General features: G+C 62.2%; 42 protein-coding genes and 2 pseudogenes (2 of these 44 cut by a window edge). 17 read left to right on the top strand and 27 right to left on the bottom strand.

Features of this window, described 5'->3' with window-relative positions:
• The 3 genes from P3T16_RS17175 to P3T16_RS17165 form a co-directional block, all read right to left on the bottom strand.
• Nucleotides 1-2,161, bottom strand: the 5' portion of a protein-coding gene (locus tag P3T16_RS17175) for an efflux RND transporter permease subunit (RefSeq protein ID WP_429343170.1). It extends 1,031 nt beyond the left edge of the window; only the first 2,161 of its 3,192 coding nucleotides appear in the window; its start codon is at nt 2,159-2,161; its stop codon lies off the left edge, out of view.
• Between the two features lie 70 nt (nt 2,162-2,231).
• A complete protein-coding gene (locus tag P3T16_RS17170; protein ID WP_429255922.1) occupies nt 2,232-3,464 on the bottom strand; it encodes an efflux RND transporter periplasmic adaptor subunit in 1,233 nt (410 codons plus the stop codon).
• Nucleotides 3,465-3,498: 34 nt separating this feature from the next.
• Nucleotides 3,499-4,350: an alpha/beta hydrolase gene (locus P3T16_RS17165; protein WP_429343169.1), complete on the bottom strand. Its 852-nt coding sequence runs from the start codon at nt 4,348-4,350 to the stop codon at nt 3,499-3,501.
• A gap of 174 nt (nt 4,351-4,524) precedes the next feature.
• Here P3T16_RS17165 and P3T16_RS17160 point away from each other — a divergent pair, with 174 nt between their 5' ends.
• Together P3T16_RS17160 and P3T16_RS17155 are read left to right on the top strand one after the other, a co-directional pair.
• Entirely contained in the window at nt 4,525-5,529 is a 1,005-nt protein-coding gene (locus P3T16_RS17160) for a LysR family transcriptional regulator (protein ID WP_429343168.1), read from the top strand.
• A 164-nt stretch (nt 5,530-5,693) separates the two neighbouring features.
• The gene (locus tag P3T16_RS17155) at nt 5,694-5,999 is read left to right on the top strand and encodes a DUF4148 domain-containing protein (RefSeq protein ID WP_429255925.1); all 306 of its coding nucleotides are present in this window, start codon (nt 5,694-5,696) and stop codon (nt 5,997-5,999) included.
• A gap of 1,162 nt (nt 6,000-7,161) precedes the next feature.
• Here P3T16_RS17155 and P3T16_RS17150 read toward each other — a convergent pair.
• The 3 genes from P3T16_RS17150 to P3T16_RS17140 all read right to left on the bottom strand — a co-directional run bounded on the left by P3T16_RS17150 (nt 7,162) and on the right by P3T16_RS17140 (nt 14,172).
• Entirely contained in the window at nt 7,162-8,067 is a 906-nt protein-coding gene (locus tag P3T16_RS17150; RefSeq protein WP_429343167.1) for a cation diffusion facilitator family transporter, read from the bottom strand.
• Between the two features lie 50 nt (nt 8,068-8,117).
• Nucleotides 8,118-9,182, bottom strand: coding sequence for a selenide, water dikinase SelD (gene selD, locus P3T16_RS17145; protein WP_429343166.1), 1,065 nt, complete (start codon nt 9,180-9,182; stop codon nt 8,118-8,120).
• 151 nt (nt 9,183-9,333) lie between these two features.
• Entirely contained in the window at nt 9,334-14,172 is a 4,839-nt protein-coding gene (locus P3T16_RS17140; RefSeq protein WP_429343165.1) for an NAD-glutamate dehydrogenase, read from the bottom strand.
• A 413-nt stretch (nt 14,173-14,585) separates the two neighbouring features.
• Between P3T16_RS17140 and P3T16_RS17135 the strand changes: the two genes are divergently transcribed.
• Nucleotides 14,586-16,142 carry an acetate kinase gene (locus tag P3T16_RS17135; RefSeq protein ID WP_429343164.1) on the top strand — a complete coding sequence of 519 codons (1,557 nt, stop codon included), beginning with the start codon at nt 14,586-14,588 and terminating at the stop codon, nt 16,140-16,142.
• Between the two features lie 41 nt (nt 16,143-16,183).
• Here the strand turns inward: P3T16_RS17135 and P3T16_RS17130 are convergent, their stop codons facing one another.
• From P3T16_RS17130 to P3T16_RS17105, 6 genes are all read right to left on the bottom strand, one after another.
• Nucleotides 16,184-17,872 carry a hypothetical protein gene (locus P3T16_RS17130; protein ID WP_429343163.1) on the bottom strand — a complete coding sequence of 563 codons (1,689 nt, stop codon included), beginning with the start codon at nt 17,870-17,872 and terminating at the stop codon, nt 16,184-16,186.
• Between the two features lie 62 nt (nt 17,873-17,934).
• Nucleotides 17,935-18,621, bottom strand: a complete 687-nt coding sequence (locus P3T16_RS17125) for a C39 family peptidase (protein ID WP_429258364.1) — start codon at nt 18,619-18,621, stop codon at nt 17,935-17,937.
• A gap of 3 nt (nt 18,622-18,624) precedes the next feature.
• Complete coding sequence (locus P3T16_RS17120; protein ID WP_429343162.1) at nt 18,625-19,104, bottom strand: hypothetical protein; 480 nt, start codon at nt 19,102-19,104, stop codon at nt 18,625-18,627.
• Nucleotides 19,105-19,295: 191 nt separating this feature from the next.
• A complete protein-coding gene (locus tag P3T16_RS17115) occupies nt 19,296-20,579 on the bottom strand; it encodes a hypothetical protein (RefSeq protein WP_429343161.1) in 1,284 nt (427 codons plus the stop codon).
• A 672-nt stretch (nt 20,580-21,251) separates the two neighbouring features.
• A complete protein-coding gene (locus tag P3T16_RS17110) occupies nt 21,252-22,034 on the bottom strand; it encodes an alpha/beta fold hydrolase (RefSeq protein ID WP_429343160.1) in 783 nt (260 codons plus the stop codon).
• Entirely contained in the window at nt 22,031-23,065 is a 1,035-nt protein-coding gene (locus tag P3T16_RS17105; protein ID WP_429343159.1) for a M14 family zinc carboxypeptidase, read from the bottom strand. The genes P3T16_RS17110 and P3T16_RS17105 overlap by 4 nt, the downstream gene beginning before the upstream one ends.
• Before the next feature lie 279 nt (nt 23,066-23,344).
• Here P3T16_RS17105 and P3T16_RS17100 point away from each other — a divergent pair, with 279 nt between their 5' ends.
• Nucleotides 23,345-24,181, top strand: a complete 837-nt coding sequence (locus tag P3T16_RS17100) for an EamA family transporter (RefSeq protein WP_429343158.1) — start codon at nt 23,345-23,347, stop codon at nt 24,179-24,181.
• 68 nt (nt 24,182-24,249) lie between these two features.
• Here P3T16_RS17100 and P3T16_RS17095 read toward each other — a convergent pair whose 3' ends face one another.
• A complete protein-coding gene (locus P3T16_RS17095) occupies nt 24,250-25,770 on the bottom strand; it encodes a PLP-dependent aminotransferase family protein (protein ID WP_429343157.1) in 1,521 nt (506 codons plus the stop codon).
• Nucleotides 25,771-25,901: 131 nt separating this feature from the next.
• Between P3T16_RS17095 and P3T16_RS17090 the strand changes: the two genes are divergently transcribed.
• Complete coding sequence (locus P3T16_RS17090; protein WP_429258371.1) at nt 25,902-27,200, top strand: 4-aminobutyrate--2-oxoglutarate transaminase; 1,299 nt, start codon at nt 25,902-25,904, stop codon at nt 27,198-27,200.
• A 36-nt stretch (nt 27,201-27,236) separates the two neighbouring features.
• Nucleotides 27,237-28,706 carry an NAD-dependent succinate-semialdehyde dehydrogenase gene (locus tag P3T16_RS17085; protein ID WP_429343156.1) on the top strand — a complete coding sequence of 490 codons (1,470 nt, stop codon included), beginning with the start codon at nt 27,237-27,239 and terminating at the stop codon, nt 28,704-28,706.
• A gap of 59 nt (nt 28,707-28,765) precedes the next feature.
• Here P3T16_RS17085 and lipA read toward each other — a convergent pair whose 3' ends face one another.
• From lipA to P3T16_RS17060, 5 genes are all read right to left on the bottom strand, one after another.
• On the bottom strand, nt 28,766-29,743 hold the full coding sequence (gene lipA / locus P3T16_RS17080) for a lipoyl synthase (RefSeq protein WP_429343155.1): 978 nt from the start codon (nt 29,741-29,743) through the stop codon (nt 28,766-28,768).
• 2 nt (nt 29,744-29,745) lie between these two features.
• Nucleotides 29,746-30,858, bottom strand: a complete 1,113-nt coding sequence (locus P3T16_RS17075) for an acetoin dehydrogenase dihydrolipoyllysine-residue acetyltransferase subunit (RefSeq protein WP_429343154.1) — start codon at nt 30,856-30,858, stop codon at nt 29,746-29,748.
• Between the two features lie 3 nt (nt 30,859-30,861).
• A complete protein-coding gene (locus tag P3T16_RS17070) occupies nt 30,862-31,866 on the bottom strand; it encodes an alpha-ketoacid dehydrogenase subunit beta (protein WP_429258375.1) in 1,005 nt (334 codons plus the stop codon).
• A gap of 106 nt (nt 31,867-31,972) precedes the next feature.
• The gene (locus tag P3T16_RS17065) at nt 31,973-32,956 is read right to left on the bottom strand and encodes a thiamine pyrophosphate-dependent dehydrogenase E1 component subunit alpha (RefSeq protein ID WP_429343153.1); all 984 of its coding nucleotides are present in this window, start codon (nt 32,954-32,956) and stop codon (nt 31,973-31,975) included.
• Between the two features lie 80 nt (nt 32,957-33,036).
• Nucleotides 33,037-34,095 (bottom strand): ATP-NAD kinase family protein, encoded by a 1,059-nt coding sequence (locus tag P3T16_RS17060; RefSeq protein ID WP_429343152.1) that lies wholly within the window; start codon nt 34,093-34,095, stop codon nt 33,037-33,039.
• Between the two features lie 429 nt (nt 34,096-34,524).
• Here P3T16_RS17060 and P3T16_RS17055 point away from each other — a divergent pair, with 429 nt between their 5' ends.
• Entirely contained in the window at nt 34,525-36,453 is a 1,929-nt protein-coding gene (locus tag P3T16_RS17055; protein WP_429343151.1) for a sigma-54-dependent Fis family transcriptional regulator, read from the top strand.
• An 11-nt stretch (nt 36,454-36,464) separates the two neighbouring features.
• On the opposite strand, the gene P3T16_RS17050 is transcribed toward P3T16_RS17055, so the two are convergent.
• Nucleotides 36,465-37,397: a helix-turn-helix transcriptional regulator gene (locus P3T16_RS17050; RefSeq protein WP_429343192.1), complete on the bottom strand. Its 933-nt coding sequence runs from the start codon at nt 37,395-37,397 to the stop codon at nt 36,465-36,467.
• A 159-nt stretch (nt 37,398-37,556) separates the two neighbouring features.
• Between P3T16_RS17050 and P3T16_RS17045 the strand changes: the two genes are divergently transcribed.
• The gene (locus P3T16_RS17045) at nt 37,557-38,834 is read left to right on the top strand and encodes an APC family permease (RefSeq protein ID WP_429343150.1); all 1,278 of its coding nucleotides are present in this window, start codon (nt 37,557-37,559) and stop codon (nt 38,832-38,834) included.
• Between the two features lie 60 nt (nt 38,835-38,894).
• On the opposite strand, the pseudogene P3T16_RS17040 reads toward P3T16_RS17045, so the two are convergent.
• From P3T16_RS17040 to P3T16_RS17030, 3 genes and pseudogenes are all read right to left on the bottom strand, one after another.
• Nucleotides 38,895-39,463: pseudogene (locus P3T16_RS17040) on the bottom strand (hypothetical protein).
• A gap of 242 nt (nt 39,464-39,705) precedes the next feature.
• Nucleotides 39,706-40,908 carry a 3-oxoadipyl-CoA thiolase gene (pcaF, locus tag P3T16_RS17035; RefSeq protein WP_429258381.1) on the bottom strand — a complete coding sequence of 401 codons (1,203 nt, stop codon included), beginning with the start codon at nt 40,906-40,908 and terminating at the stop codon, nt 39,706-39,708.
• A gap of 328 nt (nt 40,909-41,236) precedes the next feature.
• A pseudogene (locus P3T16_RS17030) lies at nt 41,237-41,587 on the bottom strand (TIM barrel protein); the annotation flags it as partial.
• A 166-nt stretch (nt 41,588-41,753) separates the two neighbouring features.
• Between P3T16_RS17030 and P3T16_RS17025 the strand changes: the two are divergent.
• Nucleotides 41,754-42,587, top strand: coding sequence for an IclR family transcriptional regulator (locus P3T16_RS17025; RefSeq protein WP_429343149.1), 834 nt, complete (start codon nt 41,754-41,756; stop codon nt 42,585-42,587).
• A 48-nt stretch (nt 42,588-42,635) separates the two neighbouring features.
• Here the strand turns inward: P3T16_RS17025 and P3T16_RS17020 are convergent, their stop codons facing one another.
• Both P3T16_RS17020 and phnN read right to left on the bottom strand, forming a co-directional pair.
• Nucleotides 42,636-43,826, bottom strand: coding sequence for a M20 aminoacylase family protein (locus P3T16_RS17020; RefSeq protein WP_429343148.1), 1,191 nt, complete (start codon nt 43,824-43,826; stop codon nt 42,636-42,638).
• A gap of 127 nt (nt 43,827-43,953) precedes the next feature.
• On the bottom strand, nt 43,954-44,508 hold the full coding sequence (phnN, locus tag P3T16_RS17015) for a phosphonate metabolism protein/1,5-bisphosphokinase (PRPP-forming) PhnN (RefSeq protein ID WP_429258385.1): 555 nt from the start codon (nt 44,506-44,508) through the stop codon (nt 43,954-43,956).
• A gap of 529 nt (nt 44,509-45,037) precedes the next feature.
• On the opposite strand from phnN, the gene P3T16_RS17010 reads away from it, so the two are divergent.
• Both P3T16_RS17010 and P3T16_RS17005 read left to right on the top strand, forming a co-directional pair.
• Nucleotides 45,038-45,820 carry an ABC transporter substrate-binding protein gene (locus P3T16_RS17010; RefSeq protein WP_429258386.1) on the top strand — a complete coding sequence of 261 codons (783 nt, stop codon included), beginning with the start codon at nt 45,038-45,040 and terminating at the stop codon, nt 45,818-45,820.
• Nucleotides 45,821-46,163: 343 nt separating this feature from the next.
• A complete protein-coding gene (locus tag P3T16_RS17005; protein ID WP_429343147.1) occupies nt 46,164-47,285 on the top strand; it encodes a succinylglutamate desuccinylase/aspartoacylase family protein in 1,122 nt (373 codons plus the stop codon).
• A 110-nt stretch (nt 47,286-47,395) separates the two neighbouring features.
• Here P3T16_RS17005 and P3T16_RS17000 read toward each other — a convergent pair whose 3' ends face one another.
• Nucleotides 47,396-48,208, bottom strand: coding sequence for a MetQ/NlpA family ABC transporter substrate-binding protein (locus tag P3T16_RS17000; RefSeq protein ID WP_429343146.1), 813 nt, complete (start codon nt 48,206-48,208; stop codon nt 47,396-47,398).
• Between the two features lie 293 nt (nt 48,209-48,501).
• Here P3T16_RS17000 and P3T16_RS16995 point away from each other — a divergent pair, with 293 nt between their 5' ends.
• From P3T16_RS16995 to P3T16_RS16980, 4 genes are all read left to right on the top strand, one after another.
• Nucleotides 48,502-49,674: a porin gene (locus tag P3T16_RS16995; RefSeq protein ID WP_429343145.1), complete on the top strand. Its 1,173-nt coding sequence runs from the start codon at nt 48,502-48,504 to the stop codon at nt 49,672-49,674.
• A 299-nt stretch (nt 49,675-49,973) separates the two neighbouring features.
• Nucleotides 49,974-50,399 (top strand): DUF6232 family protein, encoded by a 426-nt coding sequence (locus P3T16_RS16990; RefSeq protein ID WP_429258390.1) that lies wholly within the window; start codon nt 49,974-49,976, stop codon nt 50,397-50,399.
• 235 nt (nt 50,400-50,634) lie between these two features.
• Nucleotides 50,635-50,976, top strand: coding sequence for a hypothetical protein (locus P3T16_RS16985; protein ID WP_429343144.1), 342 nt, complete (start codon nt 50,635-50,637; stop codon nt 50,974-50,976).
• Nucleotides 50,977-51,068: 92 nt separating this feature from the next.
• Nucleotides 51,069-52,130 (top strand): hypothetical protein, encoded by a 1,062-nt coding sequence (locus P3T16_RS16980; RefSeq protein WP_429258392.1) that lies wholly within the window; start codon nt 51,069-51,071, stop codon nt 52,128-52,130.
• An 84-nt stretch (nt 52,131-52,214) separates the two neighbouring features.
• On the opposite strand, the gene P3T16_RS16975 is transcribed toward P3T16_RS16980, so the two are convergent.
• Nucleotides 52,215-54,668 carry a glycogen/starch/alpha-glucan phosphorylase gene (locus P3T16_RS16975; protein WP_429343143.1) on the bottom strand — a complete coding sequence of 818 codons (2,454 nt, stop codon included), beginning with the start codon at nt 54,666-54,668 and terminating at the stop codon, nt 52,215-52,217.
• 312 nt (nt 54,669-54,980) lie between these two features.
• On the opposite strand from P3T16_RS16975, the gene P3T16_RS16970 reads away from it, so the two are divergent.
• On the top strand, nt 54,981-55,208 hold the full coding sequence (locus tag P3T16_RS16970) for a hypothetical protein (protein ID WP_429258394.1): 228 nt from the start codon (nt 54,981-54,983) through the stop codon (nt 55,206-55,208).
• Between the two features lie 356 nt (nt 55,209-55,564).
• Entirely contained in the window at nt 55,565-56,932 is a 1,368-nt protein-coding gene (locus P3T16_RS16965) for an MFS transporter (protein WP_429343191.1), read from the top strand.
• Between the two features lie 139 nt (nt 56,933-57,071).
• Here P3T16_RS16965 and ltaE read toward each other — a convergent pair whose 3' ends face one another.
• Nucleotides 57,072-57,671 carry the 3' portion of a low-specificity L-threonine aldolase gene (ltaE, locus tag P3T16_RS16960; RefSeq protein WP_429343142.1) on the bottom strand. The gene runs 405 nt beyond the window's last position, so only the last 600 of its 1,005 coding nucleotides appear in the window; the start codon falls outside the window, past its right edge — the gene reads right to left on this strand; the stop codon is at nt 57,072-57,074.

Below are 57,671 nucleotides of genomic sequence, written 5' to 3'. Positions count from 1 at the left end.
CGAGTTCAGGTGCGGTCGATGCCCGCTTGACAAACGCTTCGGCTGCCTTGTTCAGCTCCGCATAGCCGACTGCGCCGTGGTCCTCGAGCTGCAACTTGAAGCCGCCCAGCGTACCCAGACCCAGCACCGGAGGAGGCGGGAACACCGCAACAAACGAGTCCTTGATTGCGCTGTACTTGCCGTTCAACGCACCCGCGATCGCACCGGCGGAAAGTGTCTTGCTGCCGCGATCATGGAACGGCTTGAGCGTGACGAACACGATGCCCGCGCTCGAACTGTTCGTGAAGCCATTCACCGAAAGACCCGGGAACGCCACCGCGCTTTCAACACCAGGCTGCTTCAGGGCGATATCGCTCATATCGCGAATCACCTTTTCCGTACGGTCCAGCGAAGCGCCGTTAGGCAACTGGGCAAACGCGATCAGATACTCCTTGTCCTGCGCCGGCACGAAGCCACCCGGCACAATGCGGGCAACCAGCACCGTCGCGCCCAGCAAGACCGCGTACACCACGAGCATCGCGCCCTTGCGGCCCAGCACACCCTTCACACCGCGGCCATAGCCTTCAGAGCCGCGATGGAACACCTTGTTAAAGCCTCTAAAGAAAGGTCCCAGCACACGGTTCATCACACGCGTGAGCCAGTCTTCCTTTTCACCGTGGCCGCGCAACAGCATCGCCGACAACGCCGGCGACAGCGTCAGCGAGTTGAATGCCGAGATCACCGTCGAGATCGCGATGGTCATCGCGAACTGCTTGTAGAACTGGCCCGTCAGACCGCTCATGAATGCGAGCGGCACGAACACGGCGACGAGCGTCAGCGCAATCGCGATGATTGGCCCACTCACTTCCTGCATCGCCTTGTACGTCGCGTCGCGCGCACTGAGCCCGCTTTCGATATTCCGCTCAACGTTCTCAACGACCACGATCGCATCGTCAACCACAATCCCGATCGCGAGCACCATCCCGAACAATGACAATGCGTTGATCGAGAAGCCAAATGCAAGCAGCAACGAGAATGTACCGACGATCGACACCGGCACCGCAATCAGCGGAATAATCGACGCGCGCCACGTTTGCAGGAACACGATCACCACGATCACGACCAGCGCGATGGCTTCGAGCAGTGTGTGCACCACCGCTTCGATACTCGAACGCACGAACTGCGTCGGGTCATAGACGATCTTGTAGTCGACGCCCGCGGGCATATCTGCCTGCAGATCCTTCATCTGCTTGCGGACTTCGTCGGAGATCGCGAGCGAATTCGCGCCCGGCGCCTGGTTGATTGCGAGCGCAACCGCCGGCTTGTTGTCGAGCAGCGAACGCAGACCGTATTCCGATGCGGCGAGTTCGATCCGTCCCAGGTCCCGCAGATACGTCACGCCACCATCGGGCGCGGTCTTGACGATGATGTCGCCGAACTCGTTTTCGGTGGTCAGACGCCCACGTGCATTGACGGAGAGTTGCAGCGTCGTGCCCGGAACCGAAGGCGATGCGCCGATCGTGCCCGCTGCAACCTGAATGTTCTGCTCGCGGATCGCGTTAACCACTTCGGTTGCGGTCAGGCCGCGTTGCGCCACCTTCTGCGGATCGAGCCATACGCGCATTGCGTAGTCACCTGCGCCCCACAACTGCACCTGGCCGACGCCCTGGATCCGTTCGAGACGGTCCTTCACGTTCAGCAGCGCGTAGTTGCGCAGGTACGTCATGTCGTACTGGTTGTTCGGCGAGATCAGGTGGACCACCATCGTCAGCGTCGGCGAACTCTTGATCGTCGTGACGCCAAGGCGTTGCACGTCTTCCGGCAGGCGCGGCAGCGCCTGGTTGACGCGGTTCTGCACGAGCTGCGTCGCGAGGTCCGGGTTCGTGCCGAGCTTGAACGTGACCGTCAGCGTGAGATTGCCGTCGCTATTTGCCTGCGACTGCATGTACAGCATGTTCTCGACGCCGTTGATCTGCTCTTCGAGCGGCGAAGCCACGGCTTCGGCGATCACTTTCGGGTTTGCGCCCGGATACTGCGCGTGCACCACGACCGAAGGCGGCACCACTTCCGGATATTCGGAGATCGGCAACTGGAAGAGCGAGATCACGCCCGCCAGCAGGATCAGGACCGATAGCACACCCGCGAAGATGGGCCGGTCGATGAAGAATTTGGATATGTTCATTGGGGGCTCTTGATGTTGGAGAGCTTGCGCGAGACGAAAGCGAATGCGCAAATCGCGTTCAGGTCGTCGCTCATGAGTTCTTCGCGGCTTTGGCGCGTGCCTGCGGCTGCGCTTGCGTCTGTGCGAGCGGGGCGCCATTCGGGTCGGTGTCGCCCGTCATCGGCACCATGTGTGCGCGGACTTCGGCGCCCGGACGCACACGTTGCGTACCGTTCACGACAATGCGGTCACCGCTTTTGAGGCCGCCCGTCACGACGCGCAGATTGCCCTGCTGTCCGCCCACCTGCACTTCGCGATAGACAACGTGGTTGTCCTTGTCGACGACGAACACAAACTTCTTGTCCTGGTCGGTGCCGACGGCCGCGTCATCGATCAGCAGGGCCGGATGCGGCGCGCTGCCGCCCACCTTGATACGTGCATAGAGGCCCGGTACAAGCGCGCCATCCGTGTTATCGAAGCGTGCGCGAACGCGGATCGTGCCCGACGACGTATCGAGCCGGTTGTCCACCGAATCGATCGAACCCGAGCGCGAATAGCCGCTTTCGTTGGCGAGACCGAGGTCGACCGGCACCCTGCGGCCATCCTTTGCCTGGCTGATGTACTGCAGATAGGTCTGCTCATCGGCGTCGAACGATGCGTAGATCGGCGAAACGGAGACAAGCGTCGTCAAAGGTGCAGCGCTTGCGCCCGCCGAGACCACGTTGCCTACCGTGAATTCCGCACGCGAAACACGCCCCGACACCGGTGCGACAATCTTTGTGTAACCGAGATTGATCTTTGCGGTTTCGAGCGCGGCGGCAGCGGCCTTCAGGTTTGCGCTTGCTTCACGCGCGGCGTTCTGCTTTTCGTCGTAGTCGCGTTTAGCAATGGCGTTATCGGTGATCAGTCGTTGTGCGCGTTCCCAGTCGCTTTGTGTGTAACCCGTGCGCGCCTGCGCCGCTGCGAGCTGTGCCTCTGCGCGATCGACTTCAGCGGCATACGGACGCGGATCGATCACAAACAGCGTGTCGCCTTTCTTTACCAACGCGCCGTCCTTGAAATTCACCGAGACGATCGTGCCGGAGACCTGGGGACGGATATCGACTTTCTCGACAGCTTCGAGTCGGCCGGAATAGGTCTGCCAGTCGGTAATGGTCTTTTCGATGACGGTTGCAACGTCGACCTCGGGGACGATGGTCGGCGCGGCCTGCGCAGGCGCGCGGGCGTCGACGCGGATCGCGCCGAGCGTACCGAGGCCCGCAACAACGAGCACTGAAACAATAGCAATCGTTAGACGTGGACGAGAAAGATTGAAAATGGACATGACAGACTCCCGGATTTGTTGGTTGAAGTTGTGGTTATCTTTGGGTGCGCGCAGCGAAACGGCACTGAAAGAACCGAACGGCTTCCTGCAATGCGCCCGGATGCTCCGCGAGCGCTGCGTGCGACACACTGGGGTAGCGAACGACCTGTGTCAGCACACCGGCATCGATCAGGCTGCTCGCGTATTTCTCCGCCTCGACGTGCAACACGTCGTTTTGCGCGGTAATGATCAGCGTCTCCGGCAAGCCGGCGAGACGCGAGGATTCCAGCGGCGCGGCGTACGGATGCATCCGTTGCGACGCCTGCGGCAGGTACGCGCGATAACAGGCTGCGCATTCGCTCGCCGTGATATCGGAGCGCAGGCGCTTTTCATCGCCTAGCCGCGTCAGGCTTGGGTCGAGCATTGGACCAAACAACGCCTGCGCATCGATGCGTACGTCACCGCGATCGCGGGCGATAAACGCAAGACAGTTGGCAAGCTGGCCGCCTGCATCGTGACCCGCAACGCCAAGCCGTTTCGTGTTGCCGCCAAATGCCCGGGCCCGCGTCTGCACCCAGAGCGCGGCGCGGTGCGCATCTTCGGGCGCCGCTGGAAACGGGAATTGCGGGGCAAGCGAATAGCCGACCGATACGACAAGTGCTGGTAAGTGTTCTGCGAAATAACGCGCTGCGATGTCGGCGCAGTCGATGGAACCTCGTACAAAACCGCCGCCGTGAAAGTAAAGCAGTACAGGCAGTGCGGTTTTACCTGACCGTCTATAAAGGCGCAGCGTGATGTCCTGCGCGTACCCTTCGATCTGCACGTCGGTCACGACCAGAGCGGGCGAAGCGTCCGCCAGCAGGCCTTCCACGGCAACAAAGGGGTAAGACGGCTTGAAAGCATCCATGTCGAAGCGGCGCAATGCGCAAAGTATCCGAATGGAGCGAATTGTGGGTTCTGCAGACTCGCAAATAAATGCCTATAATCCGGCAACACAATTCGGTGCGCCTGAACAATCGATCCGCTCATTCGCGATTTCGGTGATAGTCCAGTAGCACCAGCCCCTATCCGGAGGTCAGCCATGGACCGTCTTCAGGCCATGCAGGTGTTCACACGGGTTGTCGATACCAACAGCTTCACGCGCGCTGCCGAAACGCTCGACATGCCGCGCGCGTCTGTCACCACCATCATCCAGAATCTCGAAGCGTTCCTTGGCGTGCGCCTCATGCATCGCACGACGCGGCGTCTCTCGTTGACGCCTGATGGGGCCGCTTACTACGAACGGTGCGTGCGCATCCTCTCCGACGTCGAGGAGACGGAAGCGAGTTTCCAGCGCGGCAACAAGAAGCCGACGGGCAAACTGCGCATCGACATGCCCGGCTCGATCGGACGTCTGCTCGTCATTCCGTCGCTCTGCGAATTCCATACGCGGTACCCGGATATCGATCTGCAACTCGGATTGACTGACCGACCGGTCGATCTGCTGCAGGAAGGCGTCGATTGCGTCGTGCGGGTGGGCGCGTTGCAGGATTCGTCGCTGGTGGCGCGTCGTATCGGGCTTTTCGAGCATGTGTCGTGTGCGTCGCCGGCGTATCTGAAGCACTTCGGCACGCCGCAATCGATTGAGGATCTGGAGAACCACAAGGCCGTGAATTATTTTTCGAGCCGCACGGGCCGCGTGATCGACTGGTCGTTCAAGGTCGACGAGAAGGAAATTGAGGTCAAGATGAAGAGCATCGTGTCGGTCAACGACGCGGATGCTTACGTGACGTGCGGTCTCGAGGGATTCGGCCTGATCCAGCCGGCGTTTTACATGGTGCTGCCGCACCTGCGTTCGGGTGAGCTGGTCGAGGTGCTGCCTGACCTCAAGCCGCTGCCGATGCCGATTTCGGTGGTGTATCCGCATAGCCGGCATCTGTCATCGAAGGTGCGCGTTTTTGTCGACTGGATTGCTGAAATATTCGATCGCTGCCCGCTTTTGAGCGGCCGCGGTGACCTCGACAGGGTCTGTTCGATGCGCACGCTGGAAGAGCGCGAATCCGCGCCGGCGCTTGAAACGCCGGTATCACCCGAGTGGGTCGCCTGACCTGCGCGGCAGAGGACGATCGCGGCCGCGTGCCGCGATTGTTCTGAAATCACGACAATTCATTTCGCGAAAGCCGGGTTTATCCCGAGTGTCACAGAGCCTACATTTCACCCTGTCGCAGCGCTGACTGACAGCGCGGCAAACCGAATCGACAGGAGTGGATCATGAAGCGCAATCTCTTTGCAGGTCTTGCCCTTTCGCTGCTCGTTAGCGCCCCGGCCTTTGCGGACGGCGGCGGTGGAATTGGCCGCGCTGGTACGTACAACGATCAATGGTGGAGTCATTCGAGCACGACGACGCGTGCGGAAGTGAAGGCCGGAATCAACGATGCGTATCGCGATGGCACATTGCCGGCGTTGAACAAGACGAGCTATCCGGAACAAGGGCTCATTGGCCGCACGCAGGCTGAGCGGCTTGCTGTTCAGGCTGGTGATGAGGGTGCTACGCGCGTTGCCCGCGCTGGACAGTGATTTCTTATGCGTTTCGGCGCCTGTTTTTTCTTGCGGCGCCTTTGCTTTCTTTTTGTCTTGAGGAGTTGATCATGAATAATGCCAATCCTTCTGAACTCGATCACTGGAATTCGAATACGCCAGTTTGGGTGCCCTTTCGTCAAGCTCAGCATTGAAGTGCTTGTCGGGGTTGTGGTTGCCTGCGCGGTGCTTGGGGTTTTTGGGGTTTTTGTTTTTTTTGCTTTAGTGTACTGACCAGGGTTGGCCCCCCCTTTTGCGGGGAGGCATTGGTTTTTTTTTGCCTTCCTGGCGGGTGGGTTTTGCCTGCGTGCCGGTGTTTTTTTTGGCCTTTCCTTGTATTCGTGTCGGTCTATTTGCGTCGCCCCTGTGCGGGGCGGCACCTACTTTTCTTTGTCCTTGCCAAAGAAAAGTAGGCAAAAGAAAGGCGCCGAAAACTCGATACTTCCAGGTTGTGTGACACGCGGGGAATGGCACCCCATGAGGTGTCGCCCCCGCACTTCACACGGCATGGGTCCGCGCACGAGAACATCTCTCGCGAAATGCACGTTAGTGACAAAGGGCTCATCCGCCCGACTCCGCGCTACGCGCATCGCCGTTGGGTACACCACTCCCTCCGCTCGCCCTTCCCCGCCCTTTCGCTATTCTCGCCTGTTGCATTGTTAGCGGCATTACCGGACGGCGTTAGTAGCGAGGTATCCCTTTAAAAGCCGACGGCTTTTTTGGAGAGAGGTAGCTGCGTCCAACGCCTGCGGTGCGCTCGCTACACTCTGCCGAGCGTCGACTTCCTGCGTACTTTGTGAAGTGCGGCCCGCGCACCGCCACTAGACACCCGTCCGTGACGCACGCAGTGCGGAGCGGGATGAATGAGCCCTGTGTCACGAGCGGTGCTGCGCGAGGGACGCTCTCGTGCGCGGACCCATGCCGTGTGAAGTGCGGGGGCGACACTTCATGGGGTGCCATTCCCCGGCAGCGACACACCTCGGAACGGACGAGTTTTCGGCGCCTTTCTTTTGCCTACTTTTCTTTGGCAAGGACGCCCCGAAGGAAGTCCCCTTGGGGGACAAAGAAAAGTAGGTGCCGCCCCGCACAGGGGCAACGCCAATAGACCGACATGAACACAAGGAAAGGCCAAAAAAACCCTCGAACAGACAAACAAAAAACCCTAACCCCGAGCCACATCGGGCTCAAAAAAAACCCACCGCACCTGCGGAAACCTCTCCTGCATATCGGCTTCAATAACATTAATCGCGTCGACCATCGCGCGCCCACTCTCATAGTCGATCATCTCCGCCTGAACGGCGACCACCACATCCCGTCCCCACTGCAATGTAATCAGATTGATCACGCCGCGAACTTCAGGCCGTGCGCGCACAAACGCCTCGACCTCGCGTCGGACCTCCGGGCTCGCGGACTCGCCGACAATCATCGACTTCACCTCTCTCGCCACCAGCCACGCAATCACCATCAAAAGCACGCCAACGCCTATCGATCCCAGTGCATCGTATACCGGATTGCCCGTCATCATCGTCAGCAGCACGGCCACAAACGCGGTCGCCAGCCCCGCGAGCGCAGCAACGTCTTCGCCCGCCACCACCAGTAATTCCGACTCGCGCGTTTCCCGAAACCATCGCCACATCGACTTGCGCGGATGGCTCTTGCGGATTTCCTTAACGGCGCCCGCAAGCGACAGCGACTCAAGCACCACCGATACACCCAGCACCACGAGAGCAACATACGCATGCGAGAGCGGCTCGCGCGCAAACAACCGGTGAATCCCCTCATAAACCGAAAACGCACCACCCACAAAAAACAGCAGCAACGCAACCAGCAACGAGTAAAAATAGATCTCGCGCCCCGAGCCCATCGGATGAAGCCGGCTTGCCGGTCTTCGCGCCTGGCGCAGTCCAAAGAGCAAAAGAATCTGGTTGCCGCAGTCCGCCGTCGAATGGATCGCCTCCGCAAACATCGAACCCGAACCGGTAAATGCAGCGGCGGCGAACTTGAAAATCGCAATGCCCAGGTTTGCAGCGAGCGCGTAGAAAATGGCCTTCGGCGATTCTTCTGTCATCGTGAGTGCAACGGGTTAAAGTTGAAATCGGCCACTAAACGACCGAACGGTCAGCCAGCGAACACGCGCGGCAGGCCATCGCGCATCTCGCCAATCACGGTCGCGCAATCGAAACCGTCGGCATGGAAGAGCGCCAGCACATCGTCGACAGTGTCCGGCGCGCACGCCACCAGCAATCCACCCGATGTCTGCGGATCCGTGAGTAGCGCACGGGCGTGATCGGGCAAGCCAGCGTCAAGCGAAATGCTTTCGCCAAACGACAACCAGTTGCGCGCCGATGCACCTGTCACCACGCCCGACGAAGCGAACGCTTCCACGCCCGGCAGCCACGGCAGGTCGGCATATCGCAGATGCGCACTCAGCCCCGCGCCGCGTGCAAGCTCCAGCGTGTGACCCAGCAAACCAAAACCGGTGACATCCGTCATCGCATGCACGCCCTTTAGCGCAGCGAGTTCAGTGCCAGGACGATTGAGCTTCGTTGTCGTCGCAATCATCGCTGCGTAGCCCGCTTCATCCAGTTTCTCTTTCTTTAATGCCGCCGATAGCACGCCCACGCCCAGCGGCTTGCCAAGCACGAGCACGTCACCCACCTGCGCCGAAGCATTGCGCTTGACGCGTTGCGGATGCACGATACCAAGCGCAGCGAGCCCGTAAATCGGCTCGACAGAATCGATCGAATGACCACCCGCTACAGGAATGCCAGCCAGCGCGCAGACGTCCTCACCGCCGCGCAATATGGTTGCGATCACGTCATGCGGCAAGACGTTGATCGGCATGCCGACCAGCGCCAGCGCAAGAATGGGCTTGCCGCCCATCGCGTAGACATCGGAGAGCGCATTCGTGGCTGCAATGCGGCCAAAGTCATAAGGATCGTCGACGATCGGCATGAAGAAGTCCGTCGTCGCGACGATCGCCTGTTCGTCGTTCAGGCGATACACCGCTGCGTCATCAGCGGTCTCAGTACCGACCAGCAGATCGGGAAATGCAGGGAACGGCACACTGCGTTTCAGCAGTTCTGACAGCACGCCAGGTGCGATCTTGCAGCCGCATCCGCCGCCATGCGACAGGCTGGTAAGGCGCGGCGCGGCCGCATTCAACGATAAGTCTTGAGTCATGGCGGGTAACGGGTCGGGATGGCAATAACCGTATTATGGGCAATCCCGCAGACATAGGTACAGCAGGCGCGCCACGCATGCCCCGCGTGCGCGCCTCGGGCCCGCGCTGATCAGCCGCGAGGAACAGGGCCGAACGCGGCCCTGAATACCGTCAGGCCCGTTCAAGCACTGCCATTTCCCGAACGATGACAAGGAGCATCGAGAGACTCGCGCCGCCTGTCGCCCGAAGATCGGCCAGCAGCCTCGCGTAGCGTTCCAGCGCAGCCTTGCGCTTCTCGTCCCATGTTTCGACCAGCGACGCCGGCGTGTCGTGCTCCGAAGCGGATGCCAGCGCACTCGTCGTCAGCGCGCGCTTCAGGCGCGCCAGCTCAGCGAGCGCCGCCGCGCGCGCCAGCATGTCCCAATGCGTCGGCGTGGGTAACGCCATCGCGCGTTCGGCGATCCAGCTGTAGTTCAGCCGCGTGCCGAGCGCGAAGTACACACCCGCAACGAGTTCAAGGTTGCGATTGCACGTCGCCGCGACTTCGGCAATGTCAAGCAGTTCCGCTGAAATCCCGCCACTCGCTACATGTAACGCCAGTTCACTATCGACGCCTGCCTCCACCAGTTCGCGCTGACGTTCCGATAACGCCTCCATATCGGCCTGCGGCAAAAGCGTCGGCAATTGCGGCGCAAGCCGTTGCACGGCCTCGCGACACCGGCCAAGCAGATCCGCAACACCGCCGTCGTGCACGGCCCCAAGCTGAAATTGCCGCATAAACCAGAGCGCAGCACGCTCAAGCAGGCGTGTGACTTCGACAAACATGCGTGCCTGCACATCGTCAGCGACATGGTTATCGAGCGCATCGATCTGCCGCCAGACTTCGTTCAGATCGAACACATCGCGTCCCATGACGCACGCCCGCACGATGTCGCCAGGCTTTGCATCGGTCTCTTCCATCAGACGATGCACGAATGCACAACCGACGCGATTCACTAACGCATTCGTCAGATGCGTCGCCAGAATTTCCCGTCTTAGCGGGTGATGCGCCATTGGCGCACTAAAGCGCATCTGCAAAGGCCGCGGAAAATATTCGACCAGCATGTCGGCCACCAGCGGATCTTCCGGCATGTCGGATTCGAGCAGCGCGTCGTACAGCCACATCTTGCTGTACGCGAGCAGCACCGCGCGTTCCGGCGTCGTGAGACCGAGCCTGGCCGTCTGCCGCTCGGTGATTTCCTCGTCGGTGGGCAGAAATTCGATCACGCGGTTGAGCCGTCCGGCCCTTTCCAGCCAGCGCATCAGGCGCACTTCCGTATCGAGCATGTCGACGCCATAACGCCCGGCGATCGATAACGCCTGTGTCTGATAGTAGTTGTCCTGCAGCACCAGCAATCCGACTTCATCGGTCATTTCGGCCAGCAGCGCGTTGCGTTGTTTCTCCGTCATCTCGCCGTCGGCCACCACGAGACCCAGCAGAATCTTGATGTTGACCTCGTGATCCGAGCAGTCGACGCCAGCGGAATTGTCGATTGCGTCCGTGTTGATGCGGCCGCCGCGTTGCGCGAATTCGATGCGGCCGAGTTGCGTCAGCCCAAGATTGCCGCCTTCCGCGACGACCTTGCAGCGCAGATCCGCACCGTTCACGCGTATCGCGTCGTTCGCACGATCGCCGACCTGCAGATGCGTTTCGCCGCTCGCCTTGACGTAGGTGCCAATGCCGCCGTTATAGAGCAGATCGACCGGCGCCATCAGGATCGCGCGCATCAATTCGTTTGGCGCGAGCGCAGCAGCGTTGATGCCGAGCGCGGCCTGAACAGCCGCCGACAGCGGGATCGTTTTCGCCGTGCGCGGAAACACGCCGCCACCCGGTGAAATCAGCGCGCTGTTGTAATCGGCCCAGCTCGAACGTTCCAGCGCGAACAGACGGCCGCGCTCCGCAAGACTCGTCGCCGGATCCGGCGTGGGATCGAGAAAAATATGGCGATGATCGAAAGCCGCGACGAGGCAGATATGCGGCGACAGCAGCATGCCATTACCGAACACATCGCCTGACATATCGCCTACGCCGACAACCGTGAAATTCATCGTCTGCGTATCGACGCCCATCTCGCGGAAGTGTCGCTTTACCGATTCCCACGCACCGCGCGCGGTGATCGCCATCTTCTTGTGGTCGTAGCCGACCGATCCGCCCGAAGCAAACGCGTCGTCAAGCCAGAAGCCATACTCGCGGGAAATCGCATTGGCGTAGTCGGAAAACGTAGCCGTGCCCTTGTCGGCGGCGACGACAAGATAAGGATCGTCAGGATCGCGGCGCACCACATCTGGCGGTGGCACAATCGTGCCGCTTGCGAGGTTGTCCGTCACATCGAGCAGCCCGCGCAAAAACGTCTGATAACACGCAACGCCTTCGCGCAGCCACAATTCACGGTCCGAAGGCGGCGGCGGATTCTTCACGACGAAGCCACCCTTCGAGCCGACGGGCACGATCACCACGTTCTTCACCATCTGCGCTTTCATCAGGCCAAGCACTTCCGTGCGGAAATCCTCGCGACGGTCGGACCAGCGCAAACCGCCGCGCGCCACGCGCCCACCGCGCAGATGCACGCCCTCGACACGCGGCGAATACACCCAGATCTCGAACATCGGCTTGGGCTCGGGCAAACCCGGCACCTTTGACGGATCGAACTTGAACGACAGATACGGCTTCGGTTCTCCGTGCCCGTCGTGCCGGTAATAGTTCGTGCGCTGCGTCGCATTGATTACGCCGAGAAACTGGCGAAGAATCCGGTCTTCATCGAGATTCGGCACCTGATCGAGTGCGGTATCGATCGCCTTCAGCAACTGTTCGCGTCTGGCTTCACGCGTTTCGCCATAGGCGGGATCGAATCGCGCAATGAACAGTTCGACAAAGCGGCGCGCAATATCCGGATTGCCCGTCAACGCGCGTTCGATGTATGCGTCGCTGAAGGTGGATCCAACCTGGCGCAGGTATTTAGCGTACGCCCGCAGGATCGTCACTTCGCGTGCATTAAGCTTCGCACGCAGCACCAGACGGTTGAAGCCATCGTTTTCTATTGCACCTGTCCATACCTGTTCGAACGCGTGTTCGAACAGGTCCTTGACGTGCTCGATGTCGAACTCGACATCGTCTGCGAGTTCAAGGCCAAAATCGTGAATCCATGCGGGCGTCGCATCAGGCGCTTCGATCAGATACGGCCGCTCTTCATCCACACGCACGCCGAGATTTTCGAGCATCGGCAGGCTGCGTGACAAGGCAATCGGCTCGCCGGCCCGATAGACCTTGAAGCGGAACGCACGCGCCCCCGCTTCGATTGGCCGGTACAGGTTCATTGCAAGCCGTCCGGTGCCCTGCAGACGCTCGATCAGATCGATATCGCGCACGGCCGTTCGTGCAGGATAGTCGTCGCGATAGCCGGCCGGAAAGGAATCCGCGTAATGTTGCAATAACCGGTTGCCCTGCTCTTCGCCAAATGCATCGAGGAGCGCATCGGCGAGATCGTCCTGCCAGCGGCGCGTAACCTGTACGAGTCGTGCTTCGAGTTCGCGGGTATCGACGTCGGGCATCGCGCCCGGCTCGGCACGCACGACAAAATGGATACGCGCGAGTGTCGATTCCGACAGCAAAGGTGTGAACTCGACGCTCGCGCCGTTAAACGCGCCTCGCAGCAGCTGCGCGATGCGTCGGCGCAGATCGGTGTTGTATTTTTCGCGCGGTACGAAGACGAGGCACGACACGAAGCGGTCGAAGCGGTCGCGTCGTATGAAGAGGCGTGTGCGCTGATGCTCCTGCAAACGCAGCACGCCTAGCGCAGCGTCATATAGCGAATCTTCATCGGCCTGAAATAGTTCATCGCGCGGCCATGTTTCAAGCACGGTGACGAGCGACTTCGCCAGATGTCCCTTCGGTAAAAAGCCTGCCCGCCTGACGATATTCGCGCACTTGCGGCGCACGATCGGAATCTCCGAACTCGACACCATATAGGCCGTCGATGTATACAGCCCGATAAAACGCCGCTCGCCGGTCACCTTGCCGTCGGGTCCGAGCAGTTTGACGCCCACGTAGTCGAGATAGCCGGGCCGATGCACGGTCGCACGCGAATTGGCCTTCGTGAGGAAGACGGGCGATGGGCCGCTGATGATCTCGCCTGCCCCAGCGGGCAATGGCGTGACGTCGGCGGTGCCGGGGCGCTGCGTTTCGCGCAGGATGCCAAGCCCGGAGCCCGCTACCGCGCGCAGGCCGAAGCCCGCGCCGTGTGGCACGAGTTCATAATCGCGCTGGCCGAGGAAGGTGAAATGATCGGCTGTCATCCACTCGAGAAACGCACGCGCCTCAGTTGCGTCGGCGCTGGTTTCCTGCGCCTTCATCGCCTTGATTGTCTGACGCGAAATATCGACAATCTTCGGCCAGTCTTCGACCGAGGCGCGTACATCGTGGAGTACCCTCGCGATGTCGTCACGCAGGGCGTCGAGCTTCGCTGCATCGCCGCAACGATCGACTTCGAAGTGGATGAATGACGTTAGCTGCGACTGCGGATCGGCGGCATCGGCTGCGCCTGCACCGACCCGCACGATAGCGCCTTCCCGATCGCGCCAGATGCGAAACACAGGGTGCACGACGGAATGCAGCGCCAGACCCAGGCGGTTGACGGCCATCGATACTGAATCGACCAGAAACGGCATGTCGTCATTGACGATTTCAATAACCGTATGGTCGGAATGCCAGCCGTGCTGTTCGAGAATCGGGTTATAAACCCGGAGGCGTTCGCTGCCAGGTACGAAGCGCTGCGCCGTCTGCCAGTGCGCCATCGCCGCGCCATACAGGTCGGCGATGCTACGACTTTGCATGTCATCAGCATCGACGAAGTCGTAATAATGCAACAGGAACGGTTCGACGATTGCATACGCGGGCTGTGGCAATCTCCCACGTGCGAATTCGGCAATATCGATCAGTAAATGCGCGACCGCTTCTTCGTTCTTCGCCTGCATGATGTCCTCCGCGACGGGTGGCAATCGATAGCAATGCTAGAACCGGATTATGCGCCCTTCGGGTGCAAAAGCGATGACCGGTAACCCCAGATTAATTGCATCGTTGTGTTGTTTATCGCGCATCTCAGGGTTCGCCGCATTAGCGCGATGAGCACGCCTGCGCTAGTCTTTTATGGTCCAGTCGGGCAGTCGTTTTGGGGACGAAAAAATAATCGTTTGATTGCGAAGTACGGCCTTTCTGCCGATACATTCGCGCGCGTGGCCAGGCGCTCATCGATGTCGTGCGATCGCACGCTTCACGGGATCCTGTCCACGCCCAGCGCCGAAAGACCCGCTCTTTCCAGTCTATGGCTCTGGCCTGTTGTCGAACCGGGGTGAACCTGTTGCAAGCCAAGTCATGGAGTGACAGCACCATGAAGCGCATGCCATTTCGACACATCAGTACCATTAGCTATGCGGCGATTATCCTCTTCAATGCAGAGGCGGCCGCGCAGTCGCTCGAGGATCAGGCAGCGCAGGCAGCGCGGGCATTGCCAGCTCCGCCTGCATCGCCTGCTACGTCCGCTTCGCCCGCTTCGCCCGTATCGCCCGTATCGCCCGTATCGCCCGTATCGCCCGCATTGCCCGCTGCGTCCGCACCGCCCGCTGCGCCCGCATCGCCCGCCGACGTCGCCGCATTGCGCGAGGAACTCAATCAGCGCATCAAGGAAATCGATATCCTGAAGCGCAAGCTCGCTGACGAAGAGGCCGGCCTCACGCGGCTGAGCCGGGCACTGGACGCGGGCAAGCTCGAAACCCAGCGCGGTACCGGTGGAACCGATGCCAACGGACTGCCAGTCGGTACGGCAGCGACAGGCGACGCGGCTGTAACAGGCGGTGCAGCAGCGACAGGCGGTGCGACTGCAGCGGCGCAAGCCGTGACTGCAGATCAGGCAGCAGCGGCCGACCAGGCGCAGTCCGGCAACGCCGCGCCCGCACAGAACCAGCCGGTAGGTCAGGCGCCCGTGGTGGACTCGCGCCCGCCTGCCGTCGCACCGATCTTCGACCAGCCTGGCGTGCTTACGCCACGCCATGTGCTCGTGGTCGAACCGTACTTCCAGTTTGCGTATTCGTCGGCGAATCAGCTCTCGCTCGTCGGGTACACGATCATCCCTGCGTTGCTGATCGGGCTCATCAACGTGAGCGAAGTAAAGACGACCACGCTGATAGGCGGCGTAGCCATGCGCTACGGGATCACGAACCGGCTGGAATTTGAGGTCCGCGTCCCGTACGTATATCAGACCAACGATACCGTCGCCCGCCAGATCTTCACCGGTGCGGCGGCGAACAGCGTGATCAACAGCAATGGCAATGGCATCGGCGATGTCGAAATGACGATGCGCTATCAGTTCAATGAGGGCGGCCCCGACAAGTTCTACTATGTCGGCTGGCTGCGCTTCAAGACCGCGACCGGTAAGAGTCCGTTCGACGTGGTGACCGACTGCGTCACGCGGTGCATCGCCAATACGACCGGAACCGGCCTGCCGCTGCAGCAGCCGACCGGCTCCGGTTTCCTCGCGATCCAGCCGGGTCTCACCTGGCTTTTCCCGACCGATCCGGTCGTGTTCTTCGGCAACTTCAGCTACCTGCACAGCTTCGGAAAAGACGAGAGTCTCACGCTGATAAACGGTGTGCAGGAGTCCCTCGGCAAGGTTCAGCCGGGCGACATCTGGGGATTCAACATCGGGATGGGCCTTGCGCTGAACGAGAAGGCGTCGGTCAGCATCGGCTATGACATGTCCATCGTGCAACCAACCAGCCAGAACGGTCAGACCGTGACCGGCTCGGTGCGAACCATTCTCGGCACATTGCTGATTGGCTATTCATACCGCCTGACGCCGAAAACCACGCTCAACTTCTCGATCGGCGCCGGTCTGACGCGTGACACGCCAGACGTAACCCTCACGATGCGCGTGCCGATTGCCTTCTGAACGGTCTTCTGGTCCCGAAACCCGCCACCCGCCCGATCTGTCTAGCGGGGACGCACGGCGCTGATGAGCGCGCTGTTCAGCGTCGCGCCGATGTTCATTGACTTGAACGCGGAAAGCGAATTGACGCTCGTATTGATCGTCGTGAGCGCCTGAATCTGCTGGTTGCTCATCGTGTTCTGGATGACTGCTCCGGTCACGCCTGGCAACGCGCCGGGCTGCACGGTATTGTTCAGCCCGTTCTGGACCAGCGCCCCGGTATTGGCATTCGCAAGCATCTGTGCCTGCTGCGGGGTCATCTGGGCGATGTTCGGAATGTTGAAGCTCGTCGACGAGACAAGATTGCCGTTGACGAATGCAGCCCGCGAAATGCCGAACGACACCACCAGACCGGACGGCAGCTCGAAGCCGCCACGCATGCTGTCCAGACGGGACTCGTCGACCGCAACCAGATCGGCAGAAGCCCAGGCCGGATCCGCTTCATCGCGCTTTTGCGCTGCATGTGGCGTGGCCGTCTTGCCGCCGGCTGTCGCTTCGAGCACCTGGCCCGTGCCTGCCAGCGGCGCGTGTTGCGCCGACTGGACGGGCGCGTCCATCTTGACCTTCAGGTTCAGCGCTGCACGATCGAGCAGTCCGCCACTTGATGCCGGCGCAGCAGCGACTTCCGTTGGGCGCGCAACGTTTTGTACGGCGTGTGCCGGCGCTGGCATGGCAATCATTGCCGGCGCGATCGTCAGGTCTGCCGTACGCGTAACTTGAGGCGAGGCGTGAGATGCCGCAGGCGCGACGTCCTTTGCCGGCGCAACCGTCCTGCCTGGCTCGGGCGTGACGACGCTGAGTGTGACACCCGCCGTCACGGGCGCGGGTTCTATCGTTGACACCGCAGGCACATGCGCCGCATGCACGAGATCCGACGATGGTGTACTGTCCGCGGATACAGCTTGCCGTGCCGACCTAGCCGGCGCCTCAGGTACATATGCGGAATCCGGGACAGCGCTCATCACCGGGACCACAACCTTCACCGAGACAGTCGGCGCACGCGCGGTAACCGGGACGGCATTCGTCGTCGGGACACCGTTCTGTGCAGATACCGCCGGCAGTTCCTGTACTTGTACTTGCCCGGAGTCAGGCACGGCAGCCGCCACCGGAGCAACATCCTGTGCCGACACAGCTGGCACGTCCTGTACATACGCGGAATCCGGCACATCGTTCATCTGCGGAGCAACAGCCTGCGTCGACACAGCCGGCACTTCCGGTACATACGCGGAATCCGGCATATCACCCGTCACCCGGGCAACGTCCTGCTCCTGCATCGACACAGCCTGCACTTCCGGTACACGCGTGGAATCCGGTACATCGCTCATCGCCAGAGCGACATCCTGCGTCGACGTCGACACAGCGGGTACTTCTGGCACACGCGAGGAATCCGAAACGGCACTTGTCACCGGGGCTACGTCCAGTGTCGACAGGACCACTGTACGCGCTGCATAGACAACCTCAGGCGCAGTACCTTCCTGCGCAACCGGTGCTGCACTCGACACCGGAGCACCACTTGCGTCCTGCGCCTGCGCCCCATCTCGCGCATCGTCCGGCGTCACTGACGCAGTATCCTGCACTACGTCATCGGTCATATGCAAAGCGGCATCCAGCGCCGGATCGCGCATCGGTACAATCCGTCCGGTCGCGACGCCCGGCGATTCGCTGCCTGCTGCGTTGGCACCCAGAGACGACATGGCACCGCATACCATCGTTACGATGGTGGCGAGCTTTAGATGTTCGGGTCTCATCATCGCTCTCAGAATTCACCTGGGCCGAGTTTCGGAATCACCACACTGAACAGACCTTCGCGCGGAATGCCCGTATAGAGCGGTGCATCCGGCGCAACATGCCAGTCACTTGCATCGTTGAACTTCGCCTGTTCATGCCGGTTGTGAATCACGAACAGCACGCGGTCCTGCCACTTCTCCTCGAAACTCTCCCGCGACATGGCGCGCGTGCCGGTAGCCGGATCGCCGACCAGGACCCGCCCGTTCCGTACGCCCTTGACGACGACGAAGTGGTGATAGCCGTGTTCGATGATCAGCACGATCGCAGGCGTTTGGGTCTGCTCGAGCTTGTCCAGCGGAACCTCATAGCCATCCGCCTCAAAGCCGCGCGCGACCAGAAAATTGCGGATGTCGAGCAGAGAGAACCCTTCCCTTCTAATCTTCTCCTGGTCGCCGCGCTCGAACATTTCCGTGAAGGCCTGCTGCTCGTTGACCGGAAAATCGTATTGATAGGTCAACAGCGTGGCCAACGCGGCCGAGCCGCAACTGAAGTCGAATTGCTGCCTGATGGTCCGCTTGTAGCGAGCTTCCTTCAGGCTCGTTACGTGCATCGCATAGTAGCCGCCAGAAGGATCGGCGATATTGATCGGATCGGCGAGCGCAGTCGACGCCCAAACCCCGCAGGCGAGCGCGACGCACACTGCGAAGGGTTTCATCGCTCATTCCCCGAAACGCACGTTCAGCACGGTCGCATTCTGGATCAGCACGTTAGCGCCGGTATTCTGGATCACTGACGACAATCCGTTTGCACCCGCGAACGATCCCTGCGTAATCGCGTTCGATCCTGTCGAGACCTTGTAGGCCGTGTTATCCGAGACGGAACCGTTCAAGGTGTTCTTGCCGACCTGGACATCTCCGCCCCGCCGCTCGGCGAGCTGGTCGTTACTCATTGCAACCCCGAAGCTCACGTCGCCCGACGGCTGTCCGGCCGTTATGGCTGTCGAAGGTGCCAGGGGTATCGCTGCGTCGACCGCCACGGCGGGTGACCCAGCTAAAGCGACAGGTGAAGCGACCGTCGCGCCGGTTTGCACCTGCGCGGGTGGCGATTGTGACTCAGCGGCAGCCGCCTGAACGATCAGGCCAGGCAGCGCAAACGCGAAAGGCAATACCAGCTGCGCAAACCGTTTTTGCGCTTGCATGGTTGTCTCCTTGGCCTCTGCCCCGGTTCACGGAGCCGGTGCAGAAAGCTCGATACCTGCGGTCTTCGCCACGCGATGTTGCGACCGTTCCGGGCGCCTCGTCCGCATGACGACGGAGCGATTGCCGTAAGGCGCAACTGCACGCCTTACGGCAAACCGCACGACTTACTGCTTCAAGCTGGCCGTTCTGTCTAGTGTCCGACAGTCAGGTTAGCCTGCACCGTGACAGCCTGCTGCACAAACGATGCGGCACCGCTGTTCTGGTTGGCAACGAAGATGCCCGCTGCAGCCGCGCCGGTGCTCGTCATGTTGTTGGACATGTCGAACGTACCTGCACTGACGCTGATGGCTCCGCCTGCACCGCCGGCCGCACCTGCACCACCGGTACCAGCACCGCCATTACCTGCCGTGGCCGTCGCTGCGCCACCTGCGGCACCTGCTCCACCGGCGCCGCCAGTGCCAGCACCACCATTACCAGCCGTCGACGTTACCGTACCGCCAGCACCTGCCGTCGATGCCGCTGCACCGCCCGAACCTCCCGTCGACGTTGCCGCGCCGCCAGCACCTGCCGTGGCCGTGCCTGCTGCACCCGTGCCAGTACCTGCGCCACCCGTGCCGCTGCCTGCGCCGCCTGTGCCGGAACCTGACCCTGCGGTAGCCGTTGCCGCACCTGCTGTGGCTGCGCCGCCCGTACCCGTACCCGTGCCCGTACCGGTGCCCGTGCCCGTGCCCGTGCCAGACGTTGCCGTCGCCGTGCCGCCACCGCCGCCAGCCTTGGCCTTGGCCGAGCCTGCGTCGCCCGAACCATAGCCGAGGCCCTTGCCGTAGCCAGAACCGTCGCCGCCTACGCCAACCGATGCGGACAGTGCGCCGCCGCCTTTGCCGGTAGCATCGCCGCCGGATCCTTTAGCGTTTCCGCCAGATCCTGTGCCGTCACCACCTGCTGCATAGGCACTGCCGCCCTTGCCAGCATCAGCAGAGGACTTCCCACCGTTACCGCCATCGGCTGAGGACTTGCCGCCGTTGGCGCCCGCGGCCCGGGCGTTGCCACCGTCGCCGCCCACGCCCTTCGCGCCGCTACCGCCGTTGCCGCCGTCGCCGCCGGCTGCCAGCGCACTGCCGCCCTTGGCGCCGATGCCCTTGCCGCCGCTACCGCCTTTACCGCCACTCGCGTCGCCCCAGTTACCCGCCGTATTGCCGATACCATAGACGGCTACCTTGCTCACGTAGCCTGACAGGTTGCTGGCCGCGACTACCTTGGTGGAATTCCAGGAGTCCTGTGCCACCTTGCCGCTTATTTCATTCGCGTTGCTTCCAGTCGTAGCGGTCTGGGTCGAAGTTGCGGCTGCGGAGATGCTGTCCGTGCCATTGCCCTCGTTTTGACACGCTTTATCGCCACTACATGGATTTGCCATCGCGTACCCACTGAAGCCCAAAGCAAGGGCCGCAGCGGTCGCCATTAAAGTCTTGCGCATGGAATCCTCCTGATGTTGATTCGGGGGTGGTCGGCTTGGCGAAGTTCACCAATCCGCGGACCCTAGACGCATAGGGGATGCCATGCGCGTAAGTAATTGAAAACAAAGAGGAAGAAATATTTTCCATAATACGGAATAATTTTCCTCGGGTTTTCACCTACTTTTTATGTTACGGAATTGAAACGCATGTCGCGAGCCACCAGGCGTGCCTCGCTTTTGTGCAATCGCACAATTCTTTATTTTTCAAATACTTACGATGTATTTTTGGTGTAAAGCAACGAAAACAAAAAACGTTTCTCTTCTGTCGGGCGAAATCGGCTTACCGTGATTCGCTCCAGCCCCAGGCGTCCCATATTTTGAGGCGCGCGCCTTATCTGGCTTGGTTTCGAGCGATCACTCCCGCTCTGTAAAGCGTCATGACGGGGGGACGGAGCCGAAGGCAAAACGTATCTTTTGGCGTTAAAAAGTATTGAGCGGGCTTCTTAAATGACCTCGAGTCACTCATTTGCGGGACGGGTAAACCCGTCTGCATCACACGAATGAAATGCGGTTTGGTTCGCACTGCAACATAGTTTTTCGCATCCGCTTAGGTGACCCGTAAATGGTCACAAAAGATCGCCAATGTGAAGACTTCGTGACGCTTGCGTGACAGGTTGAAAAGCGTGCATCCGGTCATTCAGCGGTGGTGGAACGCGCATGATCGGATGGGTTCGCGAGCCACGCAGAAGCGCTTTCACAGACCCATGCCGGATCGTCATGCGGCAGATCGTGACCGGCCCATTGATGCTGAAGATGGCGCGCATGCCAGGCGCTCGCGAGTTGCGCTGAGCACACGGGATTCACGAGGTGGTCATTCTCAGACGAAAGGATCAGCACGGGGCACGACGGGACTGTGGAACCCGCATTGAATTGCGCTGCAGCAAAAAGCTGGCGCAATGCGTTCATCCTGCTTACCGGCGCGCTTTCGCGAATCGCGCGCCACGCGGTCAGATCATCGGCGAAGTTGCGACGGTTACTGCAGGTCAGCGAGTGAATAAGTGATTCCGCTTCATCCGACCGGCGCCAGTTCAACGCAACCCGCAACAGGTCCGGCCAAGCTTCCGGACGCAGCCGTTCACGCGCGCCACTGAACGGACGCATGCTTGTATTGATCAGGACAATTCGTTCGATATCCTTCGGATGTCGCTGCGCCCACGATGTCGCCACCATACCGCCGAGCGACATTGCAAGCAGACGGTACGGACCCGGCACGCCGCTTTGCAGTGCTGCAAGACGCGCAAAACCCACCATGTCCGCAACGTCCAGCGGCGCGCGCAACCCTGCGTAAGCACCGTTGCCCGGCAGATCGAGCGCAAGCACATCGTCCGCATCGGTTGCTGCGCGCAGCAGTTCCGGCAGCGGCCCCCAGTGACGCGACTCGCGTGTCAATCCACGTAGCAGGATCCACGAGCTCATGTGCCACCCTTCCCGTACCAGTGACTGATTGCCTCCTGCTGCAACTGCTGTCGACGATTACCTTGCGGCAGCCAGCGTTGCGACGAGAACGCGGCGCGCGTCAGGAACTCGAGCAGGTTCGCGTGCCGGCGCAACACGCGTGCGGTGCGATGCGCCTTCACGGGATTGAACATGCCCTGCCGCGAAAACAGTTGCAACGGATTTTTCTTGATCCATAGCCACGAGCCAAGCTCAAGTGTCATCGGTAACATGACGTTCGGCGCAGGCGTGCGATCGTATGCGCAATCCCACAGGTCGCCGTGCAGCAGGTATTGATGGCTTTGCGGCTCGAACGTGTAGCCATGATGGGGATGCGCGCGCTCGAACATCGTCTTGAGCGCGAACATTTCCGGCAGATGCTGCATCAGCTTACGCGTGCGTGCATACGGAAACCAGATGCTGTCGCCCCAACCATAGCCCGAATGGCAATCGAGCGCGAAGCTGAGGGGACGCGTCGCGAGCTGGCTTTCGACGACCTGCAAAAGCGCCATCGCTTCCGGTTCCATCGGCGCGCCGCGACTGCCGCGATACCACGGCAACCACGCGCCGAGACGCTGGCCGCCCGCGAGAAACGGCACCCGTTCGTCGGCATCCTGCGGCGCGTTGCGCATCAGGTCGACACCGTTCGGATTGGCCCGCGTCGCGGCCCACATGCCGCCGGGATTGATGATCGGCATGAAGATCAGGCGAATGGACTGCAGTTGCCGTACGAGCAGTTCATCCCACTCGAGCCGGCCAAGCAGCGCGCGCATATAGTCGAGCACGAGTTGCGTGCCGATGCGCTCGAGGCCGTGAATGCCGCCGAAGAAACCGATGGCCGGTGCCTGCGGATCGGTCGAGCCGATGCTGGCCGTGTGCACCGCGAACACGCGTCCACGCACGCGCGTTTCGCAGACCGTGTTGATTTCGAAGCTCGCACTGCCGTCATCGAGGATCGACTTGAGGTCCTCGTATTCCGCAAAGCTGTCGGCCAGGAAGCTGAGTGGTTGCATGGCGACGCCAGATTACATTCGAACGTTATTGGGGACGGCACGCGCTGATCCGCCAATATATCGCGTCTGCGGGCAATGCAGCATGACAACGTGCGTTTCAGCGCGACGTGTCATGCCGGCGTCACAGCACGGTTCGTGCCTTTGCTGGCAACGGCTTCCGCTTTCGCCTGATGAAAGATTCTGATAGAAAGGCATGTTCGCCGGCCTGCCCGCCGCGGATACCCTCTTTGAACAATCACATGCTCGCGGTGAACGCCGCCTTCTTCGTCCAGGTTCCTGATGGAAACGTTCGTCGTGTTGCTGGTTTTGATATCCGCGTTATTGCACGCGACCTGGAACGCGTTTCTGCATCTCTCTGAAGACCGCATCTGGCTGCTCGGCATGATGGCGATTCCATACGTGATCGTCAGCGCGATCGGCGTCTGCCTGCTGCCGTTGCCGGCGCCCGGCGCGTGGCCCTACATCATCGCTTCAGTCGTACTCGAATCCGGTTATTGCCTTGCGTTGATCCGCGCCTATCGCAGCGGCGACTTCGGCCAGATCTATCCAATCGCCCGCGGCCTGTCGCCGATGCTGGTCTTTGTCGGTGCGCTCGTGTTCGCACACGAAGCGCTCAAGCCGCTGGCCGCGATCGGCGTCGCGCTCGTATCGCTTGGCATCGTCTCGCTCGCGTTTCGCCGCAACATGCGTTTTTCCGGCGAGAGCGTGCCGTTCGCGCTGCTGACCGGCTTCTTTATCGCGACGTATTCGGTCGTCGACGGCATCGGCGCGCGCGTGGCGGGGAACGGGCTCAGCTACATCATGTGGGTCTATCTGATCTGGAACGTGCCGCAGTTTCTGCTGGTCTGGAAATGGCGCGGTGGCGCGAAAGGCCTCTTCATCGGTCGTGAAAAGGTCTTCAAGGGCGTGCTCTCCGGTGCGATTGCGCTGACTGCGTACTGCTTCATCATCGAAGCGTACCGTTATCTGCCGATCGCGATGGTTTCCGCGCTGCGCGAGCTCAGTTCGATTTTCGCCGTGTTGATCGGCTGGCTCGTGATGCGCGAAAAGCTCACGACGCGACGCATCGTTGCGTGTCTGCTCGTCACGCTCGGCGCGGTGCTGATCCGGATTTAAGGGCGTACCGGCGAGGGCGTACCGGCGAGGGCTTACCGCCGTGCGCCTGCAGGCCCGCGCGCCGGAAGCTACACGAACTGCACGAGTGTCGAATCGATCGCGTCGGCGAGCGTATCGAACGCGGGCGCGATCTCTTCGTCAGGCACGCACGCGTAACCGATCAGAAGGCCGGAAGGCGCGCTCGCCGGCTCGGCGTAATACCCGGACAACGGCCGCACGATGATGTTGCGTTCCAGCGCCGCCTTTGCCACCGCGCGATCGTCGGCGTCTTCGGGCAACTGCATCACGAGATGCAAACCCGCGTCGCCGCCGACAGCGGGGAATTCCTCGCCATAACGTCGCGAAGCGGCGTCGAGCAATGCCTGACGGCGCTGCCCGTACAGCGTGCGCATCCTGCGGATATGCGACGTAAAATGCCCTTCAGCGATGAATTCAGCCAGCATCGCCTGCTGCAGCAGCTGGCCTTCGCGGTACAGCTCCGCGCTCGCCGTCGCGAAACTCTCGGCCAGCGCTTCCGGAACGACCAGATAACCGATGCGCAGCCCAGGAAACAGCGTCTTGCCGAAGCTGCCGACGTAAATCACCTGCCCTGCCGTATCGAGTCCCTGAAGCGACGCAAGCGGCCGGCTGCCGTAGCGAAACTCGCTGTCGTAGTCGTCTTCGATGATCCAGCATTGGTGCTGGCGCGCATATTCGAGCAGCATCCGGCGCCGCGCGAGACTCATCACCATCCCAAGCGGATACTGATGCGACGGCGTGACGAGCATCAGCTTCGGCGGCTGCGCGAGATCGTCGGGAGACGGGTTGATGCCCTCTTCGTCGACCGCGATCGGGCGCGATTGCAGACCCGAAACGTGCAACACGCTGCGCACGCCCCAGTAGCAGGGATCCTCCGTCCAGATCACGTCGCCCGGGTCGGAAAGCAGACGCACCGCCAGGTCTACCGACTGATGAATGCCGGTCGTGATCACGATCTGCTCCGGCGTGCAGCGCACGGAGCGCGACGTCCGCAGATAGTCGGCCAGAGCATGACGCAGCAACGGCAAGCCGCCGCCAGGCGCATACGTCAGCAGGTCGGGCCGCAGCCGGCGCCAGTACTTGTTATGCAAACGGCTCCAGACGCGCGCCGGAAAACGGGTCACGTCCGGCACGCCCGGCATGAACGCGCCCCACTGGCGCTTCGACACGCCCGCGCCCGACACGAGCCGGGCACCTCGCGTAGATAAAGCCCGCGCGGCGGGCAGCGGCATGGGATCAGAAGACGGCGTGGCCGGCGCAGCGTCCGGCGCCGTGACTTCGGGCGCGCCGACGATCTCGTCAGGCGCGCTATCCGCGACAAACGTGCCGCGCCCGGTCGCCGACGTCACATACCCCTCGAGCGCGAGCTGCTCATACACCTGCGTCACCGTATTGCGCGCGATGCCGAGTTCCGCAGCCAGCAGGCGCGACGACGGCACCTTGGTGCCAGCCGGCAGTTCCCGCGACAGGATCGCCTGCTGGAGCAGCCGGTGCAGTTGCCGGTAGACCGGCTGACCGTTGCCACGGTCGAGCCGCTGGGCCAGCCAGTCGGATAGAACGCTCGCACGCATGATTGGCTCCTGTATTTTTATTGAAATGGCTCTGAAGTTTAGAGCCAAACCTGATTATAGTCACAGCATGCGATGCAAAGGGGCGGCGCCCGCCGTTTTCCACCTGTTCCCGATAACCGGATGTGAAGGAGATGACCATGGCCGACAACAAAAACGCAGGACTTCAGGCCCGCAAGGACGCCGCTACGCCGCGCGGCGTAGGTGTGATGTGCGATTTCTACGCTGAGCGCGCCGAAAACGCCGAGCTGTGGGATATCGAAGGCCGCCGCTTCATCGACTTTGCCGCTGGCATCGCCGTCACGAACACGGGCCATCGTCATCCGAAGATCGTTGCGGCGATCCGCGAGCAGCTTGAACATTTCACGCACACCGCGTATCAGATCGTGCCGTACGCGTCGTACGTCGAGCTCGCCGAAAAGATCAACGCCCGCGCGCCTGGTGATTACCCGAAGAAAACCGCATTCTTTACGACCGGTGCGGAAGCCGTCGAAAACGCCATCAAGATTGCGCGTGCGGCGACCGGCCGTCCGGGCGTCATCGCGTTCACGGGTGGCTTTCATGGCCGCACGCTGATGGGCATGGCGCTGACCGGCAAGGTCGCGCCGTACAAGATCGGCTTCGGACCGTTCCCGTCGGACGTCTTCCACGCACCGTTCCCGAATCCGCTGCACGGAGTCACAACCGCTGATTCGCTGCGGGCTATCGAGCATCTGTTCAAGGCCGATATCGATCCGAAGCGCGTCGCGGCGATTATTTTCGAACCGGTGCAGGGCGAAGGCGGCTTCTATGCCGCGCCGGCTGAGTTCGTGCGCGCGTTGCGCAAGCTGTGCACGCAGCACGGCATCCTGCTGATCGCCGACGAAGTGCAAACCGGCTTCGCACGTACCGGCAAGCTGTTCGCGATGCATCACCACGACGTCGTGCCCGATCTGATGACGATCGCGAAGAGCCTCGCTGGCGGCATGCCGCTGTCGGGTGTGGTCGGTCGCGCCGACATCATGGACGCGCCTGCGCCGGGCGGTCTGGGTGGCACGTATGCAGGCAATCCGCTGGCACTCGCCGCAGCGCACGCCGTGCTCGACATCATCGATGAAGAAAATCTGTGCGACCGCGCCACTGTGCTGGGCGATCGCCTGAAGGCAAAGCTCATCGCGCTGCAAGGTGAAGTACCGCAGATCGCCGATGTGCGCGGTCCCGGCGGCATGGTCGCGGTCGAGTTCTTCAAGGCCGGCACGCGTGAGCCGGATGCCGATTTCGCGAAGCGCGTGCAGACGCGCGCGCTCGAACGCGGTTTGCTGCTGCTCACGTGCGGCGTGTATTCGAACGTGATCCGCTTCCTGTTCCCGCTCACGATTCAGGACGCCGTGTTCGACGAAGCACTGGCGATTCTCGAAGGCGTGTTGAAGGAAACGGTCGGCATTGCCGCGTAATCCGCGATTTTCCCAGACAGGCACGGGCAAAAACACATGACGAACAAGGCATTTGAAAACCTGAAGGATCCGACGCTGCTGCGCACGGAAGCCTTCATCGCAGGCAGCTGGCAACAGGCGGATGACGATAGGACGTTCGACGTCGTCAACCCGGCGACGGGCGAGCGCATCGCAAAAGTGCCGCACATGGGCGCGCAGGAAACACGTCGCGCGATCGAGGCGGCGAATACGGCGTGGCCCGCATGGCGCGCGAAAACGGGCAAGGAGCGCGCTGCCATTCTGCGCAAGTGGTACGAGTTGATGCTTGCGAACGCCGACGATCTCGCGCTGATCCTGACCACCGAGCAAGGCAAGCCGCTTGCCGAAGCCAAAGGCGAGATCGCTTACGCGGCTTCGTTCCTCGAATGGTTCGGCGAAGAAGCGAAGCGCATCAACGGCGACACGATTCCGACGCCGGCGGCCGACAAACGCATCGTCGTGACGAAGGAACCGATCGGCGTGTGCGCCGCGATCACGCCGTGGAATTTCCCGGCTGCGATGATCACGCGTAAGGTTGGCCCGGCGCTCGCCGCCGGCTGTCCGATCATCGTGAAGCCGGCCGAAGCCACGCCGCTGTCGGCCTTCGCGCTTGCCGTGCTCGCGGAACGCGCTGGCGTCCCTGCGGGCATCTTCAGCGTGCTGACGGGTGATCCGAAAGCCATCGGCGCCGAGATGACCGGCAACCCGATCGTGCGCAAGCTCTCGTTCACGGGTTCGACACCGGTTGGGCGTCTGTTGATGGCGCAGTGCGCGCCGACGGTGAAGAAGGTCTCGCTCGAACTCGGCGGCAACGCGCCGTTCATCGTGTTCGGCGATGCCGATCTCGATGCGGCTGTTGCGGGCGCGATCGCGTCGAAGTATCGCAACAGCGGGCAGACGTGCGTGTGCACGAATCGCTTCTACGTTCATGACCGCGTTTATGACGCGTTCGCGGCGAAACTGCGCGATGCGGTTGCCGGCCTGAAGGTCGGCATCGGCACCGACGCAGGCGTGACGCAGGGACCGCTGATCAACGAAGCGGCCGTGCTCAAGGTCGAGTCGCATATCGAAGATGCGCTCGCTAAAGGCGCACGCATCGTCACTGGCGGCAAACGGCACGCGCTGGGTCATGGCTTCTTCGAACCGACGATTCTCGCCGACGTCACACCCGCGATGAAAGTCGCGCGCGACGAAACGTTCGGTCCGCTGGCACCGCTGTTCCGTTTTTCATCAGACGAAGAAGTGATCCGCCTTGCGAACGACACCGAGTTCGGTCTTGCGGCGTATTTCTTCAGCCGCGATATCGGCCGCGTGTGGCGCGTCGCTGAAGCGCTCGAATACGGCATGGTCGGTATCAACACCGGACTGATTTCGAACGAAGTCGCGCCGTTCGGTGGCGTCAAGCAGTCGGGGCTGGGGCGTGAAGGCTCGCACTACGGCGTCGACGATTACGTCGTCATCAAGTACATGTGTATTGGCGACATTTAAGTCAGGCGTTGAAGTTGAACCGCGCATGCATGACACACATGCATGCGCGGTTTAAACGCTCATTCACCCAGGCCGGAAACCTGGTCGGCGTGATACGACGATCGTACCAGCGGCCCTGCGACTACCTCGCGAAATCCCAGCTTCATGCCCGCCTCGCGCAATACATCGAACGTGTCCGGCGGCATATAGCGTCGCACGGGCATATGAAACCGCGACGGCGCAAGATACTGCCCGATCGTCAGAATATCGACGCCATGCGCGCGAATATCCTGCATGGTGCGCAGCAGTTCGTCATCGGTTTCGCCGAGACCGACCATCAATCCGGACTTCGTGATCACAGACGGATTCGCCCGTTTCACACGCGCCAGCAGTTCGAGCGATCCATCATAATCCGCGCCCGCGCGTGCTGCGCGATACAACGACGGCACAGTTTCGATGTTGTGGTTGAACACATCCGGCCATACCGCTTCGAACGCGGCCAGTGCCCGATCGATTCGCCCGCGAAAATCCGGCGTCAGCACTTCAACGCGGATTCCCGGCATGCGCTCACGAATCAGCGTAATGCAGCGCGCGAAATGTGCCGCACCGCCATCGCGCAGATCGTCACGATCCACCGAAGTAACCACGACGTAGCGCAAGCCAAGCGCCGCAACGACATCGGCAAGACGCTCAGGCTCGTTCGGATCGAGCGCCTCGGGCCGCCCATGTGCCACGTCACAGAACGCACAGCGACGCGTACAGATCCCTCCCATGATCATGAACGTTGCCGTGCGCTGCGCGAAACACTCGCCGATGTTCGGGCACATCGCCTCCTCGCACACCGAATGCAGACGATGCTCGCGCAAGACCTCCGCCATACTCGCGACGGTTTCGCTCATCATCGGCTTTGCGTGCAGCCATGGGGGCTTCTGCAAGGCCCCGTTCTCACCTTCGGTGACGGGCACGATCTTCACGGGGATGCGGGCCAGCTTCTCGCGGCTACGCAACCCGTGTTGACCGAGCGCCGTCGTGCTCTGATTCGGGAGCGCGGCGCTCATCGTCATGACCCGAAGAAGTCGTTGAGCAGGCGGTTCACTTCCGAGGCGGCTTCCATCTGCACCATATGCCCCTTCCCCGCGATGATGTGGACGTGCGTGGTCGCGGGCAACCCTTCTGCGTGACGCGCAGGAATGATCTGATCTTCGCTGCCCCAGATCACGAGCGTACGCGGCGCAAGTTTCTCCAGCTGGTCGCGATAGTTCCGTTGTTGCACGCCGCCTTCGAACGCCGACGCCGAAATCTTCTGCAGCGCATCGCCGACACCCTCAAGCCGCTTGTACTTGACGATATCTTCCACGAGCTGGCGCGTGACCAGCGATCCGTCCGCGAACAGCTTCGTCAGATGTGGCTTCAGCGTGTTGCGGCTGTTGCCCGCAGCAAAGCCTTCGATGTATTCGCGGTTGATCTCTTCACCGAGTCCCGCACCGCTTATCAACGCAAGCGAAGCGACGCGCTGTGGCGCGCGCGCCGCGACGGTCATGGCGATGAGTGCGCCCATCGAATGTCCGACGAGATGCGCCCGCTCGATATTACGATCGTCGAGAAATGCGATGACGCTATCGGCCAGTTCGTCTGCGCTGCCGGTGTCGATCGTCTTGCCCGACTCGCCGTGACCCGGCAGATCGAGCGCCCACACCGTGCGATGTGCGGCGAGATCCGCGTGATTGAAGAGCCAGTTGTTCAGATCGCCACCAAAGCCGTGAATCAGCACCACGGGCGTGCCACCGTCGCCAAGCTTCAAGTAACGCACCGTACGTCCGTCGATTTGCGCTTTCTCCGGCTGCGGACCCGATTCGCTGTCCGCGGCCGTCGGTGGTACGAAGTCGCGCTGGAACGCTTCGACTGCGGCATCGATGTCGCTGTCGGGCGTTTCCACGTCGGCTACGACGCCAAGCAGCGCGCCGATCGGCAGCGTTTCGCCTTCCTGCGCGACCTGACGGCGCAACGTGCCGTTGAACGCGCATTCCACGCCCGACGAAATCTTGTCGGTCTCCACGTCGAGCACTTCGTCGCCTTTACCGACCTTGTCGCCAACCGACTTCAACCAGCCGTTGACCTGTCCCTGCTCCATCGACAGGCCCCACTTGGGCATCGTAATCATGTGAATCGGCATTGCTCAGCTCCTTACTTTGCGCACAGCGGCGGCGATCTGGTCCGGCGAAGGGATATACATGTCTTCGAGCACGCCCGAAAACGGCACCGGCGTATGGGGTGCAGTCACGAGTTCGATCGGCGCCTTCAGTGAATGAAACGCACGCTCGGCAATGAGCGCGGAAATATCGGTCGCCATCGAGCAGCGCCGATTCGCTTCGTCCACGACGACCACGCGGCCTGTGCGTTCAGCGCTTTCGAGAATCGTGTCCTCATCCAGCGGCGACGTCGTGCGCAGATCGATCACGTCGACCTGGATGCCTTCTTTTGCGAGCTTTTCTGCGGCATCCGTTGCGTAATGCACCATGCGGCCGTAGGTCACGATGGTTGCGTCGTCACCTTCACGCACGACGTTCGCTTCGCCGAAAGGAATGGCATACGACTCTTCGGGTACATCGCCTTCACGGGTGTACAGCAGCTTGTGCTCGCAGAAAATGACCGGATCGTTATCGCGGATCGCCTGAATCAGCAGACCTTTCGCGTCGTACGGTGTCGACGGGCACACCACCTTGAGCCCAGGAATATGCGTGAACAGCGACGTCAACATCTGCGAATGCTGTGCCGCCGCGCGCAAACCCGCACCCTGCATCGCGCGTATAACAACGGGCGTGACCGCTTTGCCGCCGAACATGTAGCGGAATTTCGCGGCCTGATTGAAGATCTGGTCGAAGCACACGCCCATGAAATCGATAAACATCAGTTCGGCCACGGGCCGTAACCCGCACGCCGCCGCGCCCACGGCCGCGCCGATATAACCGCCCTCCGAAAGCGGCGTATCGAGCACGCGCCCCGGGTACTTGTGATACAGCCCTTTGGTGACGCCGAGTACGCCGCCCCACGCATCCTGTTCGCCGGGCGAGCCGGCGCCGCCGGCGTTGTCTTCGCCCATCACGATGACGCTGTCGTCGCGCGCCATCTCCTGGCTCAAGGCTTCATTGATCGCCTGAGAAAATGTGATCTTCCGTGCCATGTCTGTCTCCTGTCGACCAGCGTTGACGCTTTAGCGTCTTACTCTGGTCCCATGCAAGATGGTTGCTGATTCGATCGGGTTCGTCCCGCACTGCAACGCGACGGTGTTACGGATACGACACGTAGACGTCGGTCAGCAGATCTTCCGCCGTGGGCATCGGCGCGGCCTTAGCCTCGCTGACGGCTGCGTCGATCAGCGTCTTGACCTTGGCGTCGACGCCACGCAGGTCGTCTCGCGTCACCATTTCCGCACGCAGGACGCGCTCTTCGAAACGCTTGAGGCAATCCTTCTCGTCACGCAGCTTCTGCACTTCACCCGGTGCGCGATAAGTCTGCGCATCGCCTTCGAAATGCCCGAAATAGCGGGAGAATTTCACCTCGACCAGGGTCGGCCCGCCACCGCCACGTGCGCGTTCGATCGCTTCACCCAGCGCTTCGTGCACCGCGAAGAAATCGAAGCCATCCACAATCACGCCTGGCATGCCGAAGCCGCTCGCCCGATCGGCGATGTTGTCGGTGGCCACCGAATACGTCGATGACGTTGCTTCTGCATAGCCATTGTTTTCGGCAACGAAAATCACAGGCAGCCGCCACACCGAAGCGAGATTCATCGATTCGAAAATCACACCCTGATTCGACGCGCCGTCACCGAAGAAACACACGCCCACGCCGCCGGTCTTCTTCTGCTTCGCAGCAAGCGCCGCGCCGCACACGAGCGGCCCACCCGCGCCGACGATGCCGTTAGCGCCGAGCATGCCCTTCGACAGATCGGCGATATGCATCGAACCGCCTTTGCCGTGGCACACCCCCGTCCTGCGGCCATAAATCTCGGCCATCATGCCGCACACGTCGACGCCCTTCGCGATGCAATGACCGTGTCCGCGATGAGTTGTTGCAACGTAATCGGCATCGTTGAGATGCAGCATCGTGCCGACTGCCGACGCCTCTTCGCCGGCATACAGGTGCACGAAACCCGGGATTTCTCCTGTCGCGAACTCGACGTGCAGACGTTCCTCGAATTCGCGGATCGTGCGCATCATTCGATACGCCTCCAGCAGTTCGTCCTTGCCCAACTGTGCTGAAACAGACATGGTGCGTCTCCTTGATTGATTTCACTGCCTGCTGCAATGAGCGCCGGACGAATGCAACCTGCTTCGTCCGGCGCCGACTCCTACAAACCGTCCTGCACTGCCACTTCACGTATCAGTTGCCGCGACGCCGAATAACGCAGCACACGTTCGACGTCGACCGTCAGCGGCCCTCTCCAGTCAAGCGACACTTCGTAACGGTCACCGCGTTCCAGTTCGATCTCGCGTTCGCCATCGAACGCGAGCGTGCCGTGTTCAGTGTGAAGCGGCGTCCATGCACCCACTTCGAGGCGCTCGCAGGCGCGCATCGTCACCTGATCCACGCGTCCCGGCGCAATCGGCGCGAAGATCGGCACGCCCGATTCGCCGGCACGTGCAAAGGTCAGATGCAATCCGTGCGACGCGGCGCGATCGACCGGTGCCCACGCACCGCCAATCGACGACAGGCCGATGCCGTCCGGCGCGGCGAACGTCAGAAAGAGGGTTTCGATGTCCGCGGGTTCCGAGACCGCGCGTGCGCCGACAAAGCGCTGACGACTCACACAGACATCGACGAGCGCGATCTCTTCGCGTCCACGATTCGGACCTTCGACACAACGCACGAGAAGCCGCTTGTTACGCACCAGCGCGACGTCTGGCGGCACGGCACGCGATGCGACGAGTGCGCCAGCAAGACCCGCGACCGTCGCTTCACGCAGATCCGGAAACGCGTTGTTGGTGCCGGTTGAAAGCGTCAACAGCGGCACGTCGCCGCAATGCGCAGCGGCCGCACGATGCGTGCCGTCACCACCAAGCACCGCAATGAGGCCGACGCCTTCGCCAACCATATGTGCCACGCCAGCGTGCGTATCGGCAACGCTGTCCGTGAATGGCAACGCGAGAAATTCGACCTCGGGCCAGCGCTGGTGTGGGGCGATCGCTTTGTGCGTTTCGATCGCGCGTAGCAGGAGCGCCGAAACGCCCGTCTTGTCGCGCAGTGTGAGCACGCGTTCGACGCCGAGCGCACCGAGACCCGCAAGCAGACGCACGACCATGTTGGCCTTTTCTGCCGTCGGAAAGACGGACGCGTGCGTCGTGAGGCGCCGGATATCGCGGCCTGATGCAGGATTCGCAATCACGCCAACGGTGACGGGAAGTGACACGGGCTTGTCTCCTGTCCGCGTGTTCGCGGACCTGTTTTCCGGGAAACGCGATTTGCGCTTCGGTGCAGGGAGACTCTGCAAAGGGTGTGCCAATACGCAATCAGGAAGTGTGGATGCGAGGAAAAGCCCGTGTTTAAAGGGCTCTGCGCGATCAGGCGTGCTTCGCAGCCGTCATGCGGTCGCACACGCTGCAACGCGTGCTGCGCCTCGTCGTCTCATCAATGGAGAAGCACGCGTTCTCACGCAACATGAAAGCGGGCCCGCATGCCTTACAGGGCATACGATTGCCGCTGAACAAGACCGTCTCACAGTATGTTGAGACAAACGTCTCACGCATCTCCCGTGCTGCAGTGCAGTGTGATTGCGATTTCGAGTTGTGCTACAAGAACGTACCGGAACCCTCCAGCGCTGCTCGACGGGGAGTCGACCATGCCTTACGTTTCACAAACACAGCACGTCGATCGCGTGCGCGGCGCCATTGAAGGGCGTCTACCCGCGCCCGCTGGCTCGCCGCGCCTTGTCTCTTCATGGCAGCGCTCCTTCGAAACCTGGCAGCTCGATCCCGGCTCGGCCATCGGCCCGCGCGTCCTCACGTCTTCTGAACTACGCGAAATTCAGGGCAAGGAAGAAGCCTTCCTGCGCGCGTCCGGGCAATGTCTGTCGCGGCTGCATGACATGATTCGTGTCGCCGACTACTGCGTGATGCTGACCGACGCGCACGGCGTGACGATCGATTACCGGATCGATCGCGAGCGACGCAGTCATTTCAAGCATGCCGGCCTGTATATCGGCTCGTGCTGGTCCGAACGGGAGGAAGGCACCTGCGGCGTCGCCAATGTGCTGACGGATCTCGCGCCGATCACCGTGCACAAGACCGATCACTTTCGCGCCGCGTTCACCACGCTGACGTGTAGCGCCGCGCCGATTTTCGCGCCTGCTGGCGAACTGATCGGCGTGCTCGATGCGTCAGCGGTTCAGTCGCCCGATAACCGCGACAGCCAGCGGCTCGTGTTCCAGCTGGTACGTCAAAGCGCCGGTCTCATCGAAGACGGCTACTTCCTGAACCAGACCACGCAGCACTGGATTCTCTTCGGTCATCAAAGCCGCAACTTCGTCGAGGCGCAGCCGGAACTGCTGATCGCCTTCGACGAATGCGGCAACGTTGCGACGGCCAACCGCAAGGCGCGCGAGTGCATTCCTGGCCTCGACGCGCCGCGTCACATCGACGATATCTTCGATACCTCCGATATCCATCTCCACGACCTTGCACGCACCGGCGCGATCGTCGGGCTGCGCCTGCGTACGACGGGCGCGACGCTATACGCGCGCATCCGCGCACCGATGCGTCGTCCTGTGCGCATGGCGACGGCAGCGGCGCCGCGCGAATCGCAAGCGGAAAGTCATCTCGGCACGATGAGCCGTTTCCTGCATAGCGTCGATACACGTATCGCGCAGAACGCGCAGGTCGCGCTACGCATCGTCGGAAAGCATCTGCCGATCCTGATCCTCGGTGAAACCGGTGTCGGCAAGGAAGTCTTCGCGCGTGCGATTCACGATTCAGGCGCACGTTGTGCGCGGCCTTTCGTTGCGGTGAATTGCGCGGCGATTCCTGAATCGCTGATCGAAAGCGAACTGTTCGGCTATGCGCCCGGTGCATTCACCGGTGCACGCAGCCGCGGCGCGCGCGGCAAGATCGCGATGGCGAGTGGTGGCACGTTGTTCCTCGATGAAATCGGCGACATGCCGCTCAGTCTGCAGACGCGTCTGCTGCGCGTGCTGGCAGAAGGCGAAGTCGTGCCGCTGGGGGGTGATGTGCCGGTGCGCGTGGATATCGACGTCATCTGCGCGACGCACCGCAGCCTCACGGAGATGGTGGACGAAGGTGCGTTTCGCGAAGACCTGTTTTACCGTTTGAGCGGCGCGACGCTGACGATGCCGCCGCTACGCGAACGCGCGGACATTCGCGATGTAATCGAAGCGGTGTTTGACGAAGAAGCGCAAAGCGCTGGCCACGTGCTGACGCTCGACCCGCATCTTGCGGAACGGCTTGGCACGCTCGCGTGGCCAGGCAATATCCGGCAGTTACGCAACGTGCTGCGCTACGCGTGCGCGGTGTGCGATTCGTCGCGGGTCGAATTGCGGCACGTTTCGCCTGATATGGCCGCCCTCCTTTCACCCGATGCCAGACACGAACTGTCGCACGATGCTACGTCAGGCGACGAACGCGCACGCATTATCGAAGCGCTCACGCGACAGCACTGGCGACCCAACGCAGCCGCGCAGGCGTTAGGCATGTCGCGCGCGACGCTGTACCGGCGAATGACGAAGCTGAAGATCGTCGGGCCACACCGCAGCTAAAGCGAATCACGTCACGCCGCGTTGAGCGTCGCGACACGTTGCGCGAGCGTTCTCAGGCGCTCGCGCAGTTCGAGCGGCTCCAGCACCTGCACGTGCCCCGCGAGCGAAAGGAGCTGCTCGACGGCGTAATCGAAGCCTTCGACCGGCAGCGTAACGTCCTGCCAGCCGTCCTTGGCTATCGGTCCGAAAAGCGCCTGCTCTTCGGCCGCCGCGCCGAGGCGATGCAAGCGCGCCACACCTTCCGGTGACAGGCGCAGTGTCGCGACACCCGTCAGCAGACCTTTTTCGAACGCCGCGACGGCGGCCGACCATTCGGCACGCAGATCGAACGAAGCAGGATGCTCGAACGTCTCGTCGAGCACCGTGAGATGCGTGATGCTGGCGACCTTGTAGATGCGCATCTGGCGGCGCACGCGCGCGAGCACGTACCAGTCGCCCGCTTTCAGCACGAGGCCGAGCGGATCACGCGTGCGATGACCGCTGTTCTGCCAGCTCTCGTAGTGCATCGTGATACGTTTCTGTTCCCACACGGCGCTGGCCAGCACCGGCAGCAGCGGTGTTGGGGCAGGACGCCTGTACCAGCCAACCGCATCGATGTGCAGCCGGGAACCGATCCGCGATGCGTCCTGCGCGGCATCCGGCACGGCCGCAATCAGCTTCAATTGAGCAGCACGTAGCTGATCCATCAGGCCAAGATCCGACGCCGCGCCGCTCAAGCCGGCAATCGACAGGGTCTCGGCTTCGGCCCGGGTGATCCCGGTCAACCGCGTGCGATACCCATCGAGCAACGCGAATCCGCCGCCCGGCCCGCGATCCGCATACACCGGAATGCCTGCGGCGCTCAGTTGATCGATGTCGCGATACACCGTGCGAATCGATATTTCGAATTCTTCGGCGAGCGCCTGCGCTGTCACGCGGCCTTTCACCTGCAATAGCAGCAACATCGACACCAGCCGGCTCGTTCGCACATTCGACCTCGCGCTCTCTCTGTCTGTTGCATCCGATATCCTGACATGGTTTGTCAGCTATTGACGATTATAACGATAGAGACAGGCGGCCCGACCCACGGAGCATCACGCCGTTACTTCAAAGGATCGTTACGCATGAGTTCAACTTCCGCAGTTGAAACGGGAACCAGAAACGGCCATCTGACCGTCATGCAAGGCGCGGCGCTGTACGTCGGCGCTGTGCTGGGCACAGGCGTCATCGCGCTTCCCGCGCTCGCTGCACAGGCTGCCGGGCCTGCTTCGCTGCTCGCGTGGCTCGGACTCGTGCTGCTGTCGGTGCCACTCGCCGCGACCTTCGCCGCACTTGGCGCGCGATTTCCGGACGCGGGCGGCGTGTCCACTTATGTACGCAATGCGTTTGGGCCTCGTGCGGCGGCCGTCGTCGGCTGGTGCTTCTATTTCGCGGTGCCAGCCGGATCGCCCGCTGCAGCGATGTTTGGCGGCGCCTACGCGGCGGCGGCGTTCGGCGGCGGACAGGAAACCGTCATCGCCACTGCGGCCGCCCTCACGCTCATCGTGACTGCGGCCAATCTCTTCGGTCTGCAGGTGTCCGGTCGTCTGCAGCTCGTTCTCGCAGCATTGCTCGTCGCGCTGCTGTTGACAGCGGTGGCCGCGTCGGTGCCGCATGCGCACGCGGCCAACCTGCATCCTTTCGCGCCGCATGGCTGGTTCGCCATCGCGCCTGCCGCCGCGCTGCTTGTATGGAGTTTCGCGGGCTGGGAAGCGATCACGCATCTCGCAGGCGAATTCCGCCATCCACGGCGCGATCTGGCACTCGCGGCGGGCATCGCGGTAGTCGTCATCGGCGTGCTGTATATGGGCATCGCGACGGCGGGCATCCTGGTGCTCGGACCCGCCGCCGGCACTTCGAGCGCGCCGCTTGCGGAACTGCTCGCGCTCGGCATCGGCGGCAAGGTTCAGGTGCTCGCCGCTGCTGCGGCATTGCTGCTGACGCTTGGCACCATGAACGCCTATTACGCGGGCGCAGCCAAGCTCGGCGCTGCATTGGGGCGTGACGGCGCGCTACCTGTGTGGCTCGCGCACGGCAGTCGCGCGGGCGATGTGCCGCGTCGCAGTCTTGCGGTTATCGCGGGCCTGTCCGCGCTTGCACTGGCTGTCGTAGCGATGGTGGGCGTCGGCCCCCGGCCCCTCGTGCTGCTGACCACCGGTTCGTTCGTCACTGTGTATGCGCTCGGGACCGCCGCTGCGTTGCGGCTCCTTCCACGCGGAAGCTGGGCACATCGCTGCGCATTCATCGCGCTGGTTGCGGTCGCGGCGCTATTCGTCGCAACGGGATGGTATCTGCTGTGGCCGCTTGCGATAACAGGCTTTGCGCTCCTGTACCTGCGGGCGCAGGAACGTCCCCGCAACTGAATAAAAAAGCCCGTCGCTATGTGCGACGGGCTCTCCTTGCGTGGACCGGAAACGAAGCACTTACTTCGGTGTGACCTGTACGGCGGCCGCGGACACGAACACGGCATGCACGGTATCGCCCACCTTCACGCCGCTCAGATCGATATCAGGCCGCGCTTCGACGGTCTGCGTCTGATACGGCCCACGCAACGTGACCAGCCGCTTCTTGCGATCGATCTTCTGCACAGTAGCGAGAATCTCAATCCGACGCGCCGATTCGAAGCCGCCCGATGCAGGTTGATACACCTGCGTATCGACACGTTTGCGCAGGCCCGCATCCGGGCCCGTCACCTTGTCGGCCGTGAGCAGCAGTGCATTCTTGTACAGCACGTCGACGCTATCGCCTACCTTGAGCCTGTCGAAATCCGTCACCTGCTCACTCACCACGACGATGACCACATTGCCGCCGAGCCTTTCAACGTCAGCGTACGCGAGGCGGGTTCGATGCCGATGATCTGTGCTTTCATGTGAACCGGGTGTACCGCCTCGATCACGCTCTGCGCCTGACTCGCGAGCGAGTCCTCCGCCCACACGGGTTGCGTGACGGCCAGCGTCAGCAGCAAGGCTGTTCCAATGGTCGCTACCTTCATCGAATGTTCTCCTTTGAAAGACGGGTCCAGCGCTTTTGAATCAGATGCACGGCGGGTTTTGACGGCAAGGAACGGCACAATCGAATGGATCATGCTCACGACCGAAACAGTCGACGGCCTCAGGCGAAACGATTGTACAGATGAAGCGTGAAGCGAAGTCTTTGAAGCATCGAGCATAAAAAAAGGGAACCGCGTACGGGTTCCCTCGTGTGCCCTGAAAAGCCGTCTGGCGCGACGGACCCTTAAACGCGTTCGATCGCGATCGCGATGCCCTGCCCGACGCCGATGCACATCGTGCACAGCGCAAAGCGGCCCTTCGTGCGTTGCAACTGATACATCGCGGTCGTGACCAGACGCGCACCGCTCATGCCGAGCGGGTGGCCCAACGCAATCGCACCGCCGTTCGCGTTCACGCGTGCATCATCGTCGGCAACGCCGAGCATGCGCAGCACCGCCAGGCCTTGCGACGCGAAGGCTTCGTTCAGTTCGATCACGTCAAACTGGTCGATGGTCATGCCAAGGCGTGCGAGCAGCTTCTGCGTTGCCGGTGCCGGGCCGATGCCCATCACGCGCGGCGCCACGCCTGCGGTCGCGACGCCGAGCACACGTGCGCGCGGTACGAGGCCAAAACGCTTTGCGGTTTCTTCATTGGCGAGCAGCAAGGCTGCTGCGCCATCGTTCACGCCCGATGCATTGCCCGCTGTCACCGTGCCATCGGGGCGCACAACGCCCTTCAGTTTAGCCAGCGTTTCGACGCTGGTTTCGCGCGGATGCTCATCCTGCGACACGATCACCGGATCGCCCTTCTTCTGCGCCACCGACACCGACACGATTTCCTGCGCGAGCGTGCCGTCGCGTTGGGCACGGGCCGCTTTCTGCTGGCTGCGCACTGCGAACGCATCCTGATCGGCACGACTGACGCCGTAATCCTGCGCGACGTTTTCACCGGTTTCCGGCATCGAATCGACACCGTATAGCTGCTTCATCAGCTTGTTGACGAAGCGCCAGCCGATCGTCGTATCGTAGATCGCCGCTTCGCGCGAGAAAGCGCTGCTGGCCTTGTTCATCACGAACGGCGCGCGGCTCATGCTTTCTACACCACCCGCCACCATCAATGCCGCCTCGCCCGATTTGATCGCGCGCGCCGCGATACCGACTGCGTCCATGCCCGAACCGCACAGACGATTGACCGTGGAGCCCGGGACGTCCATCGGCAAACCCGCGAGCAGCAGGGACATGCGCGCGACGTTACGGTTGTCTTCACCGGCCTGATTGGCGCAGCCGTAGATCACATCGTCGATGGCCGACCAGTCGACGTCCTTGTTGCGTTCCATCAGCGCCTTGAGCGGCACCGCGCCCAGGTCGTCGGCGCGAACCGACGACAACGCGCCCGCATAGCGGCCGATCGGCGTACGAATTGCATCGCACAGGAAAGCTTCAGTCATGTGGTGTCTCCAGTTGTGAGCTGCGCCGCTTCGCATGTCCGGCCAGCAGCATGGCGCGAAATCCGCCCGCCAGCCGGGCATCGTTCACGATGAGCGGAACAGATTCCGTGAAGCCCCGCCGCGTTGCAACGGTGACATCCCACGTCGCTCATCGCGGGGCCGGAATGATCGGAATCGGGATCGAAATTGTTCTACATACGAACACAGTGTCGAATAGCGAACATCAAGGCTCAATAGTAGGGGTCAGCGGGAGCCCGTGTCAAGCCGCTCCTGGTTCAGGAAAGGGTATACGTGCAGCGCAAAATGTGCCGGAAAGCCGTTCTCCTCATCACGTGCGCGACAGCCAGGCCTTGAGCCACCCGAGCCCCGCCGACGTGCCCGCGCGCGGCCGGTATTCGCAACCGATCCATCCCTCGTAACCCAGCGAATCGATCAGTTCGAACAGATACGGGTAGTTGATTTCGCCGATATCCGGCTCATGCCGCTCAGGTACGCCCGCGATCTGGATGTGCCCAATGCGCGCCATATCGCGTCTGAGCTTCACGGCAAGATCGCCTTCAACGATCTGGCAGTGATAACAGTCGAACTGCACCTGCAGGTTCGCTGCACCGACTTCCGCGCAGATCGCCTGCGCGTCGTCCTGACGCTCAAGAAAATAGCCCGGCATATCACGCGTATTGCCTCCTGCATGGCGGGTTTTCGTCCGTCTATCATACAAAGAGTTGCAGCCCTGCACGCGGCCATACAAGGTGTTGCTGCCGCGAAGGTTGGCGAAATGCGGGCCATAGGCTATCGTCACGGCTTTCCAGGCAACTCCGCCGCCCATCGCTTTTCCCCTGAGGCACATGAGCAAAGCTCCTCACGCGTCCCCGCCGTTGTCCGCCAACGTCGCGGATACACCGGAAACACCCGAAAAACCGGGCGATTCGTACGTGCAGTCGTTCGCACGCGGTCTCGCCGTGATCCGTGCGTTCAACGCCGAGCGGCCCGAACAGACGCTCACCGACGTCGCCGCCGCGGCCGGCCTCACGCGGGCGGGCGCGCGCCGCATCCTGCTCACGTTGCAGACACTCGGCTATGTCGAAACCGAAGGACGTCTTTTCCGGCTCACGCCGAAGATTCTCGATCTCGGCTTCGCGTATCTGACGTCGATGCCGTTCTGGAATCTCGCAGAACCGGTGATGGAGGAGCTGTCAGGGAAGGTGCATGAAAGCTGCTCGGCGGCCGTACTCGATCGAACGGAAATCGTCTACGTGCTGCGCGTGCCGACGCACAAGATCATGACGATCAACCTCTCGATCGGCAGCCGTTTGCCGGCCTATTGCACGTCGATGGGCCGCGTGCTGCTGTCCGCGCTCGACGACGAAACGCTCGACGCGACGCTCAGCTCCACGCCGCTCTATGCGCACACGCCACGCACGGTCACCGACAAGGACGAGCTGAAGAAGCTGATCGCGCAGGTGCGCCGCCAGGGATGGGCGATTGTCGATCAGGAGCTGGAGGGGGGTCTGATTTCGCTGTCCGCGCCGATCCGCAACCGCCAGGGACGCGTGATCGCCGCGATGAATATCAGCGGCAACGCGCAGCGTAATTCTGCAAAGCAGATGGTGAAGGCGTTTCTCGAACCGCTGCAGCACGCGGCGCAGACGGTGTCGGAACTGGTCGCGCGACGCGGATAAACCGCAGTCGCGCCGATCCATCAGACCCGTTGGCACGGGCCCAAAACGTTATTGCCCGAGATAACGCTCGACGAGCCGCGTCCAGAACGCAGCGCCAACCGGCAGGTTGAAATCGTTGAAGTCGTAGTGCGGGTTGTGCACCATGCAGCCGTCTTCGCCGACGCCATTACCGATGCGCAGGAACGTGCCCGGCCGCTCCTGCAGCATGAACGCGAAGTCTTCGCTGCCCATCAGGATGTCGGTCTGCGCGACGACCTTGTCATCGCCGACCAGTTCGCGCGCCACTTCGACCGCGAATTCCGTCTCCGCGTGCGAATTGACGACCACCGGATAGCCTTCGATATATTCCACGATCGCCTTGCCGCCATAGCTCGCGGCCTGGCCCTCGGCGAGTTCCTTGATGCGCTGTTTCAGCAGCGCGCGCACTTCCTCGCTGAACGAGCGCACGCTCAGTTCGAGTTTCGCCGTGCCTGGAATCACGTTGTTCGCGATGCCCGAATGCATCGATCCCACTGTAACGACCGCCGGTTGCGACGGATCGACATTGCGCGCGACGATCGTCTGCAACGCCATGACGATGCTCGCCGCAATGACAATGGGATCGACCGTCAGATGCGGCCGCGCCGCGTGGCCGCCGACGCCTTCAATGGTAATGATCGCCTTGTCGCCCGCCGCCATGAACGCGCCCTTGCGGAACAGCAGCTTGCCCGGTTCGGCGCCCGGATGATTGTGCAGGCCGAACACGGCGTCGCATGGAAAGCGCTCGAAAAGGCCATCTTCGATCATTTTCTTCGCGCCGCTATCGATGCCGGTCTCTTCCGCCGGCTGGAAGTACAGGTGCACAGTGCCGGAAAAACGCCGCGTCGCGGCGAGATGCTGCGCGGCGCCCAGCAGCATCGTCGTGTGGCCGTCGTGGCCGCATGCGTGCATCTTGCCGTGCTCGGCGCTCGCATACGGCAGGCCGGTCTGCTCGACGATCGGCAATGCGTCCATATCAGCGCGAATGCCGATGCTGCGCGTGCCGTCGCACAGTTTCATCGTACCGACCACGCCTGTCTTGCCGACTCCGCGCGTAACCTGCCAACCCCACGCTTCGAGCTTTTCAGCGACAAGCGCCGCGGTCGCGACTTCCTCGTAAGCGAGTTCGGGATGATGGTGAATGTGGTGGCGAATCTCGCGCAGGCTTTCGGCGGCGGGAACAAGATCATCTACTTCGGCAAAACGCGGTGCTACGGTCATCACTTACTCCATCCATTCGAGCCAGGTCGCGCCGCGCAGGTTGCGGCAAATGGCGAGCATTATATCGACGCCATTCAGGCTCGATGCCATGCCATTGATTGCCCTGACCTGAAAGTTCACCGCAGATTTATCGACGCGACGCCGCCCGCCGCACGACTTCGACGAACGCATGGCCCGCGTCTTCGAGCGCGCCGGAATTATCGATGACAGTCAGCGATACGCCTTCCGGTAACGTAAACGTGGCGCGCCGCGCAAGACGCGCGGCCACCTGCTCCGGCGTTTCGCGCGCCCGCGCGCCGAGGCGCGCTTCGAGAATATCGGGGGCCGCCTTCACATGCACAACGATCGCCCGCGGATAGCGAAGCAGCGCTTGCGCCAGATGCGCTCTCGAACCATTGACGACCACCGTGCAGCCGCGCGCAAGCCATGCGTCGAGCTCGATGCCGATGCCATAGCGCAACGCATGGCTCGACCACTCGAGCGCGAAGAGACCCAGCGCGGAGCGCGCCTTGAATTCGTCGAGCGTCAGTGCGACGTGGTTTTCGCCCTCGCCCGCCGGACGCGTGATGTAACGATGCGCGAACACGACCGGCTCACCCGGCACTTTTTCGCGCGCAAAGCTGAGCAGCGAATCCTTGCCGGCGCCGGATGGTCCCATTACATAGATCAAATGGCCGCTCATTGTGTCTCCATCGAAGCAGTGCAAAACGCATGACACGGCCGACCGGGAAAAAGATGGCCGCTTCCGTCGGCTCATTCTAACGCGGGCGTCGTAACGTCCCGGCGCTAGAGGCAGCGCTCGAAAGCAGCCAGCAGGCCGCGGATCCGGCCAGCAAAGCCCGGCCCGTGCACATCCGGCAGTGGAATCGTTGCTCGTTTCCGGCGGTACAAGGCGACGCAAAACCATGGAAGGCCCGCGTCCGGGCCTGCTTGGACCTGGCCCCAGTCCAGCCCCTCAAGCTGTCATCCACCTTTCACTCAACCCTTCAAAAGCGCTTTGCTCAGCGTCCACATTGGCGTCTAATGCGCATGTACGTTTGCTATCCGGTGTTTCACTAGCTACGCGGATTTTTTTTCTTGGTAAGCTTGGCCCGCGCTGCTGGCCCTGGCTGGCAGACGATAACCATGTCCGGCCGCAACTCGCGCCGGGCAGTGCCTCGCAGCGGCACAACCGATGCGGGGCAATTTGAACCACTCCGAGGAGTAAATAAGTGAAAAAACTGCTGGCGACTTTGACGATTGCCCTGCTTGCCACCGTCTCGATTACCGCACACGCTAAAGACTGGTCCACGATCCGCTTCGGCGTCGACGCCAGCTATGCCCCGTTCGAATCCAAGGGTCCGGACGGCAAACTGGTCGGCTTCGACATCGACCTCGGCAACGAAATCTGCGCGCGCCTGAAGGCAAAGTGCGTGTGGGTTGAAAACGATTTCGACGGCATGATCCCGGCCCTGAAGGCCAAGAAGTTCGACGGCGTGCTGTCGTCGATGTCGATGACGCCGCAACGCGCTGAGCAGATCGCCTTCTCGTCGAAGCTGTTCAACACGCCGACGCGCCTGATCGCCAAGAAGGGTTCGGGCATCATGCCGACGGCGGAATCGCTGAAGGGCAAGAACGTGGGCGTGGAGCAAGGCACGATCCAGGAAACCTACGCGAAGACGTACTGGGAAGCGAAGGGCGCGAAGGTTACGCCGTACCAGAACCAGGACCAGGTCTATGCCGACCTGCTGTCGGGCCGTCTGGACGCAGCCCTGCAAGATGCAGTGCAGGCTGACATCGGCTTCCTGAAGACGCCGCGCGGCGCTGGCTTCGAGTTCGTGGGCAAGGATCTGGACGATCCGAAGATCCTCGGCAACGGTGCTGGCATCGGCATGCGCAAGGAAGACACGGATCTGAAGGCCAAGGTCGACAAGGCCATCGCCGACATCATCAAGGACGGCACCTACAAGAAGCTCGAGAAGAAGTACTTCGACTTCGACGTGTACGGCGGCTGATCCGGGACGGCGCGTTTTCGGGCGCGCCATGCCAGGCTGATCAGGCTGACGAAACGGGCTCTGCGGTATGCGGAGCCCGTTTTGTTTTGGGCTTCGCTGTGTGCATCGTTCAGGGCGCCGGTCCCGGCAAAAACACCGCGCAACGACCGCTACGACCAGGTGGGAAACCCCGCCCGCGGGCCAGAATCGGCTAAGATCGAATCATTCGCAGCCTTTCGACCACGATGCGATCCACGTTTCACATCGCCCGGACCCTGCACTTCATCCTCTTTGTTCATAGCTTTCATACCCTGCAACCAACCGAAAACGCCGCCGGCTTTGTGCTCGCAGCGTCTGAAGAACCATGCAAACCCAGACCCATCCGCTGATTTCCCCGACGCTCGGCACCGCGCGCAACCTGACGAGTTTTCACTACGGCGCCGGCGGTGGACAGAAGATTTATATCCAGTCGTCGCTGCACGCTGACGAACTGCCCGGCATGCTGGTTTCGCATGTCCTGAGCCAGAAGCTGGCCGCGCTCGAAGCGGCCGGCAAGGTGCATGGCGAAGTCGTGCTCGTGCCGGTCGCCAATCCGATCGGGCTAAACCAGCATGTCCACAGCCATCTGGCGGGACGCTTCGAAGCGAACAGCGGCCAGAACTTCAACCGCAATTTCTACGATCTGGCCGGGCTCGTGCAGCCCGTCATCGAAGCGCGCCTGACCCGCGACATCGACGAAAACCGTCAGGCCATCCGCCGCGCGATGCGTGAAGGTCTCGACGCGCAGCAGCCGAAGAACGAACTGGAATCGCAGCGTCTTGCGCTGCAAAAGCTCTCGTACGACGCCGACGTCGTGCTCGATCTGCATTGCGACTGGGAAGCCGCGATGCACATCTACACCAACCCGGACATCTGGGCGGAAGTCGAACCGCTCGCGCGCTATCTGGATTCGAAGGCATCGCTGCTCGCGCTCAATTCGGTGGGCAACCCGTTCGACGAAATCCACAGCTTCGCCTGGTCGGATCTGCGCAGCCGTTACGGCGACCGCTTCCCGATTCCGAATGGCTCGGTTTCGGTGACGATCGAACTGCGCGGTCAACGCGATGTATCGTACGAACTCGCCGAGCGCGACGCGCAGGCGATCGTCGAATATCTGACGCACCGTGGCGTGATCGAAGGCACGGCTGCCGACATGCCGCCGCTCGAATTCGCCGCGACGCCGCTCGCCGGCAACGAACCGATCATCGCGCCGATCACGGGTGTGGTGGTGTACCGGCCTGCGGTCACCGTGGGCGCGTGGCTCGATGCGGGCACGGAGATCGCCGATATCGTCGATCCGTTGACGGGCCAGGTCGCGACGCTGAAGAACGCGGTGGCCGGCGTGCTGTACGCGCGACATTCCGCGCGTTTTGCGACGGCCGGGCTGGAAGTGGCGCGCGTGGCCGGCGCGAAGGCGTATCGCACGGGTTCGCTGCTGTCGGCTTGAAGCGCTGACCTCGCAGATCGCCGCTGCTGCAATGAAAATCGCCCGCTGATGCGGGCGATTTTTTTATGCCGGAGCCATCCGCTGCAGAGCGCTGCACATTGCGACGCCGCTTAGAACGCCGGCACAATCGCGCCCTTGAACTGCGTGTCGATGAACTTGCGCACATCGTCGGATTCGTACGCGGCCACGAGTTTCTTCACCCACGGCTTGTTGCGGTCCTGATCGCGCACGGCGATCAGGTTGGCGTATGGGCCTTTCAGGTCTTCGATGCCGATCGCGTCCTTCGTCGGCTGCAGGCCGGCCTTCACCGCGTAGTCGGTGTTGATCGACGCGGCGTCGAGGTCGTCGAGTGCGCGCGGCAATTGCGCGGCATCGAGTTCCACCAGCTTGATCTTCTTCGGATTTTCCGCGACATCAAGCGGCGTCGCGTTGACGCCGTTCACGCCGGCGCCTGCCTTCAGCTTGATGACGCCGTATTTCTGCAGCAGCAATAACGCGCGATTGCCGTTTGACGGGTCGTTCTGGATACCGACCTTCGCGCCTTCCGGCAGGTCCTTCAGCGATTTGTACTTCTTCGAGTAGAAGCCCATCGGCGACGTGTACGTCAGGCCGACATTGACGATCCTGTAGCCCCGCTGCCTGATCTGGCTGTCGAGAAACGGCTGGTGCTGAAAGCCGTTCGCGTCGAGATCGCCTGCGTCGAGCGCGGCGTTCGGCTGCACGTAATCGTTGAATTCGATCACCTTGACCGTCAGGCCGTCGCGCGCCGCGACCTTTGTCACGACCGACCAGATCTGCGCGTCGGGACCGCTCATCGTGCCGACCTTGAGAACCTTGTCGTCGGCGCGCGCGACTGTTGCTGCCAGCGTGACGCCGGCTGTGGCCAGCGCGGCGAGTGTCTTGATGAGTGTTCTGCGCTGCATACGTTCCCCGTTGAATCCATGAATGTTGGATGCGCATCGTCACACAACGCTCTCGCCGCGATAACCAATGATTTCTCATACACATATTCACGCAGGCGCGCGGAGCATAGGTGCGAGGCGCCTGCGCGATTTCGTCCTCCCCGTGACGCGGTTGTCGCGTGCGCGCGACACATTCCTATAAAAAACCGGGCTGTCATATTCACTTCCCGGCGTTCACTTACATTGCGGTCCATCGCATGACCAGCCATAGAGCGAGGCGTGGCGATCGCATCTTTTCTAATCGGAGAAACGTCTTGAACAAGAAAGTACTGACCACCGCTCTACTCGCAACATTCGCAGGAGCGGCACACGCGCAAAGCAGTGTCACGCTGTACGGGATCATCGACGCGGGTATCAGCTATGTGAACAACGCCAGGGTTGGCACCACGCACGACAAACTCTTTAAGTACGACGACGGCGTTGCCCAGGGCAGCCGTTGGGGCCTGCGCGGCACGGAAGATCTCGGTGGCGGCCTGAAGGCAGTCTTCGTGCTCGAAAACGGTTTTAACAGCGGCAACGGTACGGCCAGCCAGGGCGGCGCGATGTTCGGCCGTCAGGCATACGTCGGCCTGACGAAGGACGGCATCGGCTCGTTCACGCTGGGTCGTCAGTACACGTTCAACACCGATTATCTCGGCTCGCTCTATTCGACGGGCGGCCAGACGGTTGCGGGTAACTACGCTTACCACATCAATGATATCGACCAGCTGACGTCGAGCCGTATCAACAACGCCGTCAAGTTCAGCAGCGCGAATTTCGCGGGCTTCACGTTCGGTGCGTTGTATGGCTTCTCGAACGCAGCGGGCGCATTTGCGGGCTCGCCTGGCACGGTGGCGGCACCGACCAGCGGTTCGTCGCGCGCGTACAGCTTTGGCGCAAACTACGCCATGGGTCCGTTCGGCCTCGGCGCGGCTTACACCGACATCCACTATCCGAGCCAGGCTGTGCCGGCATTTTCGACGTCGCTCGCCAACGTCTCGCCGCCGGCCGTCGGTGGCGCTTCGATCCGTGACCTGCGCTCGTACGGCGTGGGCGGCCGCTACGTCATCGGACCGGCTACGATGTGGGCGTTGTACACGAACACGCGTCTCGAAGCCATCACGGGCTCGGCGACGACGTTCGCAGCGTATGAAGTCGGCGCGAAGTACGCCGTGACGCCGGCGCTGACGGGTGGCCTCGGCTACACGTACATGCACCTGTCGAACGCCAACACGGGCCACTGGAACCAGGTCGATGCAAGCGTCGACTACGCACTGAGCAAGCGTACCGACGTGTACCTGCTCGGCATCTACCAGCAGGCGTCGGGCCACAACGGCACGCAGGACCTGCAGGCACAGATCGGTTCGAGCACCAGCTACTTCGGCCCGTCGGGCCCGGGTGCGGACAATCAGGTCGCAGTGCGCGTGGGTCTGCGCGCCAAGTTCTGATCGTAGTGGCGTGATTCGCCGGTGGGGCTCAAAAGCCCCACCGAACGAAGCAAAAAAATGCCGTTCAGTGTTCAGCTGAACGGCATTTTTGTTTGCGGCATTTGCTGCCGGGCTGCTTCGAGCGGAGCGACTGGAAAGCGAAGCGAAGATCGAACCCTCGCGCTTACGACGCCCGCCTCAACACGCGCACCGGCCGGCAATGCCTCAACGCGGCTTTTTGCCTCCTTTTGCACGCCTTGCACCTACCCCACCGCCGCTTCTGTTACTCTGCGGCCTTTCCCCCGCCTGACTTCGAATCGATGGAAATTCCTTTCAATGAGCGCGGCGTGTCAGTCACGCGCAATTCGCTTTCGGCCTCCGGCCAGGTCTTCTCCTTGCGCGAGATCCAGAATGTGCGCGTCGTGACCGTGCAGAAAAACAGGATCGTGCCGGTCGTGATTTCGCTCGCGGGCCTGGTCGGCGCGATCGTCGGTGGCGTCCTCGGTTCCCCGGCGGGACTCGTATGTGGCGTGATGCTGATCGTCGTCGGCGCGCTGTCGTGGCTCACGCAGGACGTCACGCATCGCCTGATCGTCGAAACGCACGACGGCGAGCGCGAAGTGCTGTCCAGTGTCGAGAAGGACTTCGTCGTGCACGTCGAGCAGACTGTGCGTCAGGCAAAGGCTGCCCAGCAACACGCCGCGGCAGCAGCAGGCGCGGCCGCGCAAGCCAGGCCGCAGGCATAACGCCTGTCACGCTGCAGCGAACGCGCTGCGGCTGCGTCGCGTGCCGTGCCTGGTCGTGCCCCCTCGTGCCCCCTCGTGCCTCCTCGTGCCTCCTCGTGCCTCCTCGTGCCTCCTCGTGCCGTTAACACAAAATTAACCCCGCACGCACGAGCTTTATCACGGGCTTTAGACCCGCATCGATACAGTGGTCGCGTATCAACAACGCGCGCCGGCACGCCACTGCCGGTGACCATCGATGCTTCAGTCCACTGTTTCTGCCGTCGTTCCCATCCGGCGCACCGCGCGCACCTTGCGCGCGACGCGTCGCACACACGAGGTCGTCTCGCTCGTCACGATCGATATCACCGTGCCCGGCACCGCCTCGGCGGAAAGCCGGCGCGCGCTGCACGCCGCCCTCGGCGACGACCTGCGCCTCTATGTGATGACCATCGACCGCTCGAACGAGCGCGTCACCTTCCGCGCAGAAATCACCTCGCGCACGCTCGACGATGTCATCTGCGCGCTGACCGCCTCGCTTGACCAGGCGACGCTCGGACGCGCGATGGCGACCGTGCTGCGTCGGCCGCGACAGAACTGATCCGCGGCCTTGACACATTGTTTCAAGTGCGCGCGGCCAGCCGCGTACAGTGAGCGCCCCGTCATTCCGCGCTCACTGCGAAACAGGTGCACATGCTCAAGTCTTTCCTGCGCGGCCGGCTGGCCGTTGTTCTTCTGTCGACATGCGTCGTGGCCGGCGCCCTGAGCAGCTGCTCGACCCCGATCACCACACCGACGCCGCCTCCGCCTGCCGCCAGCCTCCTCAACGGCGGGCAGGACGGCGTGCTGATTCCGCTGCATGTCGAGCGCAGCGATCAGGGGCAGTCGCGTCTCGGTTTGCCGGTGCAGGTCGACGGCAAGGCGGTCTACATGATGCTCGACACCGGCACGCAGGGCGTGCGCGTGCTCTCGTCGGTCCTGCCGCGTTCGGACTATCCGTCGGTGGGTGGCAGAACGTTGACGACGTTTGCGAACGGCGCGCAGGTGTCCGGGCCGCTTGTCAAACTGCCGGTTGGCCTGGTCGGTGGCAAGGCGTTCGACGTGACGGCGCAATCCGTCGACGATGTCCGCTGCCAGCCAGGCGCCAAACGTTGCGTCGCCATGGACGGCTATACCGGTGAATTCGGCTGGGCATTTTCGGGCATCGTCGGTGTTGGCGCGGAACAGCCCGACGACACGTGCTGCACGCAGCCGCTGCGGGCGCTGCCCGGCAACATCGGACTGCGCTACCTCGTGCACGCGAACCTCGCGCGGCCCTATCTCGTGCTGAGTCCGTCGAAGGCCGTGAGCAGCGAATTCGCGATGTTTCCGATGACTGCCGGCAACGATGGCGCACGCCCATGGCCGACCGGTTGCGTGCAGGTCGCCGACAAAATGCGCTTCTGCGCACCTGTCGTATTCTCAACGGGCGGCGTGGGCATGATCCGCATCGAAACGGACACGACACCCAACTGGCTCGACGACGATGACGAAGGAAAGGTGCTCAAACAGGGCAACTTCGATACGGCGTTGGGCGTCGGTTCGTGGGTCCATCGCTTCGACGCCGCGCAGGTCACGATCGCGAAGACAAAGCGCGGACGCAACCGTATCGTGATCGGCCTGATGGCGATGCAACACATCGACGTGCTGTTCGATTTCGCGCGCGGCCAGGTCGGCCTGCGCGCGACGAAGCCGACGGAAGCGCTCGGCGGCTGAGTCACCAGACCCGAAAAGATGCGGCGAGGCCAGAACAAAACCCAGCCTCGCCGCATCTTGAAGCACCCGCGCCCAACGCAGGGATCAGCTCATCTCCAGCGGCTTCACATGCCAGATGCCATGCGCGTACTCGGTGATCGTGCGATCCGACGAGAACTGGCCCATACCGGCGACGTTTTCGATTGCGCTTTCGGTCCACGCGCGCGTGTCGCGGAAGCGTTCATCGACAGCCCGCTGCGCCTCGGCAAACGCGACGAAATCGGCCAGCACCATGTAGTGATCGCCCCAGTCGACGAGCGTGTGGAAGATGTCCGAGAAGCGCAACGGATCTTCCGGCGAAAAGAAGCCGGTACGAATCTGGTCGAGCGCGGTATGCAGTTCCGGGTTCTCTTCGTACAGCTGTCGCGGGCGATACCCTTTCGCCCGCAGATCGTCGACCTCGTCCGCGGTGTGACCAAAGATGAAAATATTCTCGCGCCCTACCGCATCGCAGATTTCGATGTTCGCGCCGTCCATCGTGCCGATGGTCAGCGCACCGTTCAGCGCGAGCTTCATGTTGCCGGTGCCCGATGCTTCCGTGCCCGCCATCGAAATCTGCTCGGACAGGTCAGCCGCCGGAATGATGAGTTCGGCGACGCTCACCCCATAGTTCGGCACGAACACCACCTTCAGCCGGTCGCCGATCACGGGGTCGCTGTTCACCTTCGCGCCGACATCGTTGATCAGCTTGATGATCGTCTTCGCCATCCGGTACGCCGACGCCGACTTGCCCGCGAACATCACGACGCGCGGCACCCAGTCACGCTCAGGATGCGCGCGAATCTGGTTATAGCGGACGATCACATGCAGCACGTTCAGCAACTGCCGCTTGTACTCGTGAATACGTTTGACCTGCAGATCGAAGAGCGCTTCCGGATCGATCGACACACCCGTAGCGTGCGAGAGCCGATGCGCGAGCCGCAACTTGTTCTGCCGCTTCGCCTCATGGAACGCGGCCACAAACGCGTCGTCGTTACGCAGTTCGCGCAGCTTCGCGAGTTCGAAGAGATCGCGCCGCCAGTGCGTGCCAATCTGCTGATCGATCAGCGACGACATCGACGGGCTCGCCTGCGCGAGCCAGCGCCGCGGCGTAACCCCGTTCGTCACATTCGTGAAGCGCTCAGGGAACATATGCGCGAAGTCGGCAAAGATGTGCTTTGTCATCAGTTGCGAATGCAACTTCGATACGCCATTCACCTTCTGACTCGCGACAATCGCCAGATGCGCCATACGCACACGCCGCTGTCCGTATTCATCGACGAGTGAAATCCGGCGGATCATTTCCGCGTCGTGGCCAGACTTCTCGCTGACGTGCTTCAAAAACTCCGCATTGATCTCGAAGATGATTTCGAGGTGTCGCGGCAACAGACGCGCGAGCATTTCGACATCCCACGTTTCGAGCGCTTCCGGCATCAACGTGTGGTTCGTGTACGAGAACATCAGTTCGATGTGTTTCCACGCCTTGTCCCACGGCACGTGATGCACGTCGACGAGCAGACGCATCAGTTCCGGAATCGCCAGCACGGGGTGCGTATCGTTCAGATGCACCGCGACCTTTTCTGCGAAACGCCCGAACGTGCTGTGCGTGCGTTGATATCGGCGGATCAGATCCTGCATCGTGGCCGACACGAAAAAGTACTCCTGCCGCAGACGCAATTCGCGACCCGCGGGCGTCGAATCATCCGGATACAGCAGGCGTGAGACGTTTTCCGAGGTCTCTTTCGCTTCGACTGCACGCCGGTAATCGCCGCGATTGAATGCAGAAAGATCGAGTTCCTCGGTGGCGCGTGCGGACCACAGGCGCAGCGTGTTCGTCGCGCTCGTCGCATAGCCCGGGATCACCGTGTCGTATGCCATCGCGTTGACGTGCTCGGTATCGATCCACTCGATATGGCCGTCGCGCTGCACCGTGCGTCCGCCGAAGTGCACCATATACTGCACTTCCGGCCGCGGAAATTCCCATGGATTGCCGGCGCGCAGCCAGTAATCCGGCGTCTCGACCTGCTCGCCATCGACGATCTGCTGACGGAACATCCCGTATTCGTAACGGATGCCGTAACCGAAACCTGGGATACCCAGCGTCGCCATCGAATCGAGAAAACACGCGGCCAGCCGGCCGAGGCCGCCGTTGCCGAGCGCTGCATCGGGCTCGAGATCGGTCAGCGCTTCCATGTCGACGCCGAGATCGTGCAACGCTTCCTTCACCTGGTCGTAGATGCCGAGCGCGAGCAGCGCGTTCGTAAACGTGCGGCCGATCAGGAATTCCATCGACAGGTAGTAGACGCGTTTCACGTCCTGTTCGTACTGAAGACGCGTGGTCCTCATCCAGCGCGCGACGAGACGGTCGCGCACGGCGAGTGCCGCCGCGTGCAGCCAGTCCTGCGGGCGCGCCGTCACGGCGTCCTTGCCGACGCCGTACATCAGGCGGTTGGAGATGGAGCGCCGTAGCGCGTCGACGGTACTGTTGAGCTGGTCGAATTCCAGATCCACGGTTGTCATCGAAGCCTCCGGGTTGTGCCTGTGTGGCGCGCTCCGGCCGCGCGGTCGGCGGGCGGAATGGCGCGTGCCGGTCAGGCGGTTAAATTAGCAGAGTAGGACATTTGCGGCTTCGCGTCATTGGCAGCGCCAATCGGGCGACCCGCATAAGCCTTCTCTCGAATGAACCGATGTAGCCCGTTTCCGCACGAATCCAGTGCATCCGGCGCGATGGGCTGCACCCGGTGCACTAACATGAAATGGCGCACACACAGCGCCGAAGGCCGCCAGCGACGCGCACGCGATCGTCACAGCCGGGTCCACGGAGAAAGCGCCATGAACGTACAGACAATGCTCGGCATGTTCCATGCCCAGGAGCTTTTCCTGGTCTCAGTGGTGCGCTCGATGCCGCCCGACGCGCGGCGCAGGATCGCGGACGAATTCCAGACGCAGGTCGAGCTTGCAGAGGCGCCGCATCTGGCCTCATCCCACGATCGCGACACCACAGAGGCATTCAAGGCGCATATCCGCAAGCTGTCGATCCTGCTGGCTTCGCTTTCCTGAGGCGCACGCGCGCGTGGATGTGGCAGGCTCGCGGCAGCCCTTCTGCTGGCGTTGGCATCATTGTGCGTCCGGTTTATGTCACCCGCGCACGTGCTTGTGGGCATGCGGCGGGCCTGACCGTTAGTTGCGTTATGTGCGCATGACCGAAGCTGTGCCTGTAAGAGCTTTCAATCGCCTTCCTCCCTGCGAGGCCGCCAGCAGGAATCCGGCTCGTCTGTAACAATTGCTGAATTAGCGTGCGTCGACCTCCTTGAGGCGACGCACAGCCTTGTGATTGCCCTCAGCAACCCCTAACGAGCCAGCCTTTGTCCGACCCATCCACCCTGCCGGGCCATCTGCGTCGCGACGACGCGCCCATGTCGCCCACCGATCGCCGCGCAATGGCCGCGATCATGCTCGCCGTCGCGCTCGCGACGCTCGATACCGCCATCGCCAACACCGCCCTGCCCGCCATCGCCGCCGATCTGCACGCCGCGCCGGCCGCGTCCGTGTGGATCATCAACGCCTACCAGCTCGCGATGGTCGCGACGCTGCTGCCGCTCGCCGCACTCGGCGACATCCTCGGACATCGGCGCATCTATATCGGCGGGATCGTTGTGTTCACCATCGCCTCGCTCGCGTGCTCGGTCGTCTCGACGCTGCCGATGCTGACCGCCGCGCGCGTGCTGCAGGGGCTCGGCGCGAGCGCGATCATGAGCGTCAACACCGCGTTGATCCGCTATCTGTTCCCGCCGCATCGGCTTGGACGCGGCCTCGGCGTAAATGCGCTGATCGTCGGCGTATCGTTCGCCGTCGGGCCGACGGTGGCTTCGCTGATCCTGTCGGTCGCATCGTGGCCGTGGCTCTTCGCGATCAACGTGCCGCTCGGCGTCATCGCGCTGACGTTCGCGCTGCCCGCCCTCCCGCATACGACGCGCGGCACGCATCAGTTCGATCCCATCGCCGCGTTGCTCAACGTGATCACGTTCGCGGCGCTGATCTTCGCGCTCGGCGAAGCGGCGCAGCGCGCGCCGCTGCGCACCGTGCTGACGGCGGCGGCCATCGCCCTCCTGTTCGGATTGCTGCTGATGCGCCGCGAGTCGGGTCATCCCGCGCCGATGCTGCCCGTCGATCTGTTCAGACGTCCGGTGTTTGCGCTATCGGCTGTGACCGCGGTGTGTTCGTTCGCGGCGCAAGGGCTCGCGTTCGTGTCCCTGCCGTTCTACTTCGAAGATGTGCTGCATCGCAGCCAGGTTGAAACGGGGTTTCTGATGACGCCGTGGCCGGTCGTCGTGGCACTCGCTGCGCCCATCGCCGGACGGCTGTCGGACCGCTATCCGCCCGGTTTGCTCGGCGCGATCGGCCTCGCGATACTGAGTGCGGGGATGGCCTCGCTCGCGTTGCTGCCGCCGTATCCGCATGTCATCGACATCGCGATACGGATGGCCGTGTGCGGAGCGGGCTTCGGCTTCTTCCAGTCGCCGAACCTGAAGGCATTGATGGCGAGCGCGCCGCCCGAGCGCAGCGGCGGCGCGAGCGGCATCATCGCGACCGCGCGTCTGCTCGGCCAGACGACCGGCGCGGCGCTGGTTGCGTTGAGCTTTGGCATTGCGGGCCGTCATGGGCCGACGCTCGCGCTGAGCACTGGAGCGGTGTTCGCCGGCGCCGCTGCCGTCGTCAGCGGACTGCGACTGCTGGCACCGTCGCATCGTGCGAGCGGCTACGTCGAAACGGCCACAAAGTGAAAGAGAAAGTGAAAGAAAAACGGCGACCGGCTGGGAAGGCGGGTCGCCGTGATCGACATGGGTTGGGCGCCTGTCAGTCTGTCAACTGATCGCCGGCTCAATGGGCGACCAGTAACGGCTCAGAAACCGGTCAACGCGCTCAACGCACAAAATAACCCTTCACTGCAGCAAGAAACGTATCGATATCCGCACGCGAGACGTCCATATGCGTCACAAATCGCGACGCATACAGCATCTGCGTGAGAATGCCCCGCTCCTTGAGCCACGCTTCCAGCGGCGCGCAGTCTTCCTGCGGAAACTGCGCGAACACCATGTTGGTCGCCACCGACTGCACCTTCACCTGATCGATCTGCCCGAGCCCGGCGGCGAGATGCGCAGCGTTCGCGTGATCGTCGGCGAGACGCTCGACGTTGTGATCGAGCGCATACAGGCACGCTGCCGCCAGCACGCCCGACTGCCGCATACCGCCGCCCAGCACCTTGCGCCAGCGATGCGCGCTATCGAGCAGCGCCTTGCTGCCCACCAGCACCGAGCCGACCGGCGCGCCCAGTCCCTTCGAAAAGCAGATCGACACGGAATCGAACGGCTCGCACAGCGTCTCGATCGACTGCCCGGAACCGACCACCGCATTGCAGACGCGCGCGCCGTCCAGATGCGTTGCGAGCCCGCGCTGACGCACGAACGCGACCGCTTCGGCCACGTAACCCGCCGGCAGCACCTTGCCGCCGATCGTGTTTTC

The sequence above is a fragment of the Paraburkholderia sp. GAS42 genome, assembly GCF_050436565.1.
In the GTDB taxonomy this organism is placed as follows: Bacteria; Pseudomonadota; Gammaproteobacteria; order Burkholderiales; family Burkholderiaceae; genus Paraburkholderia.
The sequence above is the reverse complement of the archived record's forward strand: the minus strand, read 5'-3'. Positions and strand labels throughout refer to the sequence as shown.

Bases quoted from the DNA above. Each gene is read 5' to 3' on its own strand.
- P3T16_RS17170 (WP_429255922.1), bottom strand. From the start codon at position 3,464: ATGTCCATTTTCAATCTTTCTCGTCCACGTCTAACGATTGCTATTGTT.
- P3T16_RS17165 (WP_429343169.1), bottom strand. From the start codon at position 4,350: ATGGATGCTTTCAAGCCGTCTTACCCCTTTGTTGCCGTGGAAGGCCTG.
- P3T16_RS17160 (WP_429343168.1), top strand. From the start codon at position 4,525: ATGGACCGTCTTCAGGCCATGCAGGTGTTCACACGGGTTGTCGATACC.
- P3T16_RS17155 (WP_429255925.1), top strand. From the start codon at position 5,694: ATGAAGCGCAATCTCTTTGCAGGTCTTGCCCTTTCGCTGCTCGTTAGC.
- P3T16_RS17150 (WP_429343167.1), bottom strand. From the start codon at position 8,067: ATGACAGAAGAATCGCCGAAGGCCATTTTCTACGCGCTCGCTGCAAAC.
- selD (WP_429343166.1), bottom strand. From the start codon at position 9,182: ATGACTCAAGACTTATCGTTGAATGCGGCCGCGCCGCGCCTTACCAGC.
- P3T16_RS17140 (WP_429343165.1), bottom strand. From the start codon at position 14,172: ATGCAGGCGAAGAACGAAGAAGCGGTCGCGCATTTACTGATCGATATT.
- P3T16_RS17135 (WP_429343164.1), top strand. From the start codon at position 14,586: ATGAAGCGCATGCCATTTCGACACATCAGTACCATTAGCTATGCGGCG.
- P3T16_RS17130 (WP_429343163.1), bottom strand. From the start codon at position 17,872: ATGTCGTCTCTGGGTGCCAACGCAGCAGGCAGCGAATCGCCGGGCGTC.
- P3T16_RS17125 (WP_429258364.1), bottom strand. From the start codon at position 18,621: ATGAAACCCTTCGCAGTGTGCGTCGCGCTCGCCTGCGGGGTTTGGGCG.
- P3T16_RS17120 (WP_429343162.1), bottom strand. From the start codon at position 19,104: ATGCAAGCGCAAAAACGGTTTGCGCAGCTGGTATTGCCTTTCGCGTTT.
- P3T16_RS17115 (WP_429343161.1), bottom strand. From the start codon at position 20,579: ATGCGCAAGACTTTAATGGCGACCGCTGCGGCCCTTGCTTTGGGCTTC.
- P3T16_RS17110 (WP_429343160.1), bottom strand. From the start codon at position 22,034: ATGAGCTCGTGGATCCTGCTACGTGGATTGACACGCGAGTCGCGTCAC.
- P3T16_RS17105 (WP_429343159.1), bottom strand. From the start codon at position 23,065: ATGCAACCACTCAGCTTCCTGGCCGACAGCTTTGCGGAATACGAGGAC.
- P3T16_RS17100 (WP_429343158.1), top strand. From the start codon at position 23,345: ATGGAAACGTTCGTCGTGTTGCTGGTTTTGATATCCGCGTTATTGCAC.
- P3T16_RS17095 (WP_429343157.1), bottom strand. From the start codon at position 25,770: ATGCGTGCGAGCGTTCTATCCGACTGGCTGGCCCAGCGGCTCGACCGT.
- P3T16_RS17090 (WP_429258371.1), top strand. From the start codon at position 25,902: ATGACCATGGCCGACAACAAAAACGCAGGACTTCAGGCCCGCAAGGAC.
- P3T16_RS17085 (WP_429343156.1), top strand. From the start codon at position 27,237: ATGACGAACAAGGCATTTGAAAACCTGAAGGATCCGACGCTGCTGCGC.
- lipA (WP_429343155.1), bottom strand. From the start codon at position 29,743: ATGAGCGCCGCGCTCCCGAATCAGAGCACGACGGCGCTCGGTCAACAC.
- P3T16_RS17075 (WP_429343154.1), bottom strand. From the start codon at position 30,858: ATGCCGATTCACATGATTACGATGCCCAAGTGGGGCCTGTCGATGGAG.
- P3T16_RS17070 (WP_429258375.1), bottom strand. From the start codon at position 31,866: ATGGCACGGAAGATCACATTTTCTCAGGCGATCAATGAAGCCTTGAGC.
- P3T16_RS17065 (WP_429343153.1), bottom strand. From the start codon at position 32,956: ATGTCTGTTTCAGCACAGTTGGGCAAGGACGAACTGCTGGAGGCGTAT.
- P3T16_RS17055 (WP_429343151.1), top strand. From the start codon at position 34,525: ATGCCTTACGTTTCACAAACACAGCACGTCGATCGCGTGCGCGGCGCC.
- P3T16_RS17050 (WP_429343192.1), bottom strand. From the start codon at position 37,397: ATGTTGCTGCTATTGCAGGTGAAAGGCCGCGTGACAGCGCAGGCGCTC.
- P3T16_RS17045 (WP_429343150.1), top strand. From the start codon at position 37,557: ATGAGTTCAACTTCCGCAGTTGAAACGGGAACCAGAAACGGCCATCTG.
- pcaF (WP_429258381.1), bottom strand. From the start codon at position 40,908: ATGACTGAAGCTTTCCTGTGCGATGCAATTCGTACGCCGATCGGCCGC.
- P3T16_RS17025 (WP_429343149.1), top strand. From the start codon at position 41,754: ATGAGCAAAGCTCCTCACGCGTCCCCGCCGTTGTCCGCCAACGTCGCG.
- P3T16_RS17020 (WP_429343148.1), bottom strand. From the start codon at position 43,826: ATGACCGTAGCACCGCGTTTTGCCGAAGTAGATGATCTTGTTCCCGCC.
- phnN (WP_429258385.1), bottom strand. From the start codon at position 44,508: ATGAGCGGCCATTTGATCTATGTAATGGGACCATCCGGCGCCGGCAAG.
- P3T16_RS17005 (WP_429343147.1), top strand. From the start codon at position 46,164: ATGCAAACCCAGACCCATCCGCTGATTTCCCCGACGCTCGGCACCGCG.
- P3T16_RS17000 (WP_429343146.1), bottom strand. From the start codon at position 48,208: ATGCAGCGCAGAACACTCATCAAGACACTCGCCGCGCTGGCCACAGCC.
- P3T16_RS16990 (WP_429258390.1), top strand. From the start codon at position 49,974: ATGGAAATTCCTTTCAATGAGCGCGGCGTGTCAGTCACGCGCAATTCG.
- P3T16_RS16985 (WP_429343144.1), top strand. From the start codon at position 50,635: ATGCTTCAGTCCACTGTTTCTGCCGTCGTTCCCATCCGGCGCACCGCG.
- P3T16_RS16980 (WP_429258392.1), top strand. From the start codon at position 51,069: ATGCTCAAGTCTTTCCTGCGCGGCCGGCTGGCCGTTGTTCTTCTGTCG.
- P3T16_RS16975 (WP_429343143.1), bottom strand. From the start codon at position 54,668: ATGACAACCGTGGATCTGGAATTCGACCAGCTCAACAGTACCGTCGAC.
- P3T16_RS16970 (WP_429258394.1), top strand. From the start codon at position 54,981: ATGAACGTACAGACAATGCTCGGCATGTTCCATGCCCAGGAGCTTTTC.
- P3T16_RS16965 (WP_429343191.1), top strand. From the start codon at position 55,565: ATGTCGCCCACCGATCGCCGCGCAATGGCCGCGATCATGCTCGCCGTC.